Source organism: Bacteroides sp. 224 (assembly GCF_010500995.1).
Classification (GTDB): Bacteria; Bacteroidota; Bacteroidia; order Bacteroidales; family Bacteroidaceae; genus Bacteroides.
On record NZ_QVMK01000021.1, the window covers coordinates 1 to 46,106 of the forward strand.

Annotated in this window: 35 protein-coding genes, 1 tRNA gene and 2 pseudogenes; 15 read left to right on the plus strand and 23 right to left on the minus strand. The window is 38.7% G+C overall.

What is annotated here, in order from left to right:
- The 6 genes and pseudogenes from D0T60_RS11000 to D0T60_RS11025 form a co-directional block, all read left to right on the plus strand.
- Nucleotides 1-1,823 (plus strand): type IA DNA topoisomerase (locus D0T60_RS11000; protein ID WP_239059544.1); only part of this gene is annotated, 1,823 nt, incomplete at its 5' end.
- The gene (locus D0T60_RS11005) at nucleotides 1,823-2,149 is read left to right on the plus strand and encodes a hypothetical protein (protein ID WP_129733335.1); all 327 of its coding nucleotides are present in this window, start codon (nucleotides 1,823-1,825) and stop codon (nucleotides 2,147-2,149) included. The genes D0T60_RS11000 and D0T60_RS11005, both read left to right, overlap by 1 nt.
- 160 nt (nucleotides 2,150-2,309) lie before the next feature.
- A complete protein-coding gene (locus D0T60_RS11010) occupies nucleotides 2,310-2,756 on the plus strand; it encodes a DUF1896 family protein (protein ID WP_129733336.1) in 447 nt (148 codons plus the stop codon).
- A pseudogene (locus D0T60_RS11015) lies at nucleotides 2,743-5,796 on the plus strand (N-6 DNA methylase); the annotation flags it as partial. The gene D0T60_RS11010 and the pseudogene D0T60_RS11015, both read left to right, overlap by 14 nt.
- Before the next feature lie 561 nt (nucleotides 5,797-6,357).
- Nucleotides 6,358-8,163 (plus strand): reverse transcriptase/maturase family protein, encoded by a 1,806-nt coding sequence (locus tag D0T60_RS11020; RefSeq protein WP_163218240.1) that lies wholly within the window; start codon nucleotides 6,358-6,360, stop codon nucleotides 8,161-8,163.
- 115 nt (nucleotides 8,164-8,278) lie between these two features.
- A pseudogene (locus tag D0T60_RS11025) lies at nucleotides 8,279-10,942 on the plus strand (helicase-related protein); the annotation flags it as partial.
- 86 nt (nucleotides 10,943-11,028) lie between these two features.
- Here the strand turns inward: D0T60_RS11025 and D0T60_RS11030 are convergent.
- The 22 genes from D0T60_RS11030 to D0T60_RS11135 all read right to left on the minus strand — a co-directional run bounded on the left by D0T60_RS11030 (nucleotide 11,029) and on the right by D0T60_RS11135 (nucleotide 34,949).
- Nucleotides 11,029-11,337, minus strand: coding sequence for a helix-turn-helix domain-containing protein (locus tag D0T60_RS11030; RefSeq protein ID WP_129733338.1), 309 nt, complete (start codon nucleotides 11,335-11,337; stop codon nucleotides 11,029-11,031).
- A gap of 12 nt (nucleotides 11,338-11,349) precedes the next feature.
- Nucleotides 11,350-13,389, minus strand: a complete 2,040-nt coding sequence (locus D0T60_RS11035; RefSeq protein ID WP_163176179.1) for an AAA family ATPase — start codon at nucleotides 13,387-13,389, stop codon at nucleotides 11,350-11,352.
- Complete coding sequence (locus D0T60_RS11040) at nucleotides 13,352-13,711, minus strand: helix-turn-helix domain-containing protein (RefSeq protein ID WP_129733340.1); 360 nt, start codon at nucleotides 13,709-13,711, stop codon at nucleotides 13,352-13,354. The genes D0T60_RS11035 and D0T60_RS11040 overlap by 38 nt, the downstream gene beginning before the upstream one ends.
- Before the next feature lie 339 nt (nucleotides 13,712-14,050).
- Nucleotides 14,051-14,899, minus strand: a complete 849-nt coding sequence (locus tag D0T60_RS11045; protein WP_163176180.1) for an RteC domain-containing protein — start codon at nucleotides 14,897-14,899, stop codon at nucleotides 14,051-14,053.
- A gap of 38 nt (nucleotides 14,900-14,937) precedes the next feature.
- Nucleotides 14,938-16,881: a heavy metal translocating P-type ATPase gene (locus tag D0T60_RS11050; RefSeq protein ID WP_129733342.1), complete on the minus strand. Its 1,944-nt coding sequence runs from the start codon at nucleotides 16,879-16,881 to the stop codon at nucleotides 14,938-14,940.
- Between the two features lie 296 nt (nucleotides 16,882-17,177).
- Entirely contained in the window at nucleotides 17,178-18,356 is a 1,179-nt protein-coding gene (locus D0T60_RS11055) for a TolC family protein (RefSeq protein ID WP_129733344.1), read from the minus strand.
- Nucleotides 18,353-21,496, minus strand: coding sequence for an efflux RND transporter permease subunit (locus tag D0T60_RS11060; RefSeq protein ID WP_129733345.1), 3,144 nt, complete (start codon nucleotides 21,494-21,496; stop codon nucleotides 18,353-18,355). Before D0T60_RS11060 ends, D0T60_RS11055 begins: the two co-directional genes overlap by 4 nt.
- Nucleotides 21,497-21,516: 20 nt before the next feature.
- Nucleotides 21,517-22,842, minus strand: coding sequence for an efflux RND transporter periplasmic adaptor subunit (locus D0T60_RS11065; RefSeq protein ID WP_129733346.1), 1,326 nt, complete (start codon nucleotides 22,840-22,842; stop codon nucleotides 21,517-21,519).
- A gap of 165 nt (nucleotides 22,843-23,007) precedes the next feature.
- On the minus strand, nucleotides 23,008-23,445 hold the full coding sequence (locus D0T60_RS11070; RefSeq protein ID WP_129733347.1) for a DUF6769 family protein: 438 nt from the start codon (nucleotides 23,443-23,445) through the stop codon (nucleotides 23,008-23,010).
- Between the two features lie 46 nt (nucleotides 23,446-23,491).
- A complete protein-coding gene (locus D0T60_RS11075) occupies nucleotides 23,492-23,914 on the minus strand; it encodes a Fur family transcriptional regulator (protein WP_129733348.1) in 423 nt (140 codons plus the stop codon).
- 101 nt (nucleotides 23,915-24,015) lie between these two features.
- Complete coding sequence (locus D0T60_RS11080; RefSeq protein WP_129733349.1) at nucleotides 24,016-24,627, minus strand: hypothetical protein; 612 nt, start codon at nucleotides 24,625-24,627, stop codon at nucleotides 24,016-24,018.
- Between the two features lie 104 nt (nucleotides 24,628-24,731).
- On the minus strand, nucleotides 24,732-26,300 hold the full coding sequence (locus D0T60_RS11085) for a glycosyltransferase family 39 protein (RefSeq protein ID WP_129733350.1): 1,569 nt from the start codon (nucleotides 26,298-26,300) through the stop codon (nucleotides 24,732-24,734).
- A gap of 23 nt (nucleotides 26,301-26,323) precedes the next feature.
- Complete coding sequence (locus tag D0T60_RS11090) at nucleotides 26,324-27,346, minus strand: NAD-dependent epimerase/dehydratase family protein (RefSeq protein ID WP_129733351.1); 1,023 nt, start codon at nucleotides 27,344-27,346, stop codon at nucleotides 26,324-26,326.
- Entirely contained in the window at nucleotides 27,343-27,927 is a 585-nt protein-coding gene (locus D0T60_RS11095) for a lipid-A-disaccharide synthase N-terminal domain-containing protein (protein ID WP_203558323.1), read from the minus strand. The genes D0T60_RS11090 and D0T60_RS11095 overlap by 4 nt, the downstream gene beginning before the upstream one ends.
- 76 nt (nucleotides 27,928-28,003) lie before the next feature.
- Complete coding sequence (locus D0T60_RS11100; RefSeq protein ID WP_129733353.1) at nucleotides 28,004-28,735, minus strand: glycosyltransferase family 2 protein; 732 nt, start codon at nucleotides 28,733-28,735, stop codon at nucleotides 28,004-28,006.
- A gap of 12 nt (nucleotides 28,736-28,747) precedes the next feature.
- Nucleotides 28,748-29,530 carry a phosphatase PAP2 family protein gene (locus tag D0T60_RS11105; protein WP_239059545.1) on the minus strand — a complete coding sequence of 261 codons (783 nt, stop codon included), beginning with the start codon at nucleotides 29,528-29,530 and terminating at the stop codon, nucleotides 28,748-28,750.
- A 128-nt stretch (nucleotides 29,531-29,658) separates the two neighbouring features.
- Complete coding sequence (locus D0T60_RS11110) at nucleotides 29,659-30,090, minus strand: DUF6769 family protein (RefSeq protein ID WP_129733355.1); 432 nt, start codon at nucleotides 30,088-30,090, stop codon at nucleotides 29,659-29,661.
- Nucleotides 30,091-30,204: 114 nt separating this feature from the next.
- Complete coding sequence (locus D0T60_RS11115) at nucleotides 30,205-30,555, minus strand: hypothetical protein (RefSeq protein WP_129733356.1); 351 nt, start codon at nucleotides 30,553-30,555, stop codon at nucleotides 30,205-30,207.
- 92 nt (nucleotides 30,556-30,647) lie between these two features.
- A complete protein-coding gene (locus tag D0T60_RS11120) occupies nucleotides 30,648-33,077 on the minus strand; it encodes a carboxypeptidase-like regulatory domain-containing protein (protein ID WP_129733357.1) in 2,430 nt (809 codons plus the stop codon).
- Entirely contained in the window at nucleotides 33,078-33,863 is a 786-nt protein-coding gene (locus tag D0T60_RS11125; RefSeq protein WP_129733358.1) for a FecR family protein, read from the minus strand.
- 11 nt (nucleotides 33,864-33,874) lie between these two features.
- Nucleotides 33,875-34,363 (minus strand): RNA polymerase sigma factor, encoded by a 489-nt coding sequence (locus tag D0T60_RS11130; RefSeq protein ID WP_129733359.1) that lies wholly within the window; start codon nucleotides 34,361-34,363, stop codon nucleotides 33,875-33,877.
- A 55-nt stretch (nucleotides 34,364-34,418) separates the two neighbouring features.
- Nucleotides 34,419-34,949: a dihydrofolate reductase family protein gene (locus D0T60_RS11135; RefSeq protein WP_129733360.1), complete on the minus strand. Its 531-nt coding sequence runs from the start codon at nucleotides 34,947-34,949 to the stop codon at nucleotides 34,419-34,421.
- Nucleotides 34,950-36,295: 1,346 nt separating this feature from the next.
- On the opposite strand from D0T60_RS11135, the gene D0T60_RS11140 reads away from it, so the two are divergent.
- From D0T60_RS11140 to D0T60_RS11170, 8 genes are all read left to right on the plus strand, one after another.
- Nucleotides 36,296-37,102 (plus strand): 4Fe-4S binding protein, encoded by an 807-nt coding sequence (locus D0T60_RS11140; RefSeq protein WP_163218241.1) that lies wholly within the window; start codon nucleotides 36,296-36,298, stop codon nucleotides 37,100-37,102.
- Nucleotides 37,103-37,208: 106 nt separating this feature from the next.
- Nucleotides 37,209-37,285: transfer RNA gene (locus D0T60_RS11145), tRNA-Asp, on the plus strand.
- Between the two features lie 325 nt (nucleotides 37,286-37,610).
- The gene (locus tag D0T60_RS18805; RefSeq protein WP_239059546.1) at nucleotides 37,611-37,883 is read left to right on the plus strand and encodes an Arm DNA-binding domain-containing protein; all 273 of its coding nucleotides are present in this window, start codon (nucleotides 37,611-37,613) and stop codon (nucleotides 37,881-37,883) included.
- On the plus strand, nucleotides 37,843-38,478 hold the full coding sequence (locus tag D0T60_RS18810; RefSeq protein WP_239059547.1) for a phage integrase SAM-like domain-containing protein: 636 nt from the start codon (nucleotides 37,843-37,845) through the stop codon (nucleotides 38,476-38,478). Before D0T60_RS18805 ends, D0T60_RS18810 begins: the two co-directional genes overlap by 41 nt.
- A 102-nt stretch (nucleotides 38,479-38,580) precedes the next feature.
- Nucleotides 38,581-39,450 (plus strand): hypothetical protein, encoded by an 870-nt coding sequence (locus D0T60_RS11155; protein WP_163218242.1) that lies wholly within the window; start codon nucleotides 38,581-38,583, stop codon nucleotides 39,448-39,450.
- Between the two features lies 1 nt (nucleotide 39,451).
- Nucleotides 39,452-40,594 carry a 3'-5' exonuclease gene (locus D0T60_RS11160; RefSeq protein WP_163218243.1) on the plus strand — a complete coding sequence of 381 codons (1,143 nt, stop codon included), beginning with the start codon at nucleotides 39,452-39,454 and terminating at the stop codon, nucleotides 40,592-40,594.
- A gap of 1 nt (nucleotide 40,595) precedes the next feature.
- Nucleotides 40,596-42,680, plus strand: a complete 2,085-nt coding sequence (locus D0T60_RS11165) for a hypothetical protein (protein WP_163218244.1) — start codon at nucleotides 40,596-40,598, stop codon at nucleotides 42,678-42,680.
- Nucleotides 42,673-43,728 (plus strand): DUF1848 domain-containing protein, encoded by a 1,056-nt coding sequence (locus tag D0T60_RS11170; RefSeq protein WP_163218245.1) that lies wholly within the window; start codon nucleotides 42,673-42,675, stop codon nucleotides 43,726-43,728. Before D0T60_RS11165 ends, D0T60_RS11170 begins: the two co-directional genes overlap by 8 nt.
- 26 nt (nucleotides 43,729-43,754) lie before the next feature.
- Here the strand turns inward: D0T60_RS11170 and D0T60_RS11175 are convergent, their stop codons facing one another.
- Nucleotides 43,755-44,870: a YhcG family protein gene (locus tag D0T60_RS11175; RefSeq protein ID WP_163218246.1), complete on the minus strand. Its 1,116-nt coding sequence runs from the start codon at nucleotides 44,868-44,870 to the stop codon at nucleotides 43,755-43,757.
- Between the two features lie 673 nt (nucleotides 44,871-45,543).
- Here D0T60_RS11175 and D0T60_RS18950 point away from each other — a divergent pair.
- A complete protein-coding gene (locus D0T60_RS18950) occupies nucleotides 45,544-45,678 on the plus strand; it encodes a hypothetical protein (RefSeq protein ID WP_255491672.1) in 135 nt (44 codons plus the stop codon).
- Nucleotides 45,679-46,106: the final 428 nt, after the last annotated feature.

Below are 46,106 nucleotides of genomic sequence, written 5' to 3' on the forward strand. Positions count from 1 at the left end.
AGCCGTATACGAGGAGACTTGTACGTACGGTTCGGGGGCAGGCTCCCGGAAACCTACCGTCGCAAGGCGGCAAGGCGCCGGGTGCCGAGCCTACTATATATAATTATCTGGAGTGTTCCCGCCCTTTCGACCGTCTTTGGATAAGCTCTCTCACGGATCAGGCTATCCGCAAAGGATTGGAGAACCTACGTCCGGGAAAAGAGTACGACAACCTGTATCGTTCGGCAAAAGCCCGGAGCCAAGCCGATTGGGTTGTCGGGATAAACGCTTCACAAGCCCTGTCAATATCAGCCGGGCACGGCGTATGGTCATTGGGACGGGTGCAAACACCTACACTCGCCATGATATGCAGCCGTTATCTGGAAAACAAAGATTTCAAACCGCAAACCTATTTTCAGGTAAAATTGCATACGGCAAAAGATGCAACCCAGTTCGCCGCTATTTCCACAGAACGGTACAACACAAAGCAGGAGGCAGACGACATCTTAAACCGTGTCCGATCCGCCGAATCCGTAAACGTGATAAGCGTAGAAAAGAAAGAAGCCAATCAGGAACCGCCATTGCTCTACGATTTGACTACTTTGCAGAAAGAAGCGAACAGCCGCCATAGTTTTTCAGCAGATAAAACCCTGTCGGTAGCCCAGTCGCTTTACGAAGCGAAACTTATTTCCTATCCAAGAACGGGCAGCCGTTATATTTCCGATGATGTTTTTGCCGAGATACCCGCCCTTATAGGTCAGTTATCCGGTTACGCTCCATTCGGCAACTATGCAAAAATAATGTCAGGGGCAAGCCTGAACAGGCGTTCTGTAAATGATAAGAAAGTAACAGACCACCATGCTCTGATTATCACCGAAAATATGCCGAAAGATATTTCAGCCGACCAACGTATCATATACGATATGATTGCTGCCCGAATGTTGGAAGCCTTTTCCGGCAAATGCACCAAAGAAAACACAAGCGTTTCTTTGGATGCTTCGGGCATTGCTTTTTCAGTCAAAGGTAGCATTATCCTTATTCCCGGTTGGCGTGCCGTATTGAACGCACCTGATGAAGAAAAAGGCGAAGACGATGCTCCGGCACTTCCATCCCTGTCCGATGGGGATGTACTTCCCATTAACGGAACGGACTTACTGGAGAAACAAACCAAGCCCCGCCCATTACATACGGAAAGTAGTTTATTATCTTCTATGGAAACCTGTGGTAAAGACCTTACCGACGAAACGGAACGGGAAGCGCTCAAAGAATCGGGTATCGGAACACCTGCCACCCGTGCCGCTATTATCGAAACGCTTTTCTCCCGTGAATATATTCAGCGTGAAAAAAAATCCCTTGTTCCTACCAATAAAGGATTGGTAGTCTATCTGGCTATCCGTGATAAAAAAATAGCGGACGTAGCTATGACCGGAGCATGGGAAAGCGCATTGAATAAAATAGCAACGGGAGAAATGGATGCCGATACCTTTCATAGAAGTATCGAAGTATATGCCGCACAGATTACCACCGAATTACTGGAGAAGAAAATCGAAGGCGGCAATACAAGAGAGAGCTGTCCATGTCCGAAATGTAAAAACGGTCAGGTAGTAATATTCCAAAAGGTTGCAAAATGTAACAATGAGGCTTGCGGACTGACAGTATTCCGGAATAAATCAGGAAAAGACCTGACGGACGGACAACTGAAAGACCTGCTTACCAAAGGCAAGACAGGTACTATCAAAGGCTTTAAGAGTAAAGAAAATAAGCCTTTTGATGCTGCCGTAGCTTTTGATGCAGAGTATAAAACGATATTCCAATTTGATAATTCCAAAAAGAGGAAAAAGTAATGAAAATAAGTTTGTTATTAAATTTAGGACAGGCATTGACGAGAAATGCAAATCTGGATAAGCCGACTAAAATGCTATATTCTTTTATTGATTATTGTAAAAGTCATGATTTTCCATATCCTACTATTCCAAGAATCGGAGAATTTATTTCATTGGAAGAGTTCTTTATAGAATGGGCGAAATCGCTTGATGACTGCGAATTAAATATGCTTGATAATATTAATTCGCTAACTACGTGTATCGGTAAGGAAATTAAGGTCATCAATGTTATTCACAATGTAAATCGCTCAGTCCTGTACTGTTCTGACTTGTATAAATTGGAATAAAACAGCTATCTTTGCCACTAAGAAGTTCATATGGCACAGGTTTTAATGAGAAATTATTAAATCTATCCTATTGAATTTTTTAGTGGTGGCACTGGGGAGGGATACCCCGGTGCCTTTTGCTTATCCGTATCAATAGTTTTCCACTAAAAAATTCATAGTTATGAAATACAATTCAAATTTAGAGCCTGCGGAAATGTCATACTTCCGGCTCAATCTACTTTCTTATTTACGTGATTCCCACCCCGACAAAGCAAATGACCTTTCATTTATTGCCGGACGTGGGGATATGGCAGCCGAAGCGTACAGCGAAGCCGTAAAAAGCGGTTTAGACCATATTCAAGCTGCCGAAATTGCAAACGAAGCCTTATTCAAAGGCTTACACTTTTCACCTTATAATATAGTAGTTGAAATACTTTGGAACGAGTTTTTCGACGAAGTTTCTCCGGGTGGTGCCCAGGCAAAGGCAAAAGAACTAATGCCCGAATGTCAGGCGGTATTTGCTAAATACAACCTTAGTGATGATTATGCCGAAACGACAGAGTACCAGTCGCTTTATACAGAGCTTGTCGGCACGATCCTGATACTGCTCGAAAATGAGTTACAATAAGCGAACTCATTTGCGTCAGAATATTGACGCAATAAAGTTAGCGTTAAGGCTCGACAAGGAACAAAAAAAGGCAACACCCGAAGAACGGGAAATACTCGCAAAATATTCAGGCTTTGGAGGGATTAAGGCAATCCTTAACCCTGCCGACAAACCCGAAGATATTGAGCGGTGGTCTAAATCCGAAGTCGAGCTTTTCCCGTTGGTGCAAGAACTCCACGAGGTACTCCGTGAAAGTTCTCCCACACCGGAAGTTTACAAACGCTATGTCAGTTCCCTGAAAAGTTCTATCCTTACGGCATTTTATACGCCGAAGCCTGTTATTGATGTGTTAGCGGATGCACTAAAGGATAGCGGTATAACTCCGACACGCTTTTTAGAACCCAGTGCCGGAACAGGTGCGTTTATTTCTTCTTTCAAAGATATTGCACCTGAAGCTAACGTAACCAGTTTTGAAAAAGACCTGCTAACAGGTAAAATTCTATCGCACCTTTATCCTGATGATAAGGTACGGATTGAAGGTTACGAAAAAATGGAAGGACGCTATTCACAGCATTTTGATGTGATTGCATCTAATATCCCTTTTGGAGATGTTTCGGTATTCGATCCGCTACTGTCCAACCATGAAATACCCGCCGTCAAACAATCGACACAGGCGATACACAACTACTTTTTTGTAAAAAGTGTCATGTCGGCCAGAGAAGGCGGGTTAATCGCCTTTATTACCAGTCAGGGCGTACTCAATTCGGAACAAAACAAACCGATACGGGAATACCTGATGAACTCTTGCGATGTTGTTTCAGCTATCCGTTTGCCGAACAACCTCTTTTCCGACCATGCCGGAACTGATGTCGGCAGCGACCTGATTGTATTACAACGGAATAATAAAAATATAGTTCCAAGCCAACGACAGCAGGATTTTATCGAATCCCGCAAATTATCTAACGGCATATCTATTAATAACCTGTTCCGTGATTTCAACAGAGTAGTACAAACCCGTTCCAAAATCGACACCGATCCATACGGCAAACCTGCTATTGTTTTTACCCATGAAGGCGGTATTGAGGGAATAGCCACAGATTTGCGGCAAATGCTGAAAGATGATTTTTCAAAACATTTGGATTTGCAGCGTTACCAAAACTATGCACAGGAAAACCCGGCACAGTCGGTAACACAACAATCTCAATCTGCAAAATTGGATAACAGCAATCAGATAACCGAACAGGATATTCAGGAATTAAGTGATTACGCTTCTGAAATGGACAGAAAACTGTATGCCGAACGTCCGCCACAACCCGAAGATTTTGGAATTAAAGAAAAAAAGCAGAATGAAACAGAAGAAAGACAACCGGCTGCTCCAAATACTTTTAGAGGTACTCTTTTCGATATGGATGATCCTGCCATTAAAAAAGCGCCGACTACGGAGGCGAAACCCCAGTCCGTAACGCAGGAACCATTAATAACGCTCTATGACCTTTTCGGCTTTACCCAAGAGGAACGCAGTCAGGTAAACAAACCCAAAAAGAGAGGTAGAAAATTCAAATTACAGGCAAGCAAGTCAAAGGAACTGCCGTTTATGGACTGGCGGGAAGAAATGGCGCATAATGCAGCGCAGCAACGGGAAAAGCTACAACAGGAAAGCGCCGAGGCCTATCCCGTATTCGATGCCCGTCGGGAAGAACAGTTGGAACGGCTGAAAGAGGAAGCCGAACGGGAACAGCAGGAACGCATGAAACCTGTTCCTTTCCTATTGGAAGATATACCGTCCCATTACCGTGATGGCTCACTTGTTACCGACGAAAATAATCGTATCGGTTATTTGCGTGATTTGAATGGATTTCAGCCGATGTTCCATCCGCTTCAGCTCACCGGAACACAGCAGGCGAAAGCATCCCTTTATATTGAAATACGGGACACTTATCACCACCTGTACAGCAACGAAGCAACAAGGTTGGAAGCCAATCCTGCATTAAGGGAAATGCTTAACCGACTGTATGATGATTTTACCCGCCGTTTCGGAAATATAAACGATGCGAAAAATCTTAGTCTTATAAAAATGGATGCCGGAGGAACGGAAATTCTTTCTCTGGAACGGTATATCGACGGTAAAGCCGTCAAAGCAGATATATTTCAACAACCGGTTGCCTTTAATCCCAATGAGATTACCCATGCCGATAATGCACGGGAAGCCCTGACCGCTTCGCTCAATAAACATGCAACGGTAAACCTTGAATATATGGCAGGGCTTACAGGGGGGACTTCGGATGAAATACTGGAGGAACTCAAAGGGCAGGTATTTTTCAATCCAATGATAGGCTCTTATGAAATTAAAGACAAGTTCATAAGTGGTAATGTTATCTCCAAAGCGGAACACGTAGAGCGGTATATAGAAAACCACCCCGACAATGAAGCGGCAAAAGAATCATTAAAGGCTCTGAAAGAAGCAATACCCCGTCCGATAGCATTCGAAGATTTGGATTTTAATTTCGGAGAACGGTGGATACCGTCGGGCATTTACAGCAAATACGCTTCACATTTGTTTGATACGAATGTATCGGTGCATTATGCTCAAAGCCGTGATGAATACACGCTCAAAGCCGACAGCAAAAATATCAAGATATGGGATCAGTACGCTGTTAAGGCAACAAGCCGGACTTTCGACGGTATCGCCCTGATGAAACACGCCTTGCATAATACCTCTCCTGATATAACAAAGAAAGTCAATAAGTTGATTGACGGGGAAATAAAAGAGGTCAAGGTACGTGATTCCGAATCTATTCAACTCGCCAATTCCAAGATTGACGAGATACGGAACGGTTTCGTTGAATGGCTTAACGAACAATCACCGGAGTTCAAAGACCGACTGGCAGATAAATACAACCGTACATTTAATTGTTTCGTCCGTCCGGAGTATGACGGAAGCCACCAAGAGTTTCCGGGACTGGATCTGAAAGGCTTGGGTATTCCCGACCTATACAATAGCCAAAAGGATGCAATTTGGATGGATAAACTCAATGGCGGGGGTATTATCGACCACGAAGTCCTGCGCCCATAAGGGCATATAGTAAATGTAACATTAGCAAGTTACCGGGCAAGGGTTTTCAACGCCCGTCATTAGCCAACTTATCCACTTAGTCGAAAGGCGGTGGGGAGTGTCGCATGTTGGAAACGGCATAAGTCAGTTAACTATCATACTGCTACTGAATGTCTAAATGAAATGATAGATATGAGGATGAAGACTATACTGTTTGAACGACAGCCCAAGATGTTAGTTGGTAAACCCCGACGTAAGATAGTTACGAACGTCGGGCTGCAATACTTCTACTTTCCGACTTCGAGTACGAGAGCCGAAAACCGATTGCAGGTCAGCCACAATAAGTGGAAAAGGGCGAAAATCGCATCCGACAATCTATCGCGCTATGTTACTATATGTCTAAATGGGGATTACCTAAGTAGGAATGCCGAAAGGCTATGGGGCTTGTCTCTGAATATCCTATATGGTAACAGAGTCTCCGTAGTAGTCCGAGCAAGGGAAAGCCTTGTACATGGCGAAGGGAGACAGTTGGTGTTTTTAATACGTTTAACGAAAAATGTGTGAGACATTATGAGAGATTCAGAAAATGTATTAAACAGTCTGGCTGGGCATAGCTCAGACCTGAATTACAAGTTTGAACGGCTTTATCGGCTGTTGTTCAATGAGAACCTGTATGCGTTGGCTTATCAGAATATTGCTTCCAATGAGGGCAGTTGCACGAAAGGCACAGACGGTCAGTCCATAAGTGGGATGAGCGTGGAACGCATACAAAACATCATTAACAAGTTGAAAGATGAAAGCTATCAACCTTATCCTGCAAAAAGAGTTTACATTCCTAAAAAGAATGGCAAGAAACGTCCATTAGGCATTCCCGCCTCTGACGACAAACTTGTACATGAAGTCGTAAGAATGGTTCTTGAATCCATCTATGAAGGGCATTTTGAAAAATGTTCCCACGGATTCAGACCGCACCGCAGTTGCCACACTGCATTGGCTTCCATTCATGAGGGATTTGACGGAACTCGTTGGTTTATTGAGGGCGACATCAAAGGATTCTTCGACAACATCGATCACGATGTTATGATAGATATTCTTTCGGAACGCATCTCTGACCAACGGTTCTTACGTCTGATTCGTAAATTTTTGAACGCAGGATACATGGAGAAATGGCGATTTCACAACACTTTTAGCGGAGCACCGCAAGGAGGCGTTGTCAGTCCGATTCTGGCAAATATTTATCTGGATAAACTGGATAAGCATATGCAGGAATATATTTTGGCTTTCAATAAAGGCGGTAAACGGAGAGTAAATCCAGAATACAAAAGGATTCAATCTCGAAAAGACAAACGGGTAAAGAAACTAAAGAATGAAACAGATGAGCAGAAGAAAGAAGCATTACGGCAGGAGATTAACAGGCTCCACAATGAAATGCATCAACTTCCTGCAACTCTGGACATGGACGAAAATTTCAGACGTATGAGATACGTTCGTTATGCCGATGATTTTCTGATTGGTGTAATCGGAAGTAAAGACGATTGTGTGAAAGCAAAGGAAGATATTAAAAACTACCTGTCTGACACACTGAATCTTGAACTTTCGGATGAAAAAACATTAATCACCAATTCAAGCGACAAAGCGAAGTTCTTGGGTTATGAAGTTACAATCCGCAGAAGTGAGAAGACAAGAAAGGATAACAGAGGTGTCACTCGCCGCTCTCTTAACCACAGGACAGTACTTCTCTTACCTATGGAGGTAATGAGAAAGAAACTGCTTGACTATGGTGCAATAAAAATCATAGTTGAGAACGGAAAAGAGAAATGGCAGTCCACATCCCGACCTTTCCTTAGAAATAATGATGACCTCGAAATCCTGAACCGATACAACTCGGAGATAAGAGGAATCTATAATTATTATTGTCTTGCCAACAACTGCAACATTCTTAACAGTTTCTACTACCACATGAAAGAAAGTATGTACAAGACGTTTTCGTCAAAGTATGAATCAACTGTACGGAAGATTATCAACAAATATACTCGTGATAAAATATTCCGTGTGCAGTATGAGGATAACAAAGGCAAAATAAAAGAGCGTACTTTATATCATGGTGGGTTCAGGCAACAAAAGCATGCAAGATTGGACTTTGCGGACAATCTGCCCAGTTATCGCGCAACCCAAAGTACAAGCCTAATGGCTCGGCTTAAGGCACGCGAATGTGAATATTGCGGAGCAACGGACAATTTGAAAATGTTTCATGTCCGTAAACTCAAAAATCTGGAAGGCAAACAGGAATGGGAACGTTTTATGATTGCCCGAAAGAGGAAAACAATAGCTGTTTGTTACAACTGTTATAGCAAAATTCATGGAAACAAGAAATAGACTGAATATATCAATGGAGAGCCGTATACATGGAGACGTGTACGTACGGTTCGGTGGCGAGCATATTGAAACCTACCGTCCGAAAGGACGGCAAGGCGCGATGTGCTTAGCCTGTGGGGGCGGTAAAACCCTGATAATGTGTGTAAGCGCCTACGAGAAAAAACGTTTGGGATTGGTAAATAAACCGCTCATTATGGCGCTCAAAGCCAATGTTCATGAAATAGCCCAAACTTTCTGTACGGCTTACCCCAATGCAAAAGTGTTGTATCCGGGTAAAGAAGATTTCACCCCTGCTAAACGGGCGAAGATTTTCAACGAAATGAAGAATAACAACTGGGATGCAATCATTTTAACACACGAACAGTTTGGTATGATACCCCAGTCACCCGAAATTCAGCAACGGATATTACAGGCGGAACTTGATAGCGTAGAAGAAAATCTGGAAGTGTTACGGGCACAAGGAAAGGAGATTTCCCGTGCTATGGAAAAAGGTTTAGTTAAAAGACAATTAAACCTTGAAGCCAAATTGGAAAATATAACCTACCAGATTGAGAACCGCAAGGATGACACCGTAGATTTCCGTCTTATGGGTATCGACCACTTGTATGTTGATGAGAGCCACCGATTCAAGAACCTGACCTTTACAACCCGACACGACAGGGTTGCAGGTCTGGGTAATGCCGAAGGCTCACAACGTGCCTTGAATATGCTTTTTGCCCTGCGTACCATTCAGGACAGGACGGGAAAAGATTTGGGAGCCACTTTTCTTTCAGGCACAACCATTTCCAACAGTTTGACAGAGTTATACTTGCTTTTCAAGTATCTCCGGCCGAACGAACTGGAACGACAGGGTATTAATACATTCGATGCGTGGGCGGCAATCTTCGCCAAAAAGTCGATAGACTACGAATTTTCGGTAACGAATGAAATTGTGCAAAAAGAACGCTTTCGGTATTTTATCAAAGTACCCGAATTGGCAGCTTTTTATGCCGAAATAACAGACTATCGTTCTGCGGAGGATATTGGTATCGACCGCCCTGTAAAGAATGAAATTCTGCATAATATTCCACCAACACCCGACCAACAGGAGTTTATACAAAAGTTGGTAGAGTTCGCCAAAACAGGTAAAGGTGAAATATTAGGACGTGCGCCATTATCGGAAAGCGAAGAAAAAGCAAAAATGCTTATCGCTACCGATTACGCGCGAAAGATGTCCCTCGATATGCGACTGATTGATCCAGTTAAATATGGCGACCATGTGGACAACAAGGCTTCCCATGTGGCTAAAATGGTATCAGACTACTACACAAAATTCAAAGACCACAAAGCAACCCAGTTCGTTTTCTCCGATTTAGGCACTTACAAACCCGGAGAATGGAACCCATGCTCCGAGATAAAGCGTAAACTGGTGGATGACTATGGAATCCCGGCTCACGAAATACGCTTTATTCAGGAAGCCAAAACGGATAAGGCTCGTAAAACCATGATTAAGGATATGAACGAGGGTAAAATCCGTGTATTGTTCGGCTCTACCGAAATGTTGGGAACCGGAGTAAACGCCCAGAAACGATGCGTTGCAATCCACCATTTAGATGCGCCTTGGCGACCGTCAGACTTGGAACAGCGGGACGGTCGGGGCATTCGCAAGGGCAATGAAATTGCGAAGCTATATGCGGATAATAAAGTAGATGTACTTATCTATGCTGTGGAAAAATCGTTAGATGCGTACAAGTTCGGTTTACTTCACAACAAGCAGCTTTTCATTCGCCAGTTGAAAAATAATTCACTGGGTAGCCGTACTATCGACGAGGGAAGTATGGACGAAAAAGGCGGTATGAACTTCTCTGAATATGTGGCAATTCTTTCCGGCAATACCGAATTACTGGAGAAAGCACGATTGGAAAAGAAAATCGCTTCTTTGGAATCCGAACGACAGGCATTCATGCGTGGCAAGTCATCATCACGTTACAAATTGGAGGATATTATATCCAATGTAGAGCAAAACAACGGGTTTATTAGCCGTATATCCAAAGATATTGAAGCGTTTAACACCCGTGTTCAGCATCAGCCGGACGGTATTACCCGCCTGAATCCTGTTCAGTTAGACGGATTACAGGGCAGTAACCCAAAAGAAGTCGGGCTGAAGCTAAATGAAATAGCCGACAAAGCCCGCACACATGGAGCGCATGAGAAAATTGGTACACTTTACGGTTTTGATTTAATGGTAAAATCTGAAACCACTAATAAAGATGGCTTCGATGTTATACAAAATCGTTTCTTTATTAAGGGAGAGGGCAATATTCTCTACAATTATAATCACGGGGTAATGGCTACTGATCCGAAGACCGCAGCACAAAATTTCCTGAATGCACTCGATACCATGCCTAAACTTTTGGAGAAGTATCAAGCGGATAATGAGAAGTTGCAAAAGGATATACCTGTACTGAAAGAAGTAGTCGAAGGTACTTGGCGTAAGGAACCGGAACTGAAAACCCTGAAAGACGAGTTAATAAAGTTGGATAGGGAAATTCAGCTCTCACTTACTCCAATCAGTGAAACTGAAGGACAAGCGGAAACTGTACCTGATAAGACTGTTTCTACTACCAATCAGAACCAGTCGCAAGGCAAGACCGAAACATCGACTGTTCGGGATGCACCATTGCCAAATACTTTGCAGGGAGTTAAAGAAATAATGGGCGATAGGCTTGTTATTGCATCGGTGGGTGGTAGTCCGCCGAAAGTGGATAAAAAGGATTCTTCTAAAAATTTCAAACTGTAAAAATAAAGCCCGTGCCTGTCATCACGACGGTACGGGCTTTTGAATATAAATTCATAAAAACTATAAATATGGAAATAGTAATGCCCTCACGGGTTTTTCTTATTGTTGCCCCTTTTCTTGTTAAAGTTTTCCCTGATGAAAATATGAACATCACTTTCTTTGTAGTATGTCTTATGATAAACTGTCTGAAAAGGCAGTTCTCCGGTACTACGATAGCGTTGCAGGGTGCGTTTACTTACATTAAGCAACATGCACAAATCCTGATTATCAAGCAAAATTTCTCCATCTAACATATTCCTACGTTTACTCATTTTATCAAGTATTTTATCTATTTTGTCGAAGCGATCCATGATACGCTCCATCCATGCTTCAAAATTTTCTCTATCTATATACATAGTATTTCGTTTTTAGATGATATGCCCTATCATAAAGTAGTTTTGATTGGACGGATCTTTTATAATTATATCTTTCTCTCGCATATATTTAATATAGCTTTTGGCGGTACGTTCCTTTACATCCATTATCTGCTGTATGCGGTCGCATAGGTCTATATAGGTCAGATGCCTTTGTGAATCGAATATCTCACGGGCAACTGTCGCCAGTTCTTTCTCTTTCCTTTTTTCTTTTTCCTCTCGTGGTTTTTCTCCGATATATATGTGCATACCTAATTCTTTATCCCACGAAAACTGCATTAAAGGAACGTCGAGAGGACTGCCGTCCCTTACTTTGAGCGCCTTCACCACTGATATTGACGGATCGCTGTCAAGTTCTATACTAAGGATTGCAGCAGCTTTGCGTTGTAATTCCGAACCAAGATGCCCACGCAATTTCAAGCCATTGGGTACATAATGAAGCACACATATAATACAGGTACGGTATATTCCTGCCAACCTGTATAGTTCATCCATAATCCTGATGCTTTCAACTTCGTCATTTGCCGATGACACTAAATCTGCTATCCCGTCAATGACAACTAAGCGAATGCCCTCATATTCGTAATGGTACTTATCCATACTCTGAACAATAGCTTGTAACCGTTCTTTTCGGGACATTCCCGTAAGAGAAAAAGCCCGTAGTTCTTCCGGTTTTTCTTCCAGTTTAGCACGCTTTAAAAGATTTGATACATTTTTGAAAAGCTGTACTTCCGATTGTTCCGTATCATAGAGCAAAACCGCTTTATGGTCGGAATTATCCCGTACATCAACGCCTAACGTATCAATGGGACGATTGTCGTTTCTTATCGAACCTGCAATCAGGGCAGCAACATAGTTGCTTTTTCCTGTGCCTTCACCGCCAGTAATACAAAGTATGTTACCCTGTGTGCCCAGTGGTACGTCGCCGGCAGATATAACTTCTTCTGCTTTTGCCGGAGGATTGTTAAAATCAATTTCGCATGATTTCAGCATGGTCATTGTTTCATTATATAGGTTATCAAGAAAATCGAGAAATAATTGTCGGAACTCTTTCCGGCTATTACCCTTACTGAAATAGTCGGTAATATCTTTGTCCTTTTTTTCTCCCGAAAGTGGGAGTACAAGACGTTTAACACCATATTCGGACAATGCCTTTTCATGCTTCACCGCACTATCTGTTCCTGTTTTATCTGCATCATAGAGCAGTACAATATGTTTAAACCGGAATGTCAGTTTGTAGATGATCCCTGTCGGGATTATAGAGGTTTCACTATTAAAGCAGATAGCGTGGAATCCATGAGCGGCAAGTGTCATCACGTCTTTTTCTCCGCCGGTGATAAACAGCGTATCTCCTTTGGCGGGTAATTGCTCCAGTCCGAAACAGTAATTCTCCCCGATATTACCACCATATAAAAAACGGACTTCCGAAAACGGACGGTAAATCTTCACATACCGTTTACTCATATATCCGAAAATAGGCTCATTTTCTGATGAAGTATAGTAGAATGGTTTATTGTCTTTATTTTCGCTTCTAAATTCTTTCAGGGAAACTGTTTTGTAGTATTTCAATATTTCGGGCGTAATACCTGATTGCTTCCAAAAATCCAGTTCTTTTTGAGTGAATTTTTGTTGAATGATATTATACGGTTTGTTTTTGGGTAGTTCAGGCGTAGGCTGTTGTTTGTTCGATGTGATTGGCTGCGGAGTATGAGAGTAATCGGAATCACCCAGTCCTAATGCCATATCCCTGTTTATTGTCTTTAATATTTCGACAAAATCAGCTCCATTGCTACAATCCAAACCGTTCAATCTTCCAACGAAGAAAAAGCAATCGCCACTGTAATCGTCATTGCCGAAATCCTTAATTTTATAAACGCCATTACGACGGTCAAAATATACATTGCACGATGCTTTACGGTCTTCATACAAAGGATTAAGGAAATTACGTCCTGTTTTCCATTGGACTGGGATATAGTGTTTGAATACGTCCAAACCGTTATTCGTCCGTCTTAATAATTCGTCTTTGTTGAGCATGGAGTTTATGATTATTTATAAGGTCATTCATACATTCATCGGTGCTGCGGATTCTTTTCTCAGTAAGCATCCGTTTTATTTCAGCAATGGTATAATATGATTTGCCGGAGATAATGGAATAAGAAATCATCCGGTTACTTCGCAAACGTTGAAGTGTTCGTTCGCTGATTTTGAGAAAGGTGCAAACTTCGTAACTGTCCACCCACATTTCGTCCGGGTTGGTAGTATCATCATCCTGATGATCTATCACGAATTTCGCTATGGCATTAATTTTGGAAACTAATTCTTTGTATGCCTGTGATTCTATTGTAATGACATCCATAATTGCTACTTATTGAATTGATGCAAAGTTCGGAAGTTGCAAAAACGTAGAATGACAAGTTGCTATAACTATTTTTGAAATTTCATTCTAAATATCTAATAATCAGAATGTTTTAGTTTTGTTTTTTTAGGAATGTAAAGTGAGAATCTTTACATTGGGTATTTTTGGAAGAAAAAGACGTAAAAAAGCCCTGAAAATGATAGTTTTTCAGGGCTAAAAGAGGGAAAATCCGTTAAGATAAACTTTATATCATCTTTATATTGATTTTCTCATAACTTATTGATAATGAATTGATTTTTATAATTACTTCTGCTGTTTTTTTATTGACCACCTGACATTTTACCTGTTATCGTCATCATCCATTTTTTTGTTAAGGCTATCTCGCAATGAATCAAGATATAAAGTCCGGCTTTCTTTCCGGTTTCTGATATTCAAATAGATGCGGTAAAACTCTCCGGCATCGGTATTGAAAACATTACAGAAATAATCTATCAACTCTTTAATATCAATGTTTCCATAATTTATGCTTCCTTTTGCATATATAGCATAAATCAGTTCGACAAGTTCTGTTTTAGTTCCTGTCCAAGTATGTTTTATACGGGGAAATTTAGAGTTATCCATTTCGTTTTCAGGATGTTTTTCCAGTTTATTTAATTCAGCATTGAGATAAATACGGAGCATCTCATTGGCTAATATTTTAGAAACTTTGTAATCAAAACTGGTAGAAAAATTATTATCCCTTTCAAAGTAGAAGCAATCTACATTAAGTTCAATATTCGGCTCTACCCGAAGAAAATAATAACGGTCAAGATGAGTCTTCTCTGTCCTGTAATACTGGTAGAAATCTAAGTTTTTATCAAAATAATCTTTTATCCTGTCTAATTCCCTTATTATATAATTTTTCTGTGCCGTATCACTTCCAGTCGGTCGATTAGTTTCTATCTTATAAATCTCCGAGTAATAGATTAATTTGCTGAAAAGTTGGGGTTTGTACTCTTTAAAAAAACATATTTCTTCATCATCACTTTTGAACTTATAATCGTTCAGTTTCATCTTTAGCTGTTGCATAATTCCTTTTAGCAACAAAACTGCTTTTTTAGCTTTTCTTAAAGAGGCTTCTTCTTCCAGTTCAATAGCTTCAAGCTGATCATTCACTTTTTCGATTATAGTATTGACGTGTTTATTCATAAGGCTATATTTTAGGTACAAACCCCAACAGGGCATAATTAAAATTTCATTTTCAAAATCCTAATAGCGTTCAATATCGCCAATAACGATACCCCAACATCAGCAAATACCGCTTCCCATAAGGTTGCAACACCTCCTGCACCCAAAATCAACACAATGAGCTTTACACCAAAAGCCAGACTTATATTCTGTATAACAATTCGGCGTGTAGCTTTGCCTATTGTTATAGCCGTTGCTATCCGGCTCGGTTGGTCTGTCTGAATAATAACGTCTGCCGTTTCTATGGCAACGTCGCTACCCAGTCCACCCATTGCAATGCCTACGTCGCTCATGGCAAGAACAGGCGCATCGTTTATCCCATCGCCTACAAAAGCAATGTTATTACCCGGATCGGACTTCAACTGCTCTACATACTCAACCTTTCCTTCGGGCAGCAGATCGCCATGCGCTTGCGTAACGTTCAACTCTGTGGCAAGCTGCGAAACGATGGCCTGTTTATCTCCTGACAGCATTACAATATTCTTAATTCCTAACTCACGCAAAGCGTTCACGGCTGTAGCTGCATCCTCTTTCGGAGCATCGGCTACCAGAATATATCCGGAATAGATGCCATTGATAGCGCAAACAACAATCGTTTCGGGTATAGTCGCTATTTCCGGCGGGAACTCTACATTGTTTTTTATCAATAATTTAGGATTACCCACAAGAACTATTTTACCATTGATAGAAGCCTGTAAGCCGTGCCCTGCGATTTCATTCACAATCTCCGGCTTAATTACTTCGATATTCTGCTCTTTTGCATATTCCACAATAGCTTTCGCTATGGGATGCGTACTTTGCGTTTCAACCGAAGCCACTAAATTCACAAGGTCTGTTTCGAGCAGAAAATCTGCCGGAACAATCTTTTGTACCTTGAAAACTCCCTGTGTCAGTGTTCCGGTTTTATCCATCACCACCGTATTTACTTTGGTAATGGCTTCCAAATAGTTGCTTCCTTTAAATAGTATTCCTTTACGGCTTGCCGCCCCGATACCACCAAAGTAGCCCAACGGTATGCTGATAACCAAAGCACACGGGCAGGAAATAACGAGGAATACCAATCCACGATAAACCCAGTCGTACAACACAAAATTGAATGCCGGATTAATAGCAGAGTATGCCAGTGGTAATAACACTATAAGCGCAGCCAGTGCCACCACTATCGGAGTATAGATGCGGGCAAATTTGCGTATGAACTGTTCTGCGGGTGCCTTTTTTTCTGTGGCGTTCTGAACAAGGTCAAGAATACGAGCCAAAGCACTCATACCAAATGGTTTCGTTACTTCAATTCTTGAAACATTGTCGGTAAGTATCATACCTGCAAATACGTCCTCATTTTTCCGTATCGTTCTGGGAACACTCTCTCCAGTTAATGCCGAAGTATTAAAAGATGCCGATTCATTCAGTAAAATTCCGTCAAGAGGCACTCTTTCGCCTACCTTGACTTCCACAATATCACCTACATTTACATTCTCCGGCGACATTATTTCAGTTTTATCCATCTTAATAACTGTCGCTGTTTCTGGTCGGACATCAAGTAATGCACTAATGCTCCTTTTTGCACGGTTTACCGCTGCATCCTGAAAGAGTTCGCCTACGGCATAGAACAGCATTACTGCAACGCCTTCGGGGTATTCTCCGATAAAGAACGCCCCGATGGTAGCTATACTCATCAATGTAAACTCGCTGAATACGTCTTTCTGGCGAATGGCTTCCCATGCTTCTTTTATCACCGGTAAGCCTACCGGAATATAAGCGATGATATACCATGCGAGTTGTACCCACTTATCGGCAAAGAACGAAAGCCCGACAGCGGAAAAGATGATGCCTGCAATCAGCATCACAAAGGAGATAGCCGCCCGGATGTAACCTCTTTTCTGTGAGGTATCCATTTCCTGTTTGGTCTTGTCTATAACACAAGCCCCATCATTGCAATTTCCCATAATTATTTTAATTTATCGTTTATACTTCTTTTTATACAATTCCTCATTCAAAAACACAAATGGTAATAGTGTAAACAAAGTCCCAAAGAATAAGACTTCCTTTAACGGCCATCTATGAAAGAAACAATGATGATGGGGACATCTGGTTACATAATACCATAACAAAAAACCTAATGTAATCCCAATGGTTATACTTAACGCTACAATCCATTTTTTTGCTCTTGAACTAATCATTTTTTTCTTTGCAATGACCTTACTCTTTTTTTTCTTTTGCTGTCTTTTCATGACATCATTTTTTAGAGTTCTACGGCTGCAAGTTCGGCAAATGCCAGTTGATAATCCCTTTCGGCTGCAAGCGTCTGGTTTACGTTGTCGTAGTACAATCCCATTTCAACCATGTAATCAAGCAAGGATATTTCACCCGCATCAAGTGCTTTTTTCAACAGGATGGTATTATTTACGTTTGCCAGCGATTTACGATATTTGTCGGCAGTAGTTTTCAGTCCCATTGCTTTGGAATACTGTATTTGCAGTTGGCTGAAAAACTGTTGCTTGGTATCGGCTTCGCGGCTTTGGGCAGCAGCAACAGATGCCTTTGCCTGTTTCACCTGATTTTTATTCGACCATAGCGGTATGGATATACCAAGCGACACACCCTGATACCGTTGTCCGACTACTTTTTCACTCATGTATCCGGCGGTAAACTTAGGCAGGTTCATCGCTTTGCTTAGTGATACCTGTTTCTGGCTTACTTCGATTTCGTTACGCACGTATGCCAACACCGGGTTTTTATCTTCGGCTTGTACATACCAGTCGTTAAAGTTCAACGGAAGCTCACGGCTGCCGTAGTCTGCATCATTAAAGACTACGTCGATACCGCCGTTCAGCCTTTTCAACTGGGCAAGGAGTGCATCACGTTCTACTTCCATGCGCGATATTTCTCCTTGTATGGTAGAAAGGTTCAGGTTTACTTTGTTGTACTCCAAGATACTTACGTCGCCCCTGTCCATACGGTCTTTATAACCTTTGGCAATGGTTTCTGCATGTTCCAGACGCAAATAAAGTTCTTTAAGCAGGGAATTGTAATATATCAGTTCAATGCAGTATTGTTTTGCTTCGAGCAATATATTCATACGGTCGGCTTTGTACTGCCATTCCACAAGGTTGTTTCTACCGTTTGCTAACCGACTTTTCATTCCCGTAATGGTGGGAATGTCGAATGTCTGCGATACGCTAAAATCGGTACGATTACCTATATTTGAAGGGTTACCCCAGAGATAATTGAAGCCCACTTCCGGATCATCAAGGAAGATGCCCGTTTTGTTTTGCAGCTTATCCGCTTCAACTTGTTCGCGGAGGGCTTTCAGGGTTGTATTGTTCTCTTCTATCGAAGACAATACAGGGTTGATATTATTCTGCGCATTGAGCGTTATGCCTGCGAAGAGTACCAACATGGTTATTATGATTGTTCTCATTCTAATTCTAATTTAGTGTTGTTTACTTCAGGTTCCTCGTTGTCCAGAATTTCGGTTTCAACTACTTTCCTGTTTGTAATTAAGTACATGATAGGAATAATAAAGCCGTTGAGCAAAGTCGATGTGAGCAATCCGCCCAGGATAACCTTTGCCATCGGACTTTGTATTTCGTTACCCGGCAAATCACCACCCAATGCAAGCGGTATCAGTGCAAGACCGGAGGTTAATGCGGTCATCAAGATGGGGTTTAGACGGTCTAACGAGCCGGTCATTACCGCATCAAGTTTGCTATACCCCTCTGCCACAAGGTCGTTGTATCGTGAGATAAGCAACATACCGTTACGTGTAGCGATACCGAACAGGGAGATAAACCCGATAATAGCCGGTATGCTCAGAACGCCGTTAGTAAAGAAAATGGCAAACACTCCGCCGATAAGGGCAAGCGGCAGGTTAAGCAGGATAACAACGGACTGGTTTATGCTCTTAAACTGCGCAAACAGAAGCATGAAAATAGCAAGAATGGAGAAGATTGAGGTAATAAGCAGGGTGCGTGATGCTGCCTGTTCGCTCTCAAACTGTCCGCCGTACTCAATATGATAACCTTCGGGCAGTTCTATCTTTTCGTTTACGATGTCCTGAATGTCATTTACTACTCCGCGCAGGTCACGTCCGGCAACGTTAGCCGATATTACAATCTTACGGGCAACGTTTTCCCTATTGATGGTGTTGGGGCCTGTGGACGATGTTATTTCGGCTATATTACTCAATGGAATTTTACGTCCGTTGGCATCAACAATAAGGTTCTTTATCCTTTCGGCTGTTTCACGGCTATCGTCGTTTACTTTTAGGGTAAGGTCGAACGAGCGGTTTTCTTCGTACACCTGTGAAACGACTTCACCTGCGAGCATGACGTTTACAATCTTCGCAAAGTCGGGTAAGGTTATGCCGTATTTCGCCATTACTTCCCTTTTGGGTTCTATCTTCAACTGCGGACGTTCCACTTGTTGTTCTACGTTCAGATCGGCAATACCTTCAATGTCCTGAATGTTTGCTTTTATTTGGTTACCGATGGAGAACATTTTATTGAGGTCTGTTCCGAACAACTTGATAGCGATGTTGGCACGTGTACCGGATAACATAGCGTCGATACGGTGCGAAATGGGTGCGCCTATTTCTATATTCACTCCCGGCAACACTTTTATCTTTTCGCGTATTTCGGCAAGCACTTCATCTTTGGAACGTTTATCGAGGATGAACGGTGCTTCGATTTCCGATACGTTTACACCGAGTGCGTGTTCATCGAGTTCGGCACGTCCTGTTTTCCGTCCTACGGTTTGAACTTCGGGTATGGAAAGCAAGATATCTTCTGCTATACGCCCCATCTTGTCGGATTCTTCAAGCGATATACCGGGCATACTACTGATGCTTACGGTAAATGAACCCTCATTGAATGGCGGCAGGAAGCTACGACCTAATGAGAAGAAAATGATAACGGCAATCACTAAAACAACACCTGTTCCGCCAAGTACCCATTTCTTGTATTTGAGTGTCCATTTAAGGGCTACCTCGTAAACGATTTTCAGTTTCCTTACTATATACGGTTCACGTTCCGGTTTATCATCTTTTCGTGGTTTACCCAACAGGTAGCTACACAATACTGGAGTAAGGGTTAAGGCTACTACGGTAGAAGCTATCAATGCCATAATAAAGGCTACTCCTAACGGTGCAAGCATACGACCTTCCATTCCAGAAAGGAAGAACAAGGGAACGAAGCTGGCGATGATGATAAATGTGGAGTATAGAATTGGCATACGCACTTCTTTGGAAGCATCGAACACGACGTTGAGTACGGTTTTTTGCAGTTCCTTTGGTTTCTGCCTGTTCTCCCGCAATCGCTTGAACACATTTTCTACATCGACAATGGCATCATCCACAAGCGAGCCAATAGCAATAGCCATACCTCCGAGGCTCATGGTATTAATAGTAAGCCCCATGAATTTTAAGGAGAGTATTGCAAAGACTAATGACAACGGTATCGTTACAAGTGATATAATGGTTGTACGTGCGTTCATCAGGAAGATAACGAAAACGATAACCACGAAGATACCCCCTTCGTACAATGATTTCTGTACGTTATTGATGGAGTTGTCTATAAAACGTGCCTGACGAAAGATGTCGGTTGTTATCTTCACATCTGCCGGAAGCTGTTTCTGTAAATCGGCAAGCGAAGCGTCAAGTTTGTCTGTCAATTCGAGCGTACTTGTAGCCGGTTGCTTGGTAACAGTTATCAATACGGCAGCTTTGCCGTCGTTGGATGCCATACCCAGTTTAGGTGCTTTATCTCCTATTTTTACTTCAGCAATGTTTTCTATCAGGATAGGAACATTGTTTACTGTTTTGATAACAGCTTTTCCCAATGATGGTATTTTATTTGTTGAAAGCACGCCACGGATGATAAATTCGTTTCCGTATTCATACAATACACCACCTGCGGCGTTCTGGTTCATTTCGGTAACGACGTCGATTACTTCATTGAGTCCGATGTTGTAATGTTTCATCTTTCCGGGATCGAGCAATATCTGGTATTCCTTGATTTCACCACCGAGAACGGTTACCTGTGCCACTCCACCTGTTGATAATAAACGGGGGCGGATAGTCCAGTCAGATAATGTCCGCAAATCCTGTAATGAGGTTGAATCGGCGGTTACTCCGATAATCATAAGCTCACCCAGTATGGACGATTGCGGCCCCAACGTCGGATTACCAACGTTAGACGGCAACTGGTCATTGACAACGGCTAACTTTTCGGATACAATCTGACGGGCACGGTAGATGTCCGTTCCCCAGTTAAATTCTACCCATACGATAGAAAAGCCTGTGGTAGAGGATGAACGCACACGGCGTACATCAGTAGCACCGTTCAGGGCGGTTTCGACAGGGAAAGTAACGAGCCGTTCGACTTCTTCGGGAGCCATACCTCGTGCCTCTGTCATCACCACAACGGTGGGTGCATTGAGGTCGGGAAATACATCGACTTCCATATTGACGGCTGTATAGGTTCCTGCCAGCATAAGCAGCAGGGATGCCACTAAAACAACGACACGGTTGTTCAGCGAGAATTTTATTATCTTGTTCAACATACTGATTCGTGTTTTAATGGTTAGTGACTATGTCCTTCGGGCATTACTGAAGAAGTTGCTGCCAGTTTCACCTGATATACTCCTTTGGTAACTACTTTGGCTCCGCGTTGAAGACCTGAAAGGATCTGCACTCTTTCGCCGTTATTCTGTCCGAGGGTTACTTCCTGTTTCTTATATTCTTCGTCGCCTATTTGCAGATACACGAAGTTAAGTCCCTGTTCTTCGGTAATAGCAGAAACGGGAACGGATATTACATTATCCTGTAAGGTCGAAAGCAGATATACTTCGGTATATGCTCCGGGAATAATATCGCCCACGTTATCAAACTCGAATGTAACAGGAATATAGAAAGATTGGTCAGTGGATGCTTTACCGAAAGATAAAAGCCGGCCGTTAAGTTCGGAAAGTTTATATACCTGATTGTCATAGGCAGGCTTAAAGTTAGCACTACTGATGCTTTTAAGTATCTTGAAATTGTTCTCTGATACTTCGGCTCGTAGCTGCAAACGCCTATTCTGCGATACAGTTGCAATGGGCTGACCTACTGAAACGTATTCCCCCTGTGCAACAAGCCTGTTCTTAATATATCCGGCAATGGGAGCTGTAACGCTTACCCCGGTGGCTGTCATATTGCCTGCCTGTGCCTGATATACTGTTTTCGCTGTTTCATAACGCAAACGAGCCTGTTCAAAGTCCTTAGCGGAAATAATCTGGTCTTTTACCAATGATTCGGCACGTTGGAACTCTTTCTGTGCAGTTTCGTATTCAATCCGCGCTTTTACGGACGGATCGCCTTCCAACAGTTTCTTTGCTGAAATAGTTACAATGGATTGTCCGGCTTGTACGGCTGTACCGTCTGTTATGGACGGATTGGTGAAAGATACAATACCGTTGGAAGTAGCTGCAATAACAGCTTCATCACCCTGCGAGGCTTGTATCTGTCCACTGGTTTTAATGGAATTGTAGAAACTACCAAGAGCAACGGTTTCTGTCTTCAATCCAACAAGTTGCGCTTGCTGTTTGGTGAAAAGTATTTCATCCGAATGGCTGTCTTCCATTGCTTCTGCTCCGTGGTCATGTCCGTCGCCCTCGGAGTGCTTATGATCTTTCTCGTTAGCGTGGTCATGCCCATCGCCGTCAGTATGTTTATGTTCTTTATCGTTTGAATGGTCATGTCCATCACCTTCGGAGTGTTCATGCTCTTTCTCATTAGAATGGTCATGTCCATCACCATCAACATGCTCATGTTTATCACTTGATTTTTGATTGTTTTTTCCCTGACCGGAATTGCATCCGGTTAATAATATTGCGATAACAACGAATAATCCTATTATGTACGTTTTCATTTTATTTTTTAATTATTGGGGGAAGTAAAGCATATCCTGATATTTGCTTTGCTTCTCGTGAGAAATATTGATTTTTATGGGTTGATATGTATATACCAATACCCTATGCCTTGAACATATCCAAATGCACAAAGCAGCATGACTTACAGCCTGTAAGTCAAAACATCAGGAAATTATGGAAGGAGGGGCGCGTAAACCGTGAAATTGGTTTGCTTCTGCGGATTTATAGAATGAAATAAATTCTCCGTACTCAAAGTCGGAGGTTGATTCTCCCGAATCGTAGATTAAGAAATCCGCAGCTAAAAAGAATATCGGGAATAAATGTGTAAGATCATGGTTTTGACAAGAAGAAACCTTGCACTTAGTTTCATTTGTCGTTTTGGGTGAAGTATATTTAGATTCAGCAATACAAGATTGTTCATGGTCACTGTCATTAGGTAACTCACGATGGTCTGTATGTTCATCGTTTACCTGATTATCCTGTTCGCATATCTCCATAACAATACACACCAATCCCTCATGATGATGATGTGGTACTATTGCAAGTATCAGTAATACTAAACTTGACAATGCAACAAACGATATGGAAATAATTCGTTTCACTAAATCTTTTTTTACCTGTGCAAAGATAAAATAAAAAGTCATGCAACTAAGTTGCAATCTTATCACATTTTCCGCAATAGCCTTTAATTACGAAATTAACGCTCTCCAATTCCATATTTCCCGGTAGTTCTATTTGAGGAACAGGCACGTTTTCCAAACAAAATGCCTTTTTACAGTAGTTACAGTAAAAGTGTAAATGATAATCACCTTCACTACAACCGCAATCCTCCTGACAAACCGAATATTTAACCGAACCTGATCCGTCGTCAAATTTATGAATCAGCCCATTATCATTAAAGAGGTGAATTATACGAGAAATAGTCGATTTATCAATGCTCAATAATTTTTTCTCTAAGTCCCCTAAACTGAATGCTTCGGTGAACTTTAGCATTGTATCCCATACTAAAATCCGTGTAGATGTGGGCTTTATGCCTTTTCCTTCTAATAATTTTATGATAAAATCGTCCACGTATTTCAAAGATTATTTATGTTATTTATTCTATAACAAAAAGGATGTGTCAAATGATGCTGATTTTAAAATCACTGCACATCCTTTTTGCATATAATATCTTAATTATGATGGTTGCCCTTATTATGAGAGCCATCGGCACTTCCATTGTGATTGTGGCTCTTATCAGTACAGGTATTCACATCATGATTTTGTTCCCCATTGTGATTATGACTTGCATCAGTGCAAGTGTTCACATCATGGTTTTGTTCTCCATTGTGATTATGGCTTGTATCTGTACAAGTATTCACATCATGGTTTTGTCCGTTATTGTGATTATGGTTTGCATCAGTACAAGTATTCACATCGTGGTTTTGTGTGTTGTTATGATTGTGGCTTACATCCATGCAGGTATTGGAATCATGGTTATTTCCTCCATGTCCTGTGCCTGTGCCATTGTGATGGGTACCGTCATGTTTAATTCCTGAATGTTGGGAATTTGTACAAACCTGATGTGTTCCGTCTGCAAGTATATCGCAGTTTTCGTGATTTCCGGCAGCACACTGATTCAGCACGCTGCTTTTGTAGATATCGCCATTTGAAAAACCGAGTGTAGATGCACGAAGCTCCAAACTTTGATCTATATCTCCAAAGTTGCTATCATCATCCTGGCTACAAGAAACGAATGTGATAACCGATGCGAGAACCGCTAATGAATAAAATACTCTTTTCATATTCCTTTATTGTTAAAATGTTATATGTTAATATACCGCATAAGAGTAATTATACCCTACCAAAAAATAAAATAATTTTTAACTTGAACGGAGAAAGACACTTCTCATAATTTTACCACAAGATTATCTCCTATTTTTGTAGAGGGCTTTTTCTCAATATACTCCCGTAATGAAAAATCTTTTCTCAATGCTCTATCAGAAATAAAAAGTATTGAACCGCCATAAATATCGGACATAATATCATCCTTTTCAGCTATGATAACACTCTCTCCTAAATATACTTTCATATTCTCTGGACGGCGGATTCCATAAACAATGTATTGTTTTGAATTTTCTGATAACTCAATCCCACTCTTACACATATTTTCATAACCGACATAGCTGTTCAGAAAAGGCATTTCAAAGGATACAATAAATATCACGGTTAAAATCCCTATTGATATGCTGTTAATCGAACGAATTATATTCTTTCGGAAAATCAGAAAATATAAAGAAAGGAATCCAAATAGAGCAAGTGAAATTAATCCCCATATTATGGAAGTGTGAATTTCATTCAACCAAGAAAATGTAATATCATTTTTACTCAATAAAAACAACGGCAAAGCCATTATTGCTATGAGAGATAACGCTATCATAAAATATACAATCCATTTCTTATTCTTTAATCTCATCAATATAATAACTGACAGATAAGCCACAAAAGGAAATACAGGCAACATATAAATTTCAATCTTTGCACTTACAATAGATAAGACAAGAAATGACGTTAAAACAACAGTCAAAAACAATTTATCTATATCTGTTTTTATCAGCTTATTTTTAATCCCTAACAGGATAAGGGCAAAGAATAAAATTGACCAAGGAGCGAAGGAATACCAAAATACCTGAAAATAATAATAGAACGGCTCCTTATGATGGAATGAGCTAACAGCACGGTTGAATGTCTGATTAAAGAGTAAATCGTTCAAATAACTATTTCCCGCTTCAACCCACACTAAGCTGAACCAAACAGAACAAAGCAATAAGAGTATTCCCCAAGTTCTAAACCCTAAATATTTTCCACTATCCTTAATTTTCCCTTTTATAGTTAGAAATGTCAGTATAGAGACTACCGGAATAATTATTCCGATTGGCCCTTTACTGAATATTGCGAGGAAAATACAAAGAGGAAGCAAATACTTATCATATTTTCTCTCTCTGCCTGAATACATTCTATAAAAAACATATAATGCCAATGTTATAAACATAGACATTAACATATCCATTCTTAGAATAATGGCTCCACCCATAAATAGAGCGCTTGTGAACAATAATAGTTTTGCACTGGATTGATATTCGTTTGGAAGTTCAGCTCGTGTCCACCTGTCCATCGTAAACTGAATGACAAAAGCGGGTAGTAATGAGAATAGCGACAAGAACCATATTTGATGACTTCCGAATATCTTTTTTCCGAGCATTATAATCCAGAAATATAAAGGCGGTTTATCGGCATATATTTCACCATGATTATAAAATGAGAAAAAATTCCCTGTTTTTAAGGCATCATCAACTATATTCAAATATCTAAGTTCGTTTGCAGGCGTATAATCCCGGAGTAGGATTAATGGGAACATTAATGCAAAAACAAGAATATAGTAGATGTGGTCAATCGTAAATAATCGTTTTAATGTCATAGTTAATAATTAAGGATTAACACCTATTGATTTTCCATTGAGTTAAACCACTCAATAAATGATTTTATTCCTTCCGGTAATACTGTTTTGGGCTTATAATGAATGTATCTGGTCAATTTGCTTATATCAGCATAGGTTTCCTTTACATCACCGGATTGAAAAGGGTACATTTCCAAATGAGCGTCTTTTTGCATTTCATATTCAATCGCTTCTATAAACTGGAGTAAATTAACTGGCTTTGAATTGCCGATATTAAAAATCTGATAGAAAGCGGAATCTGAATTTTTATCCGGAGTTTTATCCAAGAGTAAGACGATGCTTTTTATAACATCATCTATATAGGTGAAATCTCTAAGCATATCCCCATTATTAAAAACCTTGATTGTTCTGCCCTCCCGAATAGATCTTGCGAAAATCATCGGAGCCATATCAGGTCTTCCCCATGCTCCATATACAGTAAAAAGTCTTATTCCTGTGGAGGGCAAATTGAACAAATGACTATAAGAATGAGCCATCAGTTCATTACTTTTTTTTGTTGCAGCATAAAAACTGGCAGGATTATCAACTGTGGCAGATTCCTTAAAAGGAATTTTATTGTTCAATCCATAAACCGAAGAACTGGAAGCATATATAAGATGCTTGATATTATTATGCCTGCAACACTCTAAGATATTTACAAAGCCAAGAATGTTAGAGTTGATATAAGCATGGGGATTTTCTAAAGAATACCGAACCCCCGCTTGTGCTGCCAGATTGATAACATAATCAAATTGATACTTCTTAAAAAGAACACCTAATTGTATAAAGTCCGTAAGATCAATCTTTCCAAAATCATAATTGCAATAAAATGAACTATGGACTACTTCATTTTCTGTTATATCCTCTTTTCCTATTCCACATTCAGACAACCTGCCATATTTTAGGTTTACATCGTAATAGTCATTTATATTATCTATTCCCACAACGAAATTCTCTTTATTTTCAACCAATGCTTTTACCAAGTGAAATCCGATAAATCCTGCACTGCCTGTAACTAATATTTTCATTTAATCTCTTTTTTAGATTCATCCTCATTACAGTTTTTTATAATCAACCACACATTTCTGGAATATGTGATAAAACCAAAACTTTGACCAATAAGCAATACCGGATCTTCTCTGAATATTGCGTATGCAATAGTTATCAGAGAACCTATTATACTCAACAGCCAAAAGTTTAAGGGAAGGACAGATTCACCTCTCAATCTTGAATGCCACCATTGATAAACAAAGCGGAAAGTGAAAATTATCTGACCTGCGGAACCAAATAGAAGTAACCATAACGATATATTTGAAAATAACCTGTCAATGCTTACTTCATTGTTATATAGCACATAGCAAAGTGCGGCAGCAGGTATTAAGAGAATTACTGTTCTTATAGCTAAATGGATTTTTTTCCAGTTGTTTTTACTATTCAAATTCCATATATAGATATAATAGGAGAATAGTTGTCCGAGAATTATTACAAAATCTCCCCTTAGCCACCCATATATAGAAAATAATATAGAAGCTAATAAACTTAACTGCCAATAGATAGTCGGAGATACAACTTTTTTAGCCTTTTCCGATAAAATCCACTGAATAAGCATTCTGGCAGAAAATAACCCCTGTGCTAAAAAACCTAAAACAAAATACCAAATGTCGTTATTCACTTTTTGCTATGGCTTAATTAATACCTTCTTTTTCAATAGTATAGTTTATGTACCGTTTCTTCATCCATCGGAAAGCAAAGCAATCCATAAAAGGACTAACCAACCTGTTCCATAAATGAAATTTTGATTGACCTGCGGTACGTTCAAAATGCCTAACAGGAACCTGCTTTACCCTGCCATGTTGTAACTGAAGGAGAGCAGGTAGGAAACGGTGCATCCCCGTAAACATCGGAATGCGTTTAGCGTATTCGGTATGAATAATTTTTAGTGGACACCCCGTATCTTCTATGCCGTCATTAGTCATCATGCGGCGAAAACTATTGGCTATTTTCGACGATAGTTTTTTTCCTAAACTATCTTTGCGTCCTGTACGGATACCCATTACCATTTCATATTCATTTCTATATGGCAATAAAAGTTCAAAATCTTTAGGCGCTGTTTGTAAATCAGCATCTATATATCCGACAAATGACGACTGGGCTATATCTATCCCTGCTTTTATAGCTGCGCTTAATCCGCAATTTCGAGCAAAACTTATATAAAAAAGATGACGGTTTCGCTGACACACTTCCTGTATCAATGTTTTGCTTTGGTCTTTCGATCCATCATCAACGAATAGTATGCAGGTTTTTACTGATGAAGAACATACATATTCAGATAGTTCCTTTTCAAGTTTGTTTATATTTTCTTCTTCATTATAAACAGGAACTATTATGGTTAAATCATAATCTTTTGTAGAGTTCATATCATTTATATTTTAAAATTGCATTGAAAGCGATAAACCACCCTGCTGACCTGTGTAATAGGGGTAAAAAGCAAGATTTCGTTTGTTCTTTTTCTCCTGACCACCTTTAAATATTTTCTTTTCAACAGTAGGATAGAGCCAATAGGCAAGTTTTGTACTTAATATGCCAAGCCCGGCACCGAATGCGACGTCGCCTACCCAGTGCTTATTATTGTATATGCGGAATGCTCCGGTTCCCGCAGCGATAGTATATCCCGCTATTCCATACCAGATTGAAACATCTTTATATTCTTGCCAAAGAAATTCAGCACCCATAAAAGCGATTGCCGTATGCCCTGACGGAAAAGAATTTTTTGCGGATTTATCTGGTCTTTCAACTCGTGCCGTATATTTTAAACCATTCACTGAAGCCGCCGTGAACAGGCTTGCCATTCCTAAAATAATCGTCCTGTCTTTGAAATTGTGTTTGCCTTTTATCCCGACTAAGTTTAAAGCATATACACTCGCCGCAGGTACATATTGCGTTATATCATCAATCTGAAACTTTTCAGGTTTGTGTGTTATTACTTCATGCCCTATGGCATAGTTTAATAGGCGATTTTTGGGCGCTAATGTTGCTTCTATTGTTCCGTACAACATCAGGGATGCAGGTATTATTAATTGTTTATATGAGAATTTATAGTCATTTACCTGAATACTATCGCTTTCAGAAAGCGTGTTATTATTTGTTTGGGTATAAGCATTTGGGAGTGAAACCGAAAGTAATAACACAATGGTACACAATGCTTTTGTCAATTTTAAAAACATCTTATTTATATTATTTTTTTGGGATTGTTCGGAAAATTAGATATAGCGGTGGCTTAGTATCTACCGGAAGATAGATTACAAGCACAAAGGATAAAGACTATAATTTAGTCTTTCTGTTATGAAAAGGTGAAAGGAGGTGCCCGCAAACCATGAAATTGATTTGCTGCTGCGGATTTATAGCTTAGTATATACTCACCGTAATCAGATTCGATAAATGAACTATCTAAACTATAATTAAATAAATTTCCAACAAGGAAAAAGATAGGAAATAAAACAGTATCATTTTGATTATCTGATACTTTTAGTTTTGTTTCATCAACAGATGTAGGAATGATGAATTTTGATTTAGCAATACAGGTTTCATCGTGATTTTGCTCACTATCCGTATCGCTGTGATGTGTATGTTCATCGTTTATTGCATTATCCAACTCACACAACTCGATAACAATGCAGGCTTTCCCACCATGATGATGATGTGGAATAACTGCAAAAACCAAAAATAGTATGGTTGAGAGTACAATAGCGGATATGGAACATTTATTTTTCAAACTTAATATCTTAACTGTGGTTAGATAATTTTATTATAGGCAATGTGTTTTAAAAAAGGGATTCAATAAAGAAATTGTTTCCCCTTTATTGAATCCCATCGTACATAAAGGTTATTAATGGTGTTTACCATCATGCGAACCGTGTGAATGACCATCTTTGTCATGTGTTCCATGATCGGTTCCATTGTGATGGGTGCCGTCATGGTTTTTCCCTGAATGGTCGGAATATGCGCAGGCTTCGTGAGTGCCATCGTTATAAATATCACAATTTTCATGATTTCCCGCTGAACATTGCTCTGCTACACTTGCTTGGTAAGCTGCAACATCATCAAATCCTAAAGCCGCAGCTCTGGCTTCAATATCTTGTTTTGCTGATGTCCCAAAATCTTCATGGTCGTCATTACTGCAAGCAACGAATGTTACTGCAAATAAAACTACTGCCAACGAATAAAATAACTTTTTCATTTGATCTACTAATTTACGAATTTGTACTTTGTTTTTTTCTGAAGCGCTTTCGTAATAGTAACCGCATAAAGCAGGGTTTACCCTACCATAAATCAAAAAATAATTTCAAGAAATACCGTTGGAGTAAATGGAGTTGCTTTTGTGAAGATATTTGTTGCAGTATTTTGACCGGAAATCTGATAGTTGTATTTTATATTCTTAGTACCAAACACATTCAATAGCGATACGCCTGCTTGCAGCCTTACTTTCTTTATTTGTGCCCTGTATGTAGCACCTATATCAAAGCGGCTGTATGGCTCATCGGAATAATCCGTATGTTCGTGTTCGGAGCCATGCTGTCCTTCCTCATTGCCTTGTCCATGTCCGTGCCCTCCAGTGGAAATATAAGAAAAGCCTGTACCATAAACATAACTCAACGAAAAATAGAAAGGATCGAATGCCCCGATACCTCCGACTTTTATTTCATGCGAAAGTTCGTTTTGCGGTTTACTAAGGCGGTTGATGGAATACGAGCCATATAAAGTATGATTTCTGATTAGCTTTTTGGCAAACAAGTCTGCTCCTAAAATCGTATTATCTATTTTATAGACTGTATTATCCAAAAAATACTGACTGTTTTTTGTAGTCTTATAATATCCTTCCATACTGACCAAGAAGCCGTTTTTACTGTATGCAATACCTGCGGTAGTGTGCATTGCCTTTGTAAAGGTACTGTCTGCCATAGTCCATACGGTTTGAAATCCCGATTCATCATATTGGTATGCGGTACGGGTAAGAAACTGATTGTATAGTCCCCACGAAGCAGTTGCAGTTAGTTCTTCCGATATTTTATATGTGCCGGATAAACGGGGCTGTACATAGACTTTTTTATTCAATGGCATATCCACCCGTACACCTGCACTTAAAGTCAAATTATCCAATAATATATTATCTGTAATATAGACTGTCGGCTTATCCAGTTCTCCGCATAGCTCGTTCAGACTTACCCTGTATTGTTGCCACTCCCCGCCAACTTGTACTTTGTTACGGCTTCCGATATTAAAGTCATGGTTAAGTCTTACCGAAAACTCCTGTACCTCATTATCCAGATGACTAACATCGTCTGTTGTCGGCTTTTTATCTCCCAGTATTGTGAGATTATCCAACAAAGAGGTAAGCCGTGAGAATGTAGCCACAACTTTTGTAGTTGAGCCGTTTTCCCATACCCGTTTATAAGAAGCCGCCCCACCATATTGCCTGTTCTTTTCAGAAGCATTGACATCATACTCGTTTGGTTGATTTACCGAGTATTTAAAGCGGTCATTAGCTCCATACAGGCTGATGTAATAGGAATCATCCTTAAATGCTTTTCCTGATAGCTTTAAATTGGCATCATTGAAATGGTAATCAGGCTTTATATATATGCTTGAATAAATCGTTTGTGGATTATTTTCACTATTGGATAAATCCACATTCTCATTGTTATACAGGTTATAGAAAGTCTGCCTGTAAGCAGCAGAGATATTCAATTTCTTTGTCAAGGGTACCGAAGCAAAAAGGTTCATTGTATAATTGCTGACAGTTGCTTTTACAGACGGAGCATTAAAATTACCGTCTATACCTGTTATCTCCGTAATGGCACCGATACGTCCGCCCTGATTGGAGCCGTACCCGCCTTTCAAGATGCGTATGTCTTTTACCATATAGGGATTGACCGAACCTATATGGTCGTTATAGTTCTTTATACCGAATAGCGTATATCCGTCGTATGTTATCTTGCTTTCACCCATATTACTGCCCCACACAATCAGGTCTTCCGATGGCTCGCCCGATGCTCTTACTCCGGGCATCATCCGCATAAGGTTAAATACGGAATTATCATTGCTTCCGGGAATATATTTTGAAATTTGATGATTGATGCGGATTTCGCCGGGACTATTGCCGGATTGGATAAGCATTGTGGCGGGAGCAGGACTGACGATTACTTCATCCATAGTAAAAACAGCAGATTGTAGCCGGATTTCGTTTAGTCCGGGAGAAAGAATAGTATCTTGTGCCTGATAGCCCAAATACTGCACTTGTACACGCTGATTTCCTTTTTTCTCGGTTTTGAAAGAAAAATAACCTGCTTCATCAGTTGAAACGGTCTTTTCGGGAGTAGTGATATAAGCGTAAGGTAAACCTTCTTCGCTATCTGCATCCCTTATTGTCCCTGAAAACGTATAGTACCGCTTAACTTCAACAACAGGCGGTTGCTCTATCTTTTCAGTATAGGAAGCGATAACATAAACTCCGTTTATATTTTCGTGGCGAAACGGTTTATCTTTCAGCAAAAAATCAAGTGCGCTTTGAGGATTATTAAATTTTCGATTGACCGTTACCTTATATTGGGAAAGGGCATTATCATCAAAAGAAATTTCTACGGGTAATCCCCGCAGAACATCGTTAAGGGGCTTGTCATTAACGACCAAATGCAGCTCTTGTGAAAAAGCTGCAATTGTGCCTGTAAGGGTTATTATAAGTATAACTATAAATTTCTTCAATTACTTTATCTTAAATTCTATTCCGAACGGTTTACCTACTATTTTAAGCACATCATTCGGATCTTTAGCTTTCGTAAAATTACCTGAATATGAATAATTCAGATTTGAATTAGGCAATACTTCAATATCATACTGTCTTTCAATCTCCTGAATTACATCTTGCAAAGGTACGCTAACAAAAACAAATTTACCATGTTTCCAATTAATAGATTCTTTCGCATCTTCGACATCATTAGTGGTAAGTTTGCCATTACTTAATAATGCCTGCATATTCGGGGTAAGTATTACTGATTCCGATTTATCCGAAACATTCACCTTTCCGGTAAGACAGGTTACCTTAAAATTTTCGGCACGGGAAAACACATTAAAACTTGTTCCCAGTACACTTACAGTGTATTGCCCGGAACGTACATCAAATGTGCTTCCTTTTTCAACTTCAAAATATGCTTCGCCTTTCAGTTCTACATCACGGGAAATAAACCACCAGAGAGGTTTATAGCCGATTTTACTTTCGGCATTCAAATCTACTTTAGAGCCGTCGGGTAAAACCACCGCCAGATGTGTACCTCTTTCAGCAACTTCATTTTTTGTATAGAAAAATGCTATGGAGGGTAGAATTATAGCTATTGCAGCAATAGATGCAGCCGCATAAAACCACAATGATCTTTTTCGGGGAGCCATTTCAATAACTTTGGGAGTTTCTTCCAATCCTTCAAAGACACTATCCCAAATATCTTCTTTGCTTTTACTCCATTTAGGGGTTATTTTAATATCATCCGTTTTCATATCTTCTTTAATTATAATAGTTCTGTCCTAAGAAATTGCAAAGCAGCGCTCATCCGTTTTTCGACAGCTTTTACGCTTATATCCAAACATTGGGCTATTTCACTATACTTTAGTTCATCATTCCGGCTCATCAGGAAAACAACCCTTTGTAATTCCGGCATCTTTTCTAATGCTTTAGCATAAGTAGATGCCAATTCTTCAAAGTTTAATTCATCTTCGGGCGACAAGGGACTATCAATCTGAATACTCATACTCACCTCATAATCTAAACGGGTAGAACTTTTTCGATAATTGCTTATAACCATATCGTTTGCTATCTTATAAAGCAATGGTTTTAAATTAAGGTTATCCAGTTGTTCCCGTTTCTCCCAAATCTTCATAAAGACATCCTGTGCCATATCCGATGCTGCATCCCTATCGCCACAGCGATAGAAGATAAAACTTCGAATCGTATCAAAATACTTATCGAATAATTGTTTGAACTCTGCTTTGCTTATCATCCAGTTGGACATTTTACTATTATACCGCATGAAGATATAAATACCCTACATGAAATTATAAAGATTTTTGGTAATCAACTTTCAACACACCCGAATCATATACTTTTGTCTTTATTATTTCCCACTTAGATTCCTTGTTTTGTTCAGGAAATAAAGATATGCCTTTGCCCAAAATTATGGGGAAGTAGCAAATTTGCATTTCGTCAATCAAATCTGCGGCGAGCAACATTGAAATTAATTCTCCGCCTCCAACTAACCAAATATCTTTACCTTCCTGATTGCGAAGTTCAGAAATCGTTTCAATAATATTCTCCGTGATAAAACGTACATTCTCCTTTGTATCCCATTCATGGTGGGATACAACATAAGCCATCTGTTCCGAATATGGCCAAATTACATCCATGTTCATAATTTCACGGTAAGTACGACCGCCCATAATAACCGTATCAACCGAAGCTGATAGATTTTTGCAACCGTAATCTGTCTTTTCACGATTTGGGCATCCGGTAAGCCATTCCAATCCGCCGCCTGGCTCTGCAATCCGTTGGTCAAGTGATGCAGCGATGTAAAGGATAATTTTTTTCATGCTACTGAATTTAATTGTTTATACCATTGCTCGCTGTATCTCAAAAAAGAAGCGTGGAACTCACACTGCTCCGATACGAGGTACTGGTATACCTTTGAAAGAAACAGGCAAGCCCACGCCATACTCTCGTATAGCATGAACATTGCGCTATCTGTCCCTTTCAGTTGAAAATTACCAGTTTTCGTATCGAGACGTTCAGCGAACGTTATGTTATATATAAACGGAATTAATCCGCTAAAATTCTATTTATCTGGTGCAAAGATACCAAATTAGTTTAAGGTATTAAAGTCTTTCCAGTTGAGATTGTTGGTGCAAGGTGCAAGTATCTATATATAGATAAACTTGCACCTTGCACTACGTCTAAAAGATTATTTTTCAAAACCTTTGGTGATTTCAAAAATTGTAGTAACTTTGAACCCAAGTTTTATGCAGACAAATTGGCGTCAATAGCAGCCAGAACTGCCAAGAAAATAAGGCAGAAAAGGATATTGCTCCAATTCGTACCACATAAACAAAAAAAGATTTTTAATCACTGAATATATGCGTTTTGCGGTCGCGGGTTCGAGTCCCGTCCGGACCGCCAAATAACGATGCAAAATCGAGAAAAGTTCTGGAATCTAATGATTTCGGGACTTTTTTTGTTATATCTCAGCCAACTTCCAATCCATTCAGAATGAATTTATCGACAAAAAAGTGTCACAAGTGTCACACGCCGTTCTAACAGATTGATTTACAGGAGTTAATAGTGGGTGATACTTTTCTAAAAAGCATCACCGAAGCGTCACAAGTGTCACCAATTAAAAATTCCTATTCGTAAAAATATAAAAAAAACAATTATCTCTTTTTTAATTAAGCATAACAACTTCTCTAAAGCAGTTCAAAACTACTTCCCACACCCGGATATAGCCAGTTTCTCCACCCGGATGTAGAGCCCTCCTCCATCCGGGTGGAGAAGTCATCCACACCCGGGTGGAGAAAAAGCTCTGTAAATACCTTTCAAAACTGAATCCACTTCTTCCGACACACATTCCTTTCTTTCTCTGCGCCGAAAACATTCTTCGCATAGTTTACCCCAAAGTAACATAAGAAAGTTAAGACTGAGAAATAGATTAAAACAAAGATTTCAGAATCAATCCGCAAGTATTTACTATCTTTACAAGCGATAAAAGGCTATTTGATCAATAGAGTATTATTTTACATTTCGGGCATATTTAATAATTTACTGTATTGATATAGAAAATTTAAGCTGTAGGAGTACCTGCTTTAGTAAACATACTAAAAGCATCTTTAAAGAAGTAAAACCCTATAATTCAGACAATATACTAAAATAAATAAAAACATATATCATGAAACCCTCAACAATCAACCTCGTATATTTCAGCGCAACATACACAACAAAGAAAGTTGTTAAATTAATAGCTGAGCAGTCAAACTCTCCCATAACCGAATATGACATTACCCAGCAATCACCGGAAAGCAATATTTCTTTCAATCCAAATGATCTGTTAATTGTAGGAATGCCTGTATACGCCGGTCGTATCCCGGTCGAAGCTGCCAAAGCACTCCAGAAATTCAAGGGCAACCACACACCTGCGATTATTGTATGTGTTTACGGAAACCGCGATTATGACGACGCACTTCTTGAACTCAAAGACATTGTAACCAACAACGGCTTCAAAACTATCTCTGCCGGGGCTTTTATTGCCCAACATTCCATTTTCCCCGAAGTGGGTTGCAATCGCCCGGATGAAAAAGACAACACGTTTATCAAACATTTTGCCGATCAAAGTTTTGAATTACTTGATAGTATTATAGATATCAGTATATTGTCGGATATAAAAGTCAAAGGCAACATTCCTTACAAACAACCCGGAAGCATACCATTGAAACCAAAAGGAAACAGTAAATGCAATCAATGCGGTAGTTGTGTAAAGCTATGTCCTACGCAAGCCATACCTAAAGAAAATCCTCGAAAAACCAACAAAGATCTCTGTATATCTTGCGGACGCTGTATTGTAGTATGCCCACAAAACGCCCGCCGTTTTGGAGGATTACTGTATAAAGTAGCCGGCAAGAAATTTGTAAGTGCTAACTCAGCCCGAAAAGAACCGGAAGTTACATTCAGTCTCCCCCCTACAAGCATAAACGAATAGGGAAAATGCAATTATTAAGCAAAAAAGTTTCTAAACTTCTTGCAAGATCAAAAAAAAGCGCTACCTTTGCATCCGCAATCGGGAGAGATTGCTAAAGACAATTTTTGGTTCGGTAGTTCAGTTGGTTAGAATACCTGCCTGTCACGCAGGGGGTCGCGGGTTCGAGTCCCGTCCGGACCGCCAATAGATTTAGAAAATCAAAGAAAAGTTCTGATATCCAATAGAATGCAGGACTTTTTCTTTTTACCTACCTAGCAAAAAAAATCCCATTAAAACACAATCAAAAAAGACTAATTCGTGGGACTTTATAATTCTCACAAAAAGTCCCACTTTTTGGATTCTTATTCGTTGTATTTCAGGATTTTACATAGCTCATAAATGAACTCTTAATAGTAATTTTGTAACCACGAAAGGAGTTTATCATGGGATTAAAGAAAAGTACCTTTAATGTGAACTTTCTACTTAGAAAGCACAAGATGTTAAAAAAAACGGAGAAGCACCCATTTATATGCGTATTACAGTTAATTGTAGAACTGTCGATATTTCCATTAAAAGGAGTGTAGCCGTTGAGTATTGGAATCAGACAAGAAAATGCTGTACTTCTACTGGCAAGGTTGGCAAAGAATTGAATCGCTATATAGATACGATGAAAGCAAAAGTTCTCCAAATCCATAGGGAGTTGGAGATAGACGGAGTTCGTATTACTGCGGATCCTATCAGAGATAAATTGTACGGTCGGGATGAATCACAAAAAAAAAGATTTCTCTGCTTCTACGGTTGAAAAATTTGAGACTTCCTTGAATACGCTGAAAACATTTATCAAACATAGTACAAAGAAAGACGATATTCTACCGAAAAAGGTTTCCCATGTATTTATTCAAGATTTTGAATTCTTCCTGAAAGCCGAACGGAATATGCAACACAATTCAGCATTGAAGCATCTGAAAAACTTAAAAGAAAATTGTTCGCATACCCTTGCCAACGAATGGGTAAAGAAAGACCCGTTTGTTGGAATTCAGTTCAAACATGATAAAATAGATGTGGATTTTCTAAGCCAAGAAGAACTAGACCGAATTAAGAATAAGGAATTCTCTATCAAACACCTGGAAGTTGTGCGGGATATATTTTTATTTTGCACATACGGGTATCTCCATTTTCAAAAACATGAGTATATTTGCGTCTTTCTTCTTTTGCTAATGCCATTTCATTATTTCCATATCTATAGCCAGCCAACGATAATCTACCCAAAAATCACTGACAGCGTCATTCATTCTACCACCAATGTAGCTATGGGAAAGGCTTTCTTGGCTATCAAACGCATTGTAGGTGATAAATCAAGGGTTATTTGTTATTTCTTTTACTTTCAGGCGCAATGAACGAGGCAATTTTTCTAATGCATCAATTAAGACAAAATAGAAGTTAATAGAGGTTTTTAGGCAAAAATATGGGCGGTTCGCAAGTATTTAGTATTTTTGTCCATGGAAAATTCAGTTCTTCACAACATCACTTTATCAACACCTAAAGATAGTGCTAATTTGACAACTAGCATGAGTCTTCCATTGTGGCTTGACAAGCATATATTTGAAGTACTTGGCGCAAAAAACTGTCAATCAAATACCAATATGACTGTCATTGATTGGGATAAATCTGATGTCCTCAATTATCTTGGAACATATTTTCCACGTAGCTATGTCGAATCATACTGCATTTTCAAGCAATATTTTGAAAATTTCGAGATAAACTATACATCTAAAGAAGAGTTGTCTATTTTTGATTTTGGTTGTGGTACAGGAGGCGAAATAATAGGTTTAATATCAGCTATTACTGAGCGATTTGCGAATGTGAAAACAATTAATATTGTAGCACTTGATGGGAATAAGCATTCTTTAAGACTTTATGAGGATGTATTAGAAAGATTCAGATCCCAGTCAAAAATACAAATCAACAATAGAATTGCACCAATAGAAATTGATGATTTTTATGATTTAAGTATTATAGAAAGTGTAATTACTATTCAATTCGACATAATTATTACCTTTAAAGCTATATGTGAGTTTGTGACCAAGCAACGCTTTGAGCAAGATAATCCTTACAAACACATAGCTAATACTTTTTTGCCTAAATTATTAGATAAAGGGATAATGCTTTTGGTTGATGTAACAACGTATAATGAAGTTTCACAAGAATGGCTACCCAAAATGATTGACAAAGGATTGAGTGATGTAGATTGTGAAATAATTGGTAGAAACACTGGATATAACCAAACTTTCTCGATTTCACACTCGAAAAAGCAAAATGATATAAGTAAAATAGCTTGGCGTATAATAGAAAAAAAATATATAAAATAATATGGCAAAAAAAGACTGGATGATAATAGAATCTGAATTGGATGAAGATCAGATTCGAGTTTTAATGGCTACACTTGATAAGTCATGTGTGGTTTCCGGTTGTGCCGGAAGTGGGAAATCAGTACTTGCATTAATTAAAGCTCAACGTATTCAAAAAGAAAAAGGAGATAATTATAGAATAATTGTTTTCACTAAGGCATTGTGTCGTTACATGAATACAGGGAAAGAGACGCTCGGCTTGAAAAATGATTTTTTTTATCATAAAGAATGGAGATGGAAGAGATACTTGAAGCAATATGCTAATCGTCAGTCTTATATGGTGTATGAGAGAGATGAAAATGGGAATATGATTCCTTATAGACCATCTGCTGATTATATCATTGTGGATGAAATACAAGATTTCAGTCAAGAAGAAATTGAAGAATTTCTTTCGGCAACAAATAAAAACTTTTTCTTTTTTGGTGATACAGCACAATCAATATATGAAGGATTAAAGAAAACTCTTCCAGTAGAGGAAGTAGTAAATTTATCACCATCAAACAAGCGACCCAAAACATTTGAACTTTATCGGAATTACAGATTGCCAATATCCGTCGCTCGTGTCGTACAATATATTGGCGTAAATCTTGATGGATATGACGAAAGTACATATAAGAGTACAGAAACTGCTATTCCTAAATTTATCCAATATAGAACTCTGGAAGAACAAGTGCAATCAATGGTTGATATAATTAGAAAAAGGGATTTATCGGATGTTGGGATTTTAGTACCACATAAAAGAATTATTAAACAACTAAGTGATTTGCTAAATAAGTTTGGTCTGAATCATGAAATGAAGTATGAAGATGAAGAAAATTTTAGAAATAATGTTGACAATCTAAACTTCAATACGACAAATCCTAAAATAATGACATATCATAGCGCAAAGGGATTACAATTTGAATCAGTTTTTATACCTGCGATTTCCGAATTGACAGATGATGATGAACGTAAAATCTCTGAGCAGAAAGCTCTTTATGTTGCAATGACACGTACATATCGGCATCTATATATTATGTACAGCGGAGAACTACCTTATCCATTATGCGATGTGCCTGAGCATTTATATAATACATCAGAAATAGAAAAAATTGAGGATTTATAATATGAAGAAATTATATATACCAACAACAACTCTTAATTTCAATAATATATTGTCAAGTGAGAGCATTTCTCCAAAGTCTTTTTATGAAAAACGAGGTTTTGGATATAGTAGATGGTTTTCAATACCTGAGAATAATTTTGACAATATTATTTTATTATATGAATCATTATGTTCTTTTGATCGCCCCAAAAGTGATTATGAGGATCATCCACTTTTGATAGAAGTGTATTTACCCCAAGAAACAGCGTCAAGTTTAACTCAATTAGAAGAAAGAGTTTACTGCTGTGATCATACAGTATATTTAACCCCTTGGAATACACGATTCTTATTTTTTTCTAATGAAGACAAAAGAATAACATTGTCAATGTCTGATAGCAGTCTCGAAACAAAATTACTTAAATTATATTCAAAGCGTTTTTCTGTTGAAAACTCACAAAAAAAATATGATAAAATCAGCTTTTCAGATACTGTTAAAATAAACTTATCAGAAGTAGAAAAAGATATCCGAATCAATAAAATGAAGGGACTTTTGTACGGATACTACATTGGAGCGTTGTTGTCAACCTCTTCGGAATCAGTTAAGCAATTAAATGTATTACGTGAAATATTCAATATATTTGCAGCAATCTTGTCAAGTTTGGATAAAATACCAACTGATTATCAAGAAAATAAATTAGATTCGTTATTAAATGAGTTACGAAAAACCGATTCGTTTTACATAACATTGCTTAGTATTATTGACGATGTAAACAAAACAGATCAAGTTATTTCTGCAATCAAGTCGGAGTATGGTTTTCTAAAGAATGACCTTGATATAAGGCGTTTATTAAACGATCTGCGATTCAACAAAGAACAAACAGATGTAAAAAATGCTTCTATTATTTGGATTGAGAACAAGATATTCCAACAAGAAGAAAAAATCAGAAATGAATATCAACCATTATCAACAGAAAAGAGCGAAATAGTTATTGTTAATAATAAGTTGTCATTTGTTTCCGATTCTATTATTAAAGATAAAACAGAAAATGAGCTATTTAAACATTGGATAAACGATCTATTTTCGTCAAAAGACTATAATGGAAAGATAAGTTCATTCAAAGAAAGAATCTCAGATGATGCAACAACAGAGGCAAAAGAAGTATATCAAGAAAAATGGGTCGATAGTTATGCTAAAGAATTCTTAAACAAATTGCGCCGTCATGTAAGAGGTGATGAATTTGGGCTAACTTGGGATAATGGAGTTTTTTCTTCCATTGCAGCTGTCATCACAAATGGCGGGGAATGGGCTAAATTACTTACGTTTATGCAAAGCAAAGGAATGTATGACTATCGTCTTGCATTTGCCATGTTTGGTGTCCTAAACGGATTTGCTAATCTAACGCGAGACTTTACAGACATTATATATTCATGCGACAGCAACTATATAGCGGAAATTTACAAAGAATTTCATGGTCAACTATTTGGCAATAATCCTGTTATTGAATCTGTAAAGCAAAAAAATGATGAGATAATAAAAAAAGATAATGATAAAATTATATCTATAAAAACAATTGAAGATATTAATGACAGTGAGATTCTTTCTTTTATAAACTATTTAATTGTGAAATGTAAAAGTGCGGAAAGAGATAAACACGTATACGAAAAACTATTTAGAGAGCATGGAATGTCTTATGGGTTACTACAAGCGATCAAAGACAATAAAGTTCTAAATAAAGGTAAAGGAGTACGGAAAAATGTGATTAAATTTATTGAAAAAGAGATTAAATCTAAATCTAATAATATATTTGCCAGCCAACCGATTAAAAACAAATTTTATTTAGATGAATCTGTTTTTGACCGTATAGAGTACTTGCTTTCAAAAGAAAAAAAGGAGCGGAATAAAATTAAAACTGAAATAGATTGGATACAAAAAGTTCATAAAGATGGCGGATATCAAAAAAAATCAGGAGACTGGATAAAATTAAACGATCATTCAAATCAGGCAGTTATTAAGCATTTTGAGAATAACGCTAAAGATAGAATTGAACCAACTCTTTTAGTAAAGATAGTGGGAAAATTGAAAGAATTATACTTAAGAGATGAATAATAAAATCAAAATAACAACTGACAACGGAGATTTAGTTGAGGCACAAGCCCCAGTAATTGTTTCTGCTAGCAGAAGTACTGATATTCCCGCATTTTATGCTAAATGGTTTGTCAATCGTCTAAAAGTTGGTTATTGTGTTTGGTATAATCCTTTTAATCAACAGCCAATGTATATTTCATTCAAAAACACCAAAGCGGTTGTTTTTTGGACAAAAAACCCAAAACCGTTGATTCCATACTTAGATGAATTAGAAAAAAGAGGCATCAAATATTATTTTCAATACACACTCAATGACTATGAAAAAGAAAGGTTTGAGCCAAATGTGCCATCGTTAGATGAACGTATCAGTACATTCAAGAAACTCTCCGATCTTATCGGCAAAGAGAGGGTTATATGGCGATTCGACCCAATTATTTTGACTGATGAGATCACTCCAAGATCATTGTTGACTCGTATCTGGCACATAGGAAATGCTTTAAAAGGCTATACAAATAAACTTGTTTTTAGTTTTGTAGATATCAAGGCATATCGTAAGGTTCAAAACAACCTGATTAAAGAAACGAGCTCTTTCACAAAAAAAAGTTTAGATAGGGCTGAGCCAACTCAAGAACAAATAAATGAAATTATTGAAGGACTTGTAAAAATACGGGAGGCATGGGCAAAAGACGGATGGAAAATATCTATGGCTACCTGTGCGGAAGAAGCGAATTTGGGAAAATATGGAATCGAACATAACCGCTGCATAGATGGAGAACTGATGAAGCAAATATTTTCAGAAGACAGAGACTTAATATACTATCTTAATTATGGTAAACTACCTGAAAAAACGTTGTTTGGAGATGAAGTAAAACTTTCACTAAAACCCGTTAATATGAAAGATAAAGGACAAAGAAAAATTTGCGGATGCATGGTAAGCAAAGATATCGGCATGTATAACACCTGCTCTCATCATTGTGTTTACTGCTATGCTAATACATCAAGAAAAGTAGTTGATTCCAATAGAGATATTCACGACGAAGAAAGCGAAAGTTTAATTCAGAGGCAATGATACTGTTAGAAAAAAAACGTATAAAATTATTCTCCAATCTCCTCTCTGATAAAATTTTCCAAAACCTTCTTATCCGGCAATTGGACTAAGTATTTAGAAACAAACAGTTGATTATCCATTCCCGAAGTGGCATATTTCGCCAATGCTTCGCCTTTGCTTCCACAAAGAATAAGTCCGATAGGTGGATTATCGCTGTCCGACATTTCATTTTCTTTGTAATAATTCAAATAGACATTCATTTGCCCAACATCAGCATGGTCGAACTTACCAATTTTCAAATCAATCAGGATATGGCTTTTTAGAATGCGATGATAGAAAACCAAGTCGATGCGGTAATGGGTGTTGTCGAATGTGATTCGTTTCTGGCGAGCTTCGAAACAAAATCCGGTACCAAGTTCTATTAGAAATTTCTGTAAATGGTCTAAAATAGCTTGTTCCAACTCTGATTCGCTATATTCTGACCGTTCTTCCAATCCAAGAAACTCCAAAAAGTAAGGATCACGGATTACATCTATACTTTGAGCCGGTTTCTGATTCTTAAATTTACTAATGATAGCTTCTTTGTTTTTAGACAAGCCAGTTCGGACATATAAAGCTGTATTGATGGCGCGCTCCAGTTCACGTACGCTCCAGTTGTTCTTTATTGTTTCTACTTCATAGAACAGGCGTTCAAGCGGATCGTCAAATCGAATCAATTCAATAAAATGAGAGTAGGACAATCTTGACAGGAGCATTTCTGGCGACAATTCGAGGTTCTCAGCCAATTCGACAGACGCTGTCTGTTGAATCTCTATACTGCTGTTTGAAAGCAATTTGATGTCTTGATTTTGAAATATAACAGACAGTGTCTGTTGAATCTTAGGATACGTTTTATAAAAGGTTCTGCAAGTTCTCAATGCCATAGGAGAAAATCCTTTAAGACCTTTTCCTTTTATAGATTTAGATATTGCTTCAATTAGCTTGTCGCCATACTTTGCCCTATCTTCCCCATATTGCTCGTATTCTACAATATAATATCCAACAAGCCAATTGCGTATGGTTAGGTTTTGGTTGATAGCTCTCTTTACATTTTCTTGTAATGCGCTATGTGTTTGATAAACATTATCAATTAGTTGGTCGAAATTTTGATGTTTTACTATCATTGGAGATTTGAATTATGGTGTAAAGGTAATGAATTCCTGTGAATTACGCTTGTTTACTTAGGCTGTTTCTCAACGCTTTCAATCTGTTCGAAGCTTGCACATTGTCAACTTTGATATACCTGCCAGGCTTTTATGTCCGGAGAGACACATAAGTTCCTCAGCTGGAAAACCGGAGAGACACATATTGGTACAGAACGATCGCCTACAAGTATGTGAGAAGATCAGTTCGTACTTTTTATAAACATCAACAACTCTGGTGTTCCCTTTCTTTCGGACTATCTCAACTTTTTGATTTAATTTTGTTTTCTCCCCTAGCTCTTTTACTCTTTCATTGAATTTGTAAGAAGAAACTTTGGACAAAGCATAATCATTTTTCTTCAAAATAGTAGGAACATAATCTATCATCGGAGAATAACTACGAATATATTTGGGGAAGTAGACCTAAAACGAATCGAAAGAAATTCAAGCCCAAATACTAAAGTTGTCGCTTCAAAACGGACAAAGCACTGTTATTCAAAGAACAGAATCTCAGCGTATAATTGTTTCTCTTTCTCAAAAGAGGGCATATAAAGATTTACAGAATCGTTTGCGAGGGCTCCGAAAATNNNNGATAGTAAGTGGAAAACTGACCAAGTCTAATATCAACAATCGGGGATACAATAAATACTTGCGAATGGAAGGTGAGGTCAAGATAGAACTCGATTATGATAAATTCAATGAGGACGCCAGGTGGGATGGTATAAAAACCTTTGTGACCAATAGTAAACTCAAACCGAATGAGATTATAAACAATTACTGGCAACTGTAGTTTATTGAAAGAGCTTTCCGCATGAACAAGACGGATTTGATTTAAGAATACGCCCCATATATCATAGACTCAGACACAGGATTGAAGCACATATTTGCATATCCTTTACAGCATATACTATCATGTTGGAATTGGAGCGTATATTGAAAGCTAATGAATCCACAATAACACTAGCAAAGCTGCAGAGTTGACTAAAAGGATGTATCAAATAAATGTAATGTTGCCCTCTTCTGGAAAGACTAGGCAGCACCCACTAACAATGGACGAGCAGCAGAGAGAATTATACTTAATGGTACTCAAAAAAACGTAGAGTGTCCCATTGAAAAAAAGAGACTGTAATTTAAACTGTGTCAGTAAAGAATAAATTATTAACTTTACTAACACAGTTTTTTTTATGAAAGAAGAATTTGATTTTGAAAGCATTAAGA

Bases quoted from the DNA above. Each gene is read 5' to 3' on its own strand.
- D0T60_RS11005 (WP_129733335.1), top strand. From the start codon at position 1,823: ATGAAAATAAGTTTGTTATTAAATTTAGGACAGGCATTGACGAGAAAT.
- D0T60_RS11010 (WP_129733336.1), top strand. From the start codon at position 2,310: ATGAAATACAATTCAAATTTAGAGCCTGCGGAAATGTCATACTTCCGG.
- D0T60_RS11020 (WP_163218240.1), top strand. From the start codon at position 6,358: ATGAGAGATTCAGAAAATGTATTAAACAGTCTGGCTGGGCATAGCTCA.
- D0T60_RS11030 (WP_129733338.1), bottom strand. From the start codon at position 11,337: ATGTATATAGATAGAGAAAATTTTGAAGCATGGATGGAGCGTATCATG.
- D0T60_RS11035 (WP_163176179.1), bottom strand. From the start codon at position 13,389: ATGCTCAACAAAGACGAATTATTAAGACGGACGAATAACGGTTTGGAC.
- D0T60_RS11040 (WP_129733340.1), bottom strand. From the start codon at position 13,711: ATGGATGTCATTACAATAGAATCACAGGCATACAAAGAATTAGTTTCC.
- D0T60_RS11045 (WP_163176180.1), bottom strand. From the start codon at position 14,899: ATGAATAAACACGTCAATACTATAATCGAAAAAGTGAATGATCAGCTT.
- D0T60_RS11050 (WP_129733342.1), bottom strand. From the start codon at position 16,881: ATGGGAAATTGCAATGATGGGGCTTGTGTTATAGACAAGACCAAACAG.
- D0T60_RS11055 (WP_129733344.1), bottom strand. From the start codon at position 18,356: ATGAGAACAATCATAATAACCATGTTGGTACTCTTCGCAGGCATAACG.
- D0T60_RS11060 (WP_129733345.1), bottom strand. From the start codon at position 21,496: ATGTTGAACAAGATAATAAAATTCTCGCTGAACAACCGTGTCGTTGTT.
- D0T60_RS11065 (WP_129733346.1), bottom strand. From the start codon at position 22,842: ATGAAAACGTACATAATAGGATTATTCGTTGTTATCGCAATATTATTA.
- D0T60_RS11080 (WP_129733349.1), bottom strand. From the start codon at position 24,627: ATGAAAAGAGTATTTTATTCATTAGCGGTTCTCGCATCGGTTATCACA.
- D0T60_RS11085 (WP_129733350.1), bottom strand. From the start codon at position 26,300: ATGACATTAAAACGATTATTTACGATTGACCACATCTACTATATTCTT.
- D0T60_RS11090 (WP_129733351.1), bottom strand. From the start codon at position 27,346: ATGAAAATATTAGTTACAGGCAGTGCAGGATTTATCGGATTTCACTTG.
- D0T60_RS11095 (WP_203558323.1), bottom strand. From the start codon at position 27,927: ATGCTTATTCAGTGGATTTTATCGGAAAAGGCTAAAAAAGTTGTATCT.
- D0T60_RS11100 (WP_129733353.1), bottom strand. From the start codon at position 28,735: ATGAACTCTACAAAAGATTATGATTTAACCATAATAGTTCCTGTTTAT.
- D0T60_RS11115 (WP_129733356.1), bottom strand. From the start codon at position 30,555: ATGAAAAAGTTATTTTATTCGTTGGCAGTAGTTTTATTTGCAGTAACA.
- D0T60_RS11125 (WP_129733358.1), bottom strand. From the start codon at position 33,863: ATGAAAACGGATGATATTAAAATAACCCCTAAATGGAGTAAAAGCAAA.
- D0T60_RS11130 (WP_129733359.1), bottom strand. From the start codon at position 34,363: ATGATAAGCAAAGCAGAGTTCAAACAATTATTCGATAAGTATTTTGAT.
- D0T60_RS11135 (WP_129733360.1), bottom strand. From the start codon at position 34,949: ATGAAAAAAATTATCCTTTACATCGCTGCATCACTTGACCAACGGATT.
- D0T60_RS11140 (WP_163218241.1), top strand. From the start codon at position 36,296: ATGAAACCCTCAACAATCAACCTCGTATATTTCAGCGCAACATACACA.
- D0T60_RS18805 (WP_239059546.1), top strand. From the start codon at position 37,611: ATGCGTATTACAGTTAATTGTAGAACTGTCGATATTTCCATTAAAAGG.
- D0T60_RS18810 (WP_239059547.1), top strand. From the start codon at position 37,843: ATGAATCACAAAAAAAAAGATTTCTCTGCTTCTACGGTTGAAAAATTT.
- D0T60_RS11155 (WP_163218242.1), top strand. From the start codon at position 38,581: ATGGAAAATTCAGTTCTTCACAACATCACTTTATCAACACCTAAAGAT.
- D0T60_RS11160 (WP_163218243.1), top strand. From the start codon at position 39,452: ATGGCAAAAAAAGACTGGATGATAATAGAATCTGAATTGGATGAAGAT.
- D0T60_RS11165 (WP_163218244.1), top strand. From the start codon at position 40,596: ATGAAGAAATTATATATACCAACAACAACTCTTAATTTCAATAATATA.
- D0T60_RS11170 (WP_163218245.1), top strand. From the start codon at position 42,673: ATGAATAATAAAATCAAAATAACAACTGACAACGGAGATTTAGTTGAG.
- D0T60_RS11175 (WP_163218246.1), bottom strand. From the start codon at position 44,870: ATGATAGTAAAACATCAAAATTTCGACCAACTAATTGATAATGTTTAT.
- D0T60_RS18950 (WP_255491672.1), top strand. From the start codon at position 45,544: ATGGAAGGTGAGGTCAAGATAGAACTCGATTATGATAAATTCAATGAG.